Genomic DNA, 40591 nt, shown 5'->3' with positions numbered 1-40591 from the left:
AGGGCGTCTCGATCAGCAACTGCGTCTGTCCGAGCCGGCGCGAGGTGGCTTCCAGCTCGCGCAGCCGCGCGCTGCGCGCCGCGGCGTCCTGCGGCACGTAGCCGACGAAGGCGAAGCTCTGGCCGTCGAGCCCGCTCGCGGCCAGCGCCAGCGACAGCGCGCTGGCGCCCGGCAGCGGGACCACGGTCGCCTCCCACTGGTGGGCCAGCGCCACGGCCAGTGCGCCGGGATCGGCCACGGCGGGCAGGCCGGCTTCGCTGAGCAGGCCGACATCGCCGCCGGCGCGCAGCACATCGAGCCAGGGCTCCAGGCCGGCCGGCGACGCCTCCGCCGCGCGGCCTTTGCCGGTGCGCGGCAGTTCGCGGATGTCGATCGCCTGCAGCGGCTGCGCCAGCGGCGTCACCGCATCGACGCGCTTCAGGAAGGCCCGCGTCGTCTTCGCGTTTTCGCAGGCCCAGTGGCCGAGCGCTGCGGCCGCGTCGATCACGCCTTGCGGCATCAGCAGGCGCAGGTCGAGCGGCGCGGCGCCGAAATCGAGCGTGTTCGGCACCACGAGCAGACGGCCGTTCGCGCTCATGCCGGGGCGCCGAGTGGATCGAGCCCGGCCGCGCGCAGCAGGCGGGTGGTCGCGATCAGCGGCAGGCCGACGAGCGCGGTCGGGTCGTCCGACTCGATGGCCTCGAGCAGCGCGATGCCGAGCCCTTCGGATTTCGCGCTGCCGGCGCAGTCGTAGGGCTGCTCGGCGCGCAGGTAGCGCTCGATCTCGTCTTCCCGCAGCGACCGCACGCGCACGCGCACCGGCACGAGGGCGGTCTCGCGAAAGCCGGTGGCCGGCCGAAGGACCGCGACCGCGGTGTGGAAGACGACGAGCCGGCCGCTCATCGAGCGCAGCTGCGCGACGGCGCGCTCGTGCGTGAGCGGCTTGCCGATCGGCTGCCCGTCCAGTTCGGCGACCTGGTCGGAGCCGATCGTCACGGCCTGCGGATGCCGCGCCGCGACCGCGGCGGCCTTCTCCAGGGCGAGGCGTGCGGTCAGCGCGGCGGGGGCCTCGCCGGCATGCGGCGTTTCGTCGACCTGCGGCGCCTCGATGGCGAATTGCAGGCGCAGTCTTAGCAGCAGCTCGCGCCGGTAGCGCGAGGTCGAACCCAGGACCAGCGTTGGCGTCGTCATCGGCGGATTGTCGGCTTGGCCGCAGGCCTACACTGATCTGCGCATGACTCACAAGAGCTTCGATCCGCGGCGGCTCGACGTCGAACGGCTGGCCCGGCAAGGCGCGTCGATCGAAGGCCGCTGGCCGCTGGCCGGCTTGGCGCGGCTGAGCGAATCGGTCGTGCCGGACGCGTCCGCGCCGGAGCTCGGCTGGTCGGCGCGCGGCGAGCTTGTGTCGCGGCCAGGCCAACCGGACGAGATCTGGTTGGCACTGCGTGCTCAGGGCGAGATGGCGCTGGTCTGCCAGCGCTGCCTCCAGCCGTTGCGCCAGCCGCTGGCCGTCGATCGGCGCATTCGCTTCGTGCGCGGCGAAGACCAGGCGGCGCGGCTCGACGGCGAACTCGAGGACGACGTGCTCGCGCTCGGCCGCTCGCTGGACCTGTGCGAGTTGGTCGAAGACGAGCTGCTGCTCGCCCTGCCGCTGGTGCCGCGCCACGACATCTGCCCTGCCGGCGCAGTTGCCGCGGCCACGCCGACCGACGAGCCGGCGAGCGAGCCGAGCCCGTTCGCGGTACTTCAGACGCTGCTGGGCGACAAGCCGCGCGGCTGATCGGCCCGGTCGATCGCGAGAGGCACGGTGCTACACTCGCGCGCTTTGCGCCGGGGCCCCGCCCGCGGTGCTCCCACCGACAACCTGCACGGCCGGCGATGCCACCGCCCCGCGCAGCCTGACGGTCCGAAATGAACGCTGGCGCGACGGGTGCCGCGGCCTCGTCGAGGCCCGAGCCGTTGAGGCGGCGGCTTCGGATCTTGCGAGGAGTCCAGCATGGCCGTTCAACAGAACAAGAAGTCGCCGTCGAAGCGCGGGATGCACCGCTCGCACAACGCGCTCGCGACGCCCGGTATCGCGGTCGAGCCGACGACCGGCGAAACGCATCTTCGCCACCACATCAGCGCGACCGGTTTCTACCGCGGCCGCAAGGTCCTGAAGACCAAGGCCGATGCCTGACGGCGCGGCCCCGGCGCCTGCCGGGGCTTCGTTGGCGCGGCGCCCGCAGCGCTGCGTTCACGCCTCCTTTCGCTAGCACGGACCGGCGCCCACGATGAGCGGCGAAGCGGTGATGCCCGTGCTCGGCTCGGTGACGATCGCCGTCGACTGCATGGGCGGCGACCATGGCCCTGCGGTCACGCTGCCGGCCTGCCAAGCCTTCCTCGCCAGGCATCCGCAGGCGCGTCTGCTGCTCGTCGGCACCGCCGAGGCCTTGCAGGGCGCCGCAGGCTGGGAGCGCTGCAGCGTCGTTGCCGCCACCGAGGTCGTCGCGATGGACGATCCCGTCGAGGTGGCGCTGCGGCGCAAGCGCGATTCGTCGATGCGCGTTGCGATCTCGCAGGTGAAGCCGGTCGGTGGCGTCGCTGCCGCTCAGGCCTGCGTTTCGGCGGGCAACACCGGCGCGCTGATGGCTGTCGCGCGCTACGTGCTCAAGACGATGGAGGGCATCGACCGCCCCGCGATCGCGACGGTCATGCCCAACCAGCGCGACGGCCACACCACGGTGCTCGACCTCGGCGCGAACGTCGATTGCAGCGCCGAGAACCTGCTGCAGTTCGCGGTGATGGGCAGCGCGCTGGTCAGCGCGGTCGAAGGCGATGCCTCGCCGCGTGTGGGCCTGCTCAACATCGGCGAAGAGGCGATCAAGGGCAACGAGACGATCAAGCGCGCCGGCGAGATGCTGCGCCGCGCGCAGGCGGCGGGGCTGGTCAATTTCATCGGCAATGTCGAAGGCAACGACATCTTCACCGGCAAGACCGACATCGTCGTGTGCGACGGCTTCGTGGGCAACGTCGCGCTGAAGACGGCCGAAGGCCTCGCGTCGATGCTCACCAGCTTCATCCGCGAAGAGTTCACCCGCAGCCCGCTGAGCAAGCTTGCGGCGTTGCTCGCGATGCCGGTCCTGAAGCGCTTCAAGCACCGCGTCGATCACCGCCGCTACAACGGCGCCGCCTTGCTGGGCCTGCGGGGGCTGGTGTTCAAGAGCCACGGCTCGGCCGATGCCTACGCCTTCGAGCAGGCGCTCGGTCGCGCCTATGATGCGGCGCGAAACCGCCTGCTCGACCGCGTGCACGACCGCATCCTCGAGACCCTGCAGGCGCTGCCGACCCAGGCCCCTCCGGACGACGGCCCCGTTCCCCAAGCTGCATGAGCGTTCCTGCGTCGACCCCCGCGTACTCGCGCATCGCCGGCACTGGCAGCCACCTGCCGGCACGGCGGCTGAGCAACGTCGAGCTCGCGGCGCAACTGGCGCGCGACGGCGTCGAGACGTCCGACGACTGGATCGTCGAGCGCACCGGCATCCGCGCACGCCACTTCGCCGAGCCAGGCGAGGCGGCGAGCGACCTTGCACTGCAGGCCTCGCGCCATGCGCTCGAAGCGGCCGGCCGGCGCGCCGACGAGATCGATCTGATCATCGTCGCGACCTCGACGCCGGACATGATCTTTCCCTCGACGGCCTGTCTGCTGCAGCACAAGCTGGGCGCGGCCGGCGGCGCGGCCTTCGACGTGCAGGCGGTGTGCTCCGGTTTCGTCTATGCGCTCGCGGTGGCCGACGCGATGATCCGCACCGGCAGCGCGAAGTGCGCGCTGGTCGTCGGCGCCGAGGTGTTCTCGCGCATCCTCGACTTCAAGGACCGCACGACCTGCGTGCTGTTCGGCGACGGCGCCGGCGCCGTCGTGCTCGAAGCGAGCGAGCAGCCCGGCCTGCTCGCGACCGAGCTGCATGCCGACGGCAAGCACGCGAACATCCTGTGCACGCCGGGCACCGTCGCGAATGGCAAGGTGCTCGGCGATCCGCTGCTGAAAATGGACGGCCAGGCGGTTTTCAAGCTGGCAGTCGGCGTGCTCGAAAGCGTCGCGCGCTCGGTGCTCGCGAAGGCCGGGCGCAGCGAGGCCGACATCGACTGGCTGATTCCGCATCAGGCCAACATCCGCATCATGCAAGGCACCGCGAAGAAGCTGAAGCTGCCGCTGGACAAGCTGATCGCGACGGTCGCCGAGCACGGCAACACGTCCGCCGCGTCGGTGCCGCTGGCGCTCGATCACGCGGTGCGCAGCGGCAGCGTGAAGCGCGGCGACACGGTGATGCTCGAAGGTGTCGGCGGCGGCTTCACTTGGGGCGCGGCGCTGCTCGACTACTGATGCGCCGGCCGCCCGCGCCGCATGCACGAGATCCGATGACCACCTACGCATTCGTCTTTCCCGGCCAGGGCTCGCAGACCGTTGGCATGCTCGACGGCTGGGGCGATCACGCCGTGGTGCGGCAAACGCTGGCCGAGGCTTCCGACGCGCTCGGCGAAGACCTCGGCGCGCTGATCCGCACCGGCCCGAAGGAAGCGCTCGACCTCACCACCAACACCCAGCCGGTGATGCTCGCCGCGAGCGTCGCCTGCTACCGCGCCTGGCTGGCCGAAGGCGGCGCGGCGCCGTCGATGGGGGCCGGCCATTCGCTCGGCGAGTACTCGGCGCTCGTTGCCGCCGGCGCGTTGAGCTTGGCCGACGCCGTGCCGCTGGTGCGCTTCCGCGCGCAGGCGATGCAAGACGCGGTGCCGGTCGGCGCGGGCGCGATGGCCGCCGTCCTCGGGCTCGACGGCGAAGCGGTGCACGCCGCCTGCGAGGCGGCGCAGGCCCAGACCGGCCAGACCGTCTCGGCCGCCAACTACAACGACCCGAAGCAGGTCGTGATCTCGGGCAGCAAGGCCGCGGTCGATCGCGCTTGCGAATTGGTCAAGGCGGCCGGCGCGAAGCGGGCCCTCCCCTTGGCCGTCTCGGCGCCTTTCCACTGCGCCTTGATGCGGCCGGCGGCCGAGCGCCTGCGCGAGCGGCTCGCGGCGGTCAGGCTGCGCACGCCGGACTTCCCGGTCGTCAACAACATCGACGTGGCAGTGCAGACGGAGCCGAACGCGATCCGCGAAGCGCTTTACCGCCAGGCCTTCGGGCCGGTGCGCTGGGTCGAGACGGTGCATGCGCTGCGTGCACGGGGGGCCAGCCACGTCGTCGAATGCGGTCCGGGCAAGGTGCTTGCCGGCTTGGCGAAGCGGATCGACGCCGAGGTGGTCGCGCTCAATCTGTTCGATTCCGCCAGCCTCGCCGACGTGAAAGGTCAGCTCGCATGAGTGAAGCGTCTCCTGAGCGCAGCCGTGTCGCGCTCGTCACCGGCGCCAGCCGCGGCATCGGCCGGGCGATCGCGCTGACGCTCGCCCAGCGCGGCTTGCGCGTGATCGGTACTGCGACCAGCGAAGCGGGCGCGGCGGCCGTGGCCGATGCGCTCGGCCCGCACGATGGCCGCGGCATCGCGCTCGACGTGACCGACGCGGCCGCGCTCGACGCGGCGATCGACGCCATCGTCAAGGCCGACGGCGGCCTGCACGTGCTCGTCAACAACGCCGGCATCACGCGCGACATGCTGTCGATGCGCATGAGCGACGCGCAGTGGGACGTGGTGATCGACACCAACCTCAAGGCCGTCTTCCGCGCCAGCCGCGCGGCGATGCGGCCGATGATGAAGCAGCGCTGGGGCCGCATCGTCAACATCACCTCGGTGGTCGGGGCCAGCGGCAACGCCGGCCAGGCCAACTACGCGGCCGCCAAGGCCGGCGTCGCCGGACTCTCCCGCTCGCTTGCGCGCGAACTCGGCAGCCGCAACATCACCGTCAATTGCGTCGCGCCGGGCTTCATCCAGACCGACATGACCGACACCCTGACCGAGGCGCAGAAGACGGCGCTGCTTGCCTCGGTGCCGCTGGGCCGGCTCGGGGCGCCGCAGGAGATCGCCGAGGCCGTCGCCTTCCTCGCGTCGGACGCCGCGAGCTACATCACCGGCACGGAGTTGCACGTCAACGGCGGCATGTTGATGGTCTGATCGCCGTCGTTGCGGCCGTCTCGATCCGTGCGGGGCGTCACGGGTCGCCCTCTAGAATCGCCCGCTGTTTTGCAAACTCTCCTTGGAGGAGTCATGAGCGACATCGAAGCACGCGTCAAGAAGATCATCGCCGAGCAGTTGGGCGTCGCCGAAGGCGAAGTGACCAACGAGAAGGCCTTCGTGGCGGATCTCGGCGCCGACTCGCTGGACACGGTCGAGCTCGTGATGGCCCTCGAAGACGAATTCGGCATCGAGATCCCCGACGAGGAAGCCGAGAAGATCACCACCGTGCAGCTCGCGATCGACTACGCGAAGTCGAACGCGAAGGCCTGAGGACCGCGGCCGGTCCTCAATCTCGCAGCAGCCATGACCCGTCGTCGCGTCGTCGTCACCGGCCTCGGCCTCGTCACGCCCGTGGGCAACACGGTCGGCGAGTCGTGGAGCAACCTGGTCGCCGGCCGCTCCGGCATCGCCGCGATCACGAAGTTCGACGCCTCGGCGCTCGCCTGCCGCTTCGCCGGTGAGGTGAAGGGCTTCGACGTCGAGAAGGTGCTGCCCGGCAAGGAGTCGCGGCACATGGACGCCTTCATCCACTACGGGCTCGCGGCGTCGCTGCAGGCCGTCGAGGATGCGGGTCTGCCCACCGGCGACAAGCTCACCGAAGAGCAGGCCGAGCGCATCGGCTGCCTGGTCGGCTCGGGCATCGGCGGCTTGCCGATGATCGAGCAGACGCACGCCGAATACGCGGCGCGCGGCCCGCGGCGCATCTCGCCGTTCTTCGTGCCGGCCTCGATCATCAACATGATCTCGGGCCACCTTTCGATCCGCTGCGGCTTCACCGGGCCGAACCTCGCGATCGTCACGGCCTGCACGACGGGGCTGCACTGCATCGGCCAGTCGGCGCGGATGATCGAAGCGGGCGATGCCGACGTGATGGTCGCCGGTGGCGCCGAGAGCACCGTCTCGCCGCTGGGCATCGGTGGCTTCGCGGCGGCGCGGGCGCTGTCCACCCGCAACGACGACCCGGCCACCGCCTCGCGTCCCTGGGACAAGGACCGAGACGGCTTCGTGCTCGGCGAAGGCGCTGGCGTGATGGTGCTCGAGGCGTATGAACACGCCAAGGCGCGTGGCGCGAAGGTCTATGCCGAGCTGATCGGCTTCGGCATGGGCGCCGACGCCTTCCACATGACCGCGCCGAACGTCGATGGGCCGAAACGCGCGATGAAAGCAGCCCTGCGCAACGCTGGGCTCGAGGCGAGCGCCGTGCAGTACCTGAACGCGCACGGCACCTCGACGCCGCTGGGCGACGTGAACGAGACCAACGCGATCAAGCTCGCGTTCGGCGACCACGCGAAGAACATGGTCGTGAACTCGACCAAGTCGATGACCGGTCACCTGCTGGGCGGCGCCGGCGGCATCGAGTCGGTATTCACCGTGCTGGCGCTGCACCATCAGGTGTCGCCACCGACGATCAACATCTTCGACCAGGATCCCGAGTGCGACCTGGACTACTGCGCCAACACCGCGCGCGACCTGTCGATCGAGCACGCCGCGAAGAACAACTTCGGCTTTGGCGGCACCAACGGCACGCTGATCTTCAAGCGAGCCTGAGCCTCGCTCGGCCCGGTCGGATCGAGGCTTCCCAGCGTGCGCGCAGCCCCAGCGGTTTCGGTTACGGCTCGCGTACCTCCCGAGGCGACGTGGACGGTGCTTGCGCTTTGCGCGCTGGCCGTGGTGGCCGCACTCGCGTGGGCGGCACAGCGCGGCGACGCGCCCTGGCGGTACGTCGCGGCGTTCATCGGCATCGCGGTCGCGGCCTCCTGGATGGTCGAGCTGCGCATGCGGCCCGCCGCCCGCCTGCGTTGGGATGGCGCCGTCTGGCGGCTCGCCTCGCCGCGGCCGGATGACGACGGCCTCGAAGGCGAAGCGAGCGTCGCGATCGACCTCGGCGATCGGCTGTTGCTGCGCTTCGTGCCGACCGGCCGCAGGCTGAGCCGCTGGCTGCCGCTGCATCGCAACGCCACCGAAGGCGACTGGCACGCGCTGCGCTGCGCGCTGCACGCACGCCGCCCGGGCCCGGCGACGCCGGCGACCGCCGGAGCGATCGATGCCTGAGCCCTTGCGGCCCGACGTCGACGCGCAGCTGGTCGAGCGCGTCAAGCAGGGCGACGTGCGCGCCTTCGAGATGCTGGTGGTCAAGTACCAGCGCCGCATCGAAAGGCTCATCGGCCGCATGGTCCGCGACGTCGATCTCGTGCAGGACATCGCGCAGGAGACCTTCATCCGCGCCTACCGCGCGATGCCGCAGTTCCGCGGCGAAAGCGCCTTCTACACCTGGCTTTACCGCATCGCCGTCAACACCGCGAAGAAGCAGCTGGTCGAGCTCAAGCGCGACGTGCTGGTGACCGAATCGGCACGCGCGGGCCGCGACGACGGCGACGACGAAACTTCCCGCGTCGAGAACGAACTCAGCGACGGCGAGACGCCGGAGGCCTTGATGGCGTCCCGTCAGATCGCCGCCGCAGTGAACTCGGCGATCGAAAACCTGTCGGAAGACCTCCGGCAGGCGATCGTGCTGCGCGAGATCGAAGGGCTGAGTTACGAGGAGATCGCCGAGGCGATGGCTTGCCCCATCGGCACGGTGCGCTCGCGCATCTTCCGCGCGCGCGAGGCGATCGCCGAAAGGCTCAAGCCGATGCTCGAGCAGCGCTCCGGGGAGCGCTGGTGATGTGGGACGCGAAGGGCATGTGGGCCGGCAGGGCCGCGGAGTGGTGAGATGAAGGAAACCGAGAACCCATCCTGGGCCGAGCGCCTTTCCGCGCTGGCCGACGGTGAGGCCGAAGGCGCCGACGCCATGCAGCTGACCGCGCGCTGGCGCGACGACGCCGAGCTGCGCGAGCGTTGGCACGGCTGGCATCTGATCGGCGACGTGATGCGCTCCGAGGAACTGGTCGGCCGCCGCGGCGATGCTCGGTTCCTTGCCAGCTTGCGTGAAAAGCTGGCCGCCGAGCCCGTGGTGCTGGCGCCGGCGCCGGTGCTCGAGCAACCGTCGGCCGCGCGCCGTCGCGCCGGGCTGCGCTGGCGCGCGCCGGCCGCGGTCGCTGCCGGCTTCGTGATGGTGGCCGGCGCACTCGTCGTGATGCAACCGACGGCGCCCGAGGCGCCTGCGCTGCTTGCACGCGAGACCCCCGCCGCGGTGCCGCCGGCGACGGTGGCAGCCGCTTCGGCGCAGCAGCCGACCCAGGTCGTCGCGACGGCCGCGCCGCCCGCGCCGCGCCCGGCCGCCGAGCCGCTGCGCGGGGTGCTGATCCGTGACGCCCGCATGCAGCAGTACTTCGACGCGCATCAGCAGTTCGGCGGCAGCACGGCCTTGGGGCTGCCGTCGTCCTTCCTGCGCAACGCGACTTACGACGCGCCGGCCGAGCCTGGCAGCCGTTGACCATGTGGCGCGGATTGCTCGCGGTCGCCGGTCGCAGCGTCGCGCCCACCGTCCTGTTGGCTGCGATGGTGTGGCCGGTGGTCGCCCATGCGCAGCCGACCGAGTCGTCGCTCGATGCCCGCGAAGCGCAGCAGTGGCTCGCACGCATCCACGAGGCCGCGCGGCTGCGCAACTACCAGGGCACCTTCGTCGTCACGACGGGCGCCTCGGTCGCGAGTTCGCGCATCCAGCATTTCTGCGACGGGCCCAACCAGTACGAGAAGATCGAATCGCTCGACGGCCAGATGCGCCAGGTGTTCCGCCACAACGAGGTGGTGCACAGCCTGTGGCCGCAGAAGCGGCTGGCGGTGGTCGAGACGCGTCAGGTTGCCGGTGAGTTCCCGGCGCTGTTGTCGGCTGGGGCCGAGCGCATCGCGCAGCAATACGAGATCAAGTCGCGCGGCGCCGGGCGGGTCGCCGGCCACGAGGCTTACGTGCTTGCGCTGCTGCCGAAGGACGGCTACCGCTATGGCTATCGGTTGTGGGCGGAGAAGGCCAGCGGCCTGCTGTTGCGCGCCGAGGTGGTCGACGAGCATGACGCGGTGCTGGAGGTCTCGGCGTTCTCGGATCTCACGCTCAACGTGAAGCCGCGGCCCGATCTGGTGACGCAGCCGATGAAGCGGCTCGACGGCTACGCGGTGCAGCGGCCTTCGCTCGAGCCGGTCGATCTGGCGGCGCAGGGCTGGACGGTGCGGCAGGTGCCGCCCGGCTTCAAGCACGTGGCCAGCGTGCGGCGCTCGTTCGAGGCGGCTGCGCAGGCCGACGTGGCGCCGCAGCCGGTGGTGCTGCAGACCATCTACTCCGACGGCCTCACCCACGTCTCGATCTTCATCGAACCCAGTGCGCCGGGCCGCCAGCGCCAGGAGGCGATGCTGGCGCTCGGTGCTACGCAGACGCTGATCCGCCGCCGCGGCGATCACTGGCTCACCGTGATCGGCGACGTTCCCGCGCAGACGCTGCTGGCCTTCGCGGCGGCGATGGAACTGCGGCGCTGAGTTCGGGCTCTTTGTTCACAGGCGCGCCGATGGCGCGCCTTCCCACGTCCGGTTCCAGTCGAGGTGACCATGTCCACTGAACAACAACGCCGTCCGCTTGCGTGGCGGTTCAAGGCGGCCGCGATGCTTTCGGCCGCTGCTTTGACGGGGGTGCTGGTGACGCTTGCGGCCGTGACGCCGCACGCCAGCCAGGCACAGTCGGCAGTCGCGCCGCCGGTGCGCGCGCTGCCCGATTTCACCGAGCTGGTCGATCAGGTCGGCCCGGCGGTGGTGGGCATCCGCACGACCGAGAAGGTGCGCGCCGGGCAGCGCGGCGGCCCGCCCGAGATGGACGAAGAGATGCAGGAGTTCTTCCGCCGCTTCTTCGGCACGCCGCCCGGGCAGCAGCCCGGGCCGCGCCGAGGGACGCCGCCGCGCCCCGGCCAGGCGCCGGAGGAAGAGCAGCAGCGCGGCGTCGGCTCCGGCTTCATCTACACCGCGGACGGCTACGTGATGACGAACGCGCACGTCGTCGACGGTGCCGACGACGTCTACGTGACGCTGAGCGACAAGCGCGAATTCAAGGCACGGCTGATCGGTGCGGACAGGCGCACCGACGTGGCCGTCGTGAAGATCGAGGCGGCCAACCTGCCGTCGGTGAAGATTGGCGACGTCAGCAAGCTGCGCGTGGGCGAATGGGTGATGGCGATCGGCTCGCCGTTCGGGCTGGAGAACACGGTGACGGCCGGCATCGTCAGCGCCAAGGGGCGCGACACCGGCGAATTCGTCCCGTTCATCCAGACCGACGTCGCGATCAATCCCGGCAACTCCGGCGGCCCGCTGCTGAACCTGCGCGGCGAGGTGGTCGGCATCAATTCGCAGATCCTCAGCCGCTCGGGCGGCTTCATGGGCATCTCGTTCGCGATCCCGATGGACGAGGCGACCCGCGTGGCCGACCAGCTGCGCGCGACCGGCCGCGTCGTGCGCGGTCGCATCGGCGTGCAGATCGGCGAGGTGACGAAGGACGTGGCCGAATCGCTGGGCCTGGGCCGTGCGGCCGGCGCGCTGGTGCGCTCGGTCGAGGGCGGCGGGCCGGCCGAGAAGGCCGGCGTCGAGCCGGGCGACATCATCACGCGCTACGAGGGCAAGCCGGTCGAGCGCTCGACCGATCTCCAGCGGTTGGTGGGTGGCACCAAGCCGGGCACCAAGGCGAGCATGCAGGTCTACCGGCGCGGCAACTCGCGCGACCTCGCGGTGACGGTCGCCGAGCTCGAGCCGGAGCGCAGCCGCCGCGCGGCTGCGCCCGAGGCGCCGCTCGTGCCGAGCGCCTCGGTCGGCGCGCTCGGGCTGATGCTGTCGAACCTGAGCGAAGAGCAGAAGCGCGAACTGAAGGTGAAGGGCGGCGTTCGCGTCGACGGCGTCGAGGGTGCGGCCGCCCGTGCCGGCCTGCGAGAAGGTGACGTGATCATCGCCGTGGCGAATGCCGAGGTCTCGGACGTCAAGCAGTTCGAGGCGGCGGTGGCGAAGCAAGACAAGAGCAAGCCGATCAACGTGCTGTTTCGTCGCGCCGAACTCGCGCAGTACGCCCTGATCAAGCCGTCGAAGTAGCCTCCGTATGTAAGCGTGCGCCAGCTTTACGTTGCTTGAAGTCTTTTCGTAATGAGCAATTTTGGCGGGTTGAAGCTCGCCGTGTAAGTGACGGCTCACAGCGTCAGCCAGCCAAAAATAGCCCACAGGCGATGCACAGGGCAAAGTGGATAAGCTGTGCATGATTTTTGTTGTTGGCCGATGGCAACGACGTAAAAGTCAAGATTGGCGCGGCTTTCCGGCGGGTCGCCATGGCTAGAATGGAGGTCCAACGAAGCAGTTGCCATACGTTTTTTGTTGGAAGGCGCGTCTCTTTTTGGACGTGCCTTTTTTTTGACTGCGACACGCCGCCTTGCGGCTTCACATCGCTGGCGCGACGTGAGTCTTCGTCGCAACGGCTTCGCCGTTGTGTGCCTCGGCAGCCTTCCTGCTCACGTCTCTTCAGGTCAGATGGACCACATCCGCAACTTCTCGATCATTGCCCACATCGATCACGGCAAAAGCACGCTCGCCGACCGTCTGATCCAGCGCTGCGGCGGCTTGAGCGACCGCGAGATGGAAGCGCAGGTACTCGACTCGATGGACATCGAGCGCGAGCGCGGCATCACGATCAAGGCGCAGACGGCCGCATTGAGCTACGCCGCGCGCGACGGTCGGGTCTACCAACTCAACCTGATCGACACGCCCGGCCACGTCGACTTCAGCTACGAAGTGAGCCGGTCGCTGTCGGCCTGTGAGGGTGCGTTGCTGGTGGTCGATGCGAGCCAAGGCGTCGAGGCCCAGACGGTCGCAAACTGCTACACCGCGCTCGACCTCGGCGTCGAAGTCGTTCCCGTGCTCAACAAGATGGATCTGCCGCAGGCCGATCCTGAGACGGCCAAGGCCGAGATCGAAGACGTGATCGGCATCGACGCCGAACACGCGATCCCGTGCTCGGCCAAAACCGGCATGGGCATCGACGACATCCTCGAAGCCGTGATCGCGCGCATGCCGCCGCCGCGTGGCAAGGCCGAAGGTCCGCCGCGGGCGATGATCATCGACAGCTGGTTCGACAACTACGTCGGCGTCGTGATGCTGGTGCGCGTCGTCGATGGATCGCTCAAGCGCGGCGACCGCATCCGCATGATGGCGACGAACGCCGTCTATCCGCTCGAGCAGCTCGGCGTGTTCACGCCCAAGTCGGTGGCGCGCGACGAGCTGAAAGCCGGCGAGGTCGGCTTCCTGATCGCCGGCATCAAGGAGCTGCAGGCGGCGAAGGTCGGCGACACGATCACGCTCGAGAAGAAGCTGCCCAACAACGCCGGCCCGGCAAGCGAGGCGCTGCCCGGCTTCAAGGAGATCCAGCCGCAGGTCTTTGCCGGCCTCTACCCGACCGAAGCAAGCGAGTACGACTCGCTGCGCGACGCGCTCGAGAAGCTCAAGCTCAACGACAGCTCGCTGCGCTACGAAGCCGAGGTGAGCCAGGCCTTGGGCTTCGGTTTTCGCTGCGGCTTCCTCGGCCTGCTCCACATGGAGATCGTCCAGGAGCGCCTGGAGCGCGAGTTCGATCAGGACCTGATCACCACGGCGCCGAGCGTCGTCTATCAAGTGCAGCTCGGCGGCGCGGCGGCCGAGGTGATCGAGGTCGAGAACCCGTCGAAGATGCCCGAGATCGGCAAGATCGCCGAGATCCGCGAGCCCATCGTCACGGTCCACCTGTACATGCCGCAGGACTACGTCGGGCCGGTGATGACGCTGGCCAACCAGAAGCGCGGCGTGCAGCTCAACATGGCCTACCACGGCCGGCAGGTGATGCTTACCTACGAGATGCCGCTCGCCGAGATCGTGCTGGACTTTTTCGACAAGCTCAAGAGCGTCTCGCGCGGCTACGCCTCGATGGACTACGAGTTCAAGGAGTACCGCGCGGCCGATGTCGTGAAGGTCGACATCCTCATCAACGGTGATCGCGTCGACGCACTGTCGATCATCGTGCACCGCTCGCAAAGCCAGTTTCGCGGTCGCGCAGTGGCCGCGAAGATGCGCGAGCAGATCCCGCGGCAGATGTACGACGTCGCCATTCAAGCGGCCATCGGCGCGAACATCATTGCGCGCGAGAACATCAAGGCGCTGCGCAAAAACGTGCTGGCAAAATGCTACGGCGGTGACGTCTCGCGCAAGCGCAAGCTGCTTGAAAAGCAGAAGGCGGGCAAGAAGCGGATGAAGCAGATCGGCACGGTCGAGGTGCCGCAAGAGGCTTTCCTGGCCATCCTCCAGGTCGACGACTGAGCACACATTGCCTATGAGCGCATTGACCGGGCTGCTGTACGCCGCTCTCATCTTCTACGGCGTCGGTTGGTACCTCGGCCAGTGGAGCGGCAACTTCTCGCTGCTGCTGTTCGTGCTGACGATGGTCACGTTCGGCTATTGGCTCGCCGAGCGGCTGCACTTCATGCCGCGGCGCGTGGCCGCGGCCGCGGCGCTCGAAAGCTCGACCGGCCAGCGCCGCGCGCAGCTCGCGAATCAAGGCATCGCCGCCGATCACGACGCCACCGGCGCCGCCCGTGAGCGTGTGCTCGCGCAGCCCTGGTGGCTCGACTGGACCGCCGGGCTGTTCCCCGTGATCCTGGCCGTCTTCCTGCTGCGCTCGTTCCTGTTCGAGCCGTTCAAGATCCCCTCCGGCTCGATGATCCCGACGCTGCAGATCGGCGACCTGATCCTCGTCAACAAATTCCACTACGGCGTGCGGCTGCCGATCCTGCACAAGAAGATCCTCGACAACCACGAGCCCGAGCGCGGCGACGTGATCGTCTTCCGCTACCCGGTGGACACCAGCGTCGACTACATCAAGCGCGTCGTCGGCCTGCCCGGCGACGAGGTGGCTTACCTGAACAAGAAGCTGTCGATCAACGGCAAGCCGGTGCCCACCACGCCGCTGCCCGACTACTACGATGCGGAGACGGTCGATTACGCCGAGCAGGCGAGCGAGAGGCTCGGCGACGCCGAGCACCGCATCCTCACGAACAAGAGCCGCCCCGGCTTCGTGATCCCGATGCCGCAATTCCAGCAGTTCCGCGACGCCTGCCGCTACAACGCCGACGGCGTGGTGTGCACCGTACCGGCCGGCCACTACTTCATGATGGGCGACAACCGCGACAACTCGCAGGACTCGCGCTACTGGGGCTTCGTGCCCGACGAGAACATCGTCGGCAAAGCCTTCTTCGTGTGGATGAATTTCGGTAACCTGAGCCGGATCGGCTCGTTCCATTGACGACGGCGCGGCCGCATCTTTCGGCATCCCATAACAGCACAAGACCACGGAGAGAACGCATGAGCCTTCCTCGTACGCGCGCTGCGCGCCGCATTGCCGGCGAGCGCGGCATCACGCTGATCGGCCTGCTGTTCTGGGCGATCGTGATCGCGAGCCTTGCTCTGGTCGCGCTGAAGGTGCTGCCGACGCTGAACGAGTACTTCACGATCCAGCGCGCGGTCAACAAGATCGCCAAGGAAGGCGGCACGACGGTGCCCGAGATCCGCAATGCCTTCCAGCGCACCAAGGACATCGAGTACTCGATCAGCTCGATCGACGCCAAGGACCTCGAAATCACGAAAGAGAACGAGAAGGTCGTCGTGAAGTTCGCCTACGACAAGGAGATCGAGCTCGTCGAGCCGGTCTTCCTGCTGATCAAGTACCGCGGGCGCTCGCAGTGATGCGAGCCGGCGCGGCCCCTTTCGCGTGAACGCAGGGCGCGCCACCCACGAGGCTGCACCGGCTGCGCAGCGCGCTGAAAGCCGCCGGCCGGCCGTGCCAGCCCTCACGCTCGAAGCCACGATCGGCCACCGCTTCGCCGAGCCGCAGCTGCTCGATCGCGCGCTGACGCACAAGAGCTTCGGAGTCCATCACAACGAGCGGCTCGAGTTCCTCGGCGATGCGGTCCTGAGCGCCGCGATCTCCGGCCTGCTGTTCGCGCGCTTCGTCGATTCCGCCGAAGGCGATCTGACGCGCGTGCGCGCGCATCTCGTGCGCGAAGAGACGCTGCACAGCCTCGCGATCGAGCTGGGCCTGCCCGCGCACCTGCGACTGAGCGAAGCCGAAGCGCGCTCGGGCGGCGCGCAGCGTGCGTCGATCCTGGCCGACGCGCTCGAAGCGGTGATCGGCGCCGTCTACCTCGACGGCGGCTTCGAGCCGGCGCGCGCGCTCGTGCAGCGCCTGTTCGCGCCGCGGCTGGCCGAAACCGCCGCCGAAGCCTGGAGCCGCGATCCCAAGACGGCGCTACAGGAGGCGCTGCAGGCGCGCCGGCTCGAGCGGCCGGCCTACCGCATCGCGGCGACGCGCGGGCGCGCGCACGAGCAGCTGTTCGTCGTCGTGTGCACGCTGGCCGAGCCGCCGCTCGAAGTGCAGGGCGAAGGCCGCTCGCGCCGCGCGGCCGAGCAGGACGCCGCGCGGGCCGCGCTGGCCGCGCTCGCCCGCCTCGACGCCGGCGGCAAGCGGCGATGAACAACGACACCGCCGCGCCGCGCTGCTGCGCGCTGGTCGCGATCGTCGGCCGGCCGAACGTCGGCAAATCGACGCTGCTGAATGCGCTGGTCGGCCAGAAGGTGAGCATCACCTCTCGCAAGGCGCAGACGACGCGGCACCGCATCACCGGCATCCGCACCGAGGGCGCCGCGCAGTTCGTGTTCGTCGACACGCCCGGCTTCCAGACGCGCCACACCGTCAAGGGCGCTGCCGCGTTGAACCGCAGCCTGAACAAGACCGTGCAGGCGGTGCTGTCCGATGTCGACCTGGTGCTGTTCGTCGTCGAGGCCGGCCGCTTCGGACTCGACGACGCGAAGGTGCTCGCGCTCGTGCCCCCCGGCAAGCCGACGGTTCTCATCGCCAACAAGCTCGATCAGGTCACGCGCCGCGCCGAACTCGCGCCGTGGCTGCAGTCGATGCAGCAGCGCCATCCGTTCACCGAGTTCGTGCCGCTGTCGGCCGAGCGTGCCGGCGACGCCGAGCGGCTGCTCGCGATCCTCGAGCCGCACCTGCCCGAGCAGCCTTGGTTCCACGACGAAGACTCCCTGACCGACCGCAGCGAGCGTTTCCTCGCCGCCGAGATCGTGCGCGAGAAGCTGTTCCGCCTCACCGGCGACGAATTGCCGTACACGTCGACGGTCGTGATCGACCAGTTCAAGGAAGAGGGCGCGCTGCGCAGGATCGCCGCGACCATCGTCGTCGAGCGCGACGCGCACAAGGGCATGGTGATCGGCCACAAGGGCGAGCGGCTGCGGCGCATCGGCACCGACGCGCGCGTCGAGCTGGAACGGCTGCTCGACGCGAAGGTCTTCCTCGAGCTGTGGGTCAAGGTCCGCTCCGGCTGGGCCGACGACGAGGCACGGCTGAAGAGCTACGGCTACGAGTAGCCCGCGCGCGATGAAGTCCGCGCAGCAGTCCGCACTGAAGTCCACGCAGAAGGCGGCGCACGAAGCGGCCTACGTGCTGCACAGCTGGGACTGGAGCGAGTCCAGCCTCATCGTCGATCTGTTCACCCGTTCGCAGGGCCGCGTCGTGGTCGTGGCGAAGGGCGCGAAGCGGCCCACATCGCAGATGCGCGCGGTGCTGCTGCCGTTCCAGCGCCTCGTCGTCGCCTTCGGCACGCGGCGCGACAAGAAGGAGGCCGAGGCGAGCGAGGTCCACACGCTGCGCCACGCGGAGCGCGCGGGCGGCGGACCGATCCCCGGCGGCGAGGCGCTGCTCTCCGGCTTCTACTTGAACGAGCTGCTGATGAAGCTGCTCGCGCGCGAGGATCCGCATCCCGCACTGTTCGACGCCTATGCCGCGGTGATGCCGCTGCTCGGCGGGCAGGGCAGGGCCTTCGACGAAGCCGCGCTCGAGATCACGCTGCGCAGCTTCGAGCTGCTGCTGCTGCGCGAGGTGGGGCTGCTTCCGGAGCTGTCGCGCGTCACCGCGACACAGCGGCCGCTCGAGCCCGCCGGCGGCTACCGCATCGATGCCGAACGCGGCCTCGTGGAGCACGAGCGCGATGGCGCCGCGCTCGACGGCCGTCTGCTCGTCGCGCTCGAAGAGGCCTTGTCGAATGCGCCGGCCGCACAGCGCCTCGACGCGATCGCCGCGGCCGAGCTGCGGCCCGTCGCCGCCGCGCTCAAGCTCAACCTGCGGCCCCTGCTTCAATATCATCTCGGCCAGTCGGCGCTGCGAACGCGCACGCTGATGCAAGACCTCTCCCGCCTGCCCCATCACAGCGCGAAGCCCGCACGATGAACCCGCTGGTGTTCCAAGGCGCCGATGCCTCGCGGCCCGCGACCGCGCTGTCGGTCAACCTCAACAAGGTCGCGCTGCTGCGCAACCAGCGCAACTTGACGATCCCGGGCGTCGTGCGCGCGGCGGAGCTGGTGCTTGACGCCGGCGCGCACGGCATCACCGTGCATCCGCGCCCCGACGAGCGTCACATCCGCGCGAGCGACGTGCGCGAGCTGTCGGTCTTCCTGCAGGGCCGCCCGGGCGTCGAATACAACATCGAAGGCAACCCCTTCCACAACCTGATGGACCTCCTGCGCGAGCTGGCGGCGGCCGGTGCGCCCTGCGACCAGGCCACCTTCGTGCCCGACGCGGTCGGGCAGTCGACCTCCGATCACGGCTGGGACCTCGCGGCCGACGGCGCGCGCCTCGCGCCGCTGATCGCCGAATGCCACGCGCTCGGCGTGCGGGTGAGCCTGTTCATGGACCCCGACCCCGACGCGATGGCCGCGGCCCGTGCGCTCGGCGCCGATCGCGTCGAGCTCTACACCGAAGCCTTCGCCCGATCCCATCTCGGACATCGCGGCGAAGGCGAGGCGCATGCCGCGCTCGTCTCCCGCTATGCCGCGAGCGCCGAGGCCGCGCTGCATGCCGGCCTCGGCGTCAATGCCGGCCACGACCTGAACCGCGACAACCTCGCCGACTTCATCGCCGCGGTGCCGGGCGTGCAGGAGGTGTCGATCGGGCATGCGCTGATCGCCGATGCGCTCGAACTCGGCCTCGCGCAAGCCGTGCATGGCTACCTGCGCTGCATCGCCGCCGGGCTCGCGGCGAAAGCCAGGGCGTGATCTACGGCATCGGATCCGACTTGTGCGACGTGCGGCGCATCGAAGCCGCGCTCGGCCGCCGCGGCGAACGCTTCGCCGAGCGGGTGCTGGGGCCGACGGAGCTCGCCGTCTGGCGCGCGCGCCGCGCGCGCGTGCCGCTGCGCGGCCTGCGCTACCTGTCGACGCGCTTCTCGGCGAAGGAGGCGTTCTCCAAGGCGATCGGCCTGGGCCTGCACGCGCCGATGAGCTGGCGCGCCTGCGAAGTCGTCAACGCGCCCAGCGGCAAGCCGACGATCGCGCTGCACGGTGAACTGGCGCGCTGGTTCGAAGCGCGGCGGCTGCGCGCGCACGTGACGCTGACCGACGAAGGCGACTACGCGGCCGCCTTCGTCGTCGTCGAAGCCGTCGAAGCGGAAGCCGGATCGCGATGAGCACCGCGGCCACCGTGCTCCACGCGCCGCTGGTGATCGACATCGCCGGCCCGGTGCTCGATGCGAACGACCGCCGCCGCATCGCGCACCCGCTCGTCGGCGGCCTGGTGTTCTTCAGCCGCCACTGGATCGGTCGGGCGCAGATGACCGAGCTCTGCGCCGAGATCAAGAGCCTGCGACCCGATCTGCTGCTGTGCGTCGACCACGAGGGCGGGCGCGTGCAGCGCTTTCGCGGCGACGGCTTCAGCGCACTGCCGCCGATGCGCGCTTTCGGCGAGCGCTGGATGCGCGACGACGCCGGCCCCGGCTCGGGCGCGCTCGCGGCCTGCGGGGCCGCGAGCGCCTGCGGCTACGTCCTCGCCGCCGAGCTGCGCGCCTGTGGCCTCGACCTCAGCTTCGCGCCGGTGCTCGACCTCGACCACGGCACGAGCGGCGTGATCGGCGATCGCGCCTTCCATCGCGATCCGCGCGTCGTCGGACTGCTCGGCAAGAGCCTGGTCCACGGCCTGCTGCAGGCCGGCATGGCCGCCTGCGGCAAGCATTTCCCCGGTCACGGCTTCGCCGCGGCCGACTCGCACCACGCGGTCGCGACCGACGGACGCGGGCTCGACGAACTGCTCGCCGACGACGCCGCGCCCTACCGCTGGCTTGCGCCGGTGCTGCCCGCGGTGATGCCGGCGCACGTGGTTTATCCGAAGGTCGACCGCCGGCCGGCCGGCTTCTCGGCGCGCTGGCTGCAGCAGGTGCTGCGCGAGCGGCTCGGCTTCACCGGCGCGATCGTTAGCGACGACCTGTCGATGCACGCGGCCTCGGTCGCCGGCTCGTTCACCGAGGCCGCGCTCGCGGCGCTCGGCGCCGGCTGCGATCTGGCGCTGCTGTGCAACCAGTCGGTGCCCGAGGGGGGCGCCGCGCTCGACGCGCTGCTCGACGGCCTGCTCGAGGCGCAAGCGCAAGGCCGTTGGCGGCCGGACGCCGCGAGCGAGGCGCGCCGGCTCGAACTGCTGCCGCAGACCGCGCCGCGGCCCTGGGACGAGCTGATGCACCACGCCGCCTACCGGCGCGCGCTGGATCTCGCTTTCGGCGCGCCAGCCTGAGCAGCGGGCGTCGCGATGGGCCGTCTCGCCGTCCTTCGCGATCGCCGTGCCGCCGCGATGCTGTGCGCCTGCGGCGGCAGCCGCGAGGCCCTGGCCGCGGCCGAGCCCGGCGCGTGGACCGACGCGATCGCGCCGGAGTGGCTCGCGCTGCTGCTGGCGGTGATCGTGCTGGTCGCGCTCGGCGCGTGGCGGCTGCGGCGGCTCGAAGCGCAGTTCGCCCGCAGCGTCGCCGAGACCTATGCCGGCGTCCCGACGCCGCTGGCGGTGATCGCGCGGGACGACGCGTCGACGGTGCTGCTGGTCAACACCGCGCTGTTCGAGCTGTTCGGCGGTGCCGCGAACGCAGTGCAGCGCGAAGCGGTGCGCGGCCGCGTCGCCGCGCTGGCGCCGGCGCTCGCGGGCGTGGCCGAACCGCCGGCTTCGGCGCCTTTGGCGGTGATCGAGCTGGAACAGCGCTTCGAGCGGCTCGACGGCCAGGTCTTCTGGGCGCTGGTGCGCGCGGTGCGCGACCCGCGCGCCGACCGGCCTGCCTGGCTGTGCAGCCTGACCGACGTCACCGCGCTGCAGCAGGCGCGCGAGCGGCTGTCCGAGATGGCGACGACCGACGGCCTGACCGCGGTGCTGAACCGCCGCACGCTCGAGCAGCGTCTGCGCGTCGAATGGCAGCGCGCCGAGCGCGACCCGTCCGCGCTGGCGGCACTGTGGCTCGACGTCGAACAGCTCGGCCGCGTCAACGACACCCACGGCCACGAGACCGGCGATCTGGCGCTGGCGATGCTCGCCGCCACCTGCGCCGAGGCGTTGCGGCCAACCGACCTGATCGGCCGCTGGGGCGGCGACGAGTTCGTCGTGGTGCTGCCGGGCGCGAGCGACGCGGCCGCGCAGGGCGTCGCCGCGCGGCTGCGCGAGCGGGTGCATGCACTGGAGATCCCGGTGCGCCGCGCCGACGGCACGGTGCGGCTGGTGCTGCACCTGACGCTGGCCGTCGGCATCGCGCACACCGGCGAGGCACGCCCGGGCGACGCACCGGGCGCCTTGACGCCGCCCGACGAGTTGCTCGCCGCGGCGCGCGCCGCGGTGCCGAAGACCCGGCACGCCAGTGCGCCCGCCGCGGTGGGCGCGGCGGCCAGCGAGCAGGAAGTGGCGGGCCGCTGACCGATCGGCCCGCCCGGCGCCTTCAGCCTCCGTGCGGCTGCTCGAACGGCAGCTTCACCTCCGCGAGGCGCTTGCGCGTCTCGACCAGCACCAGCGGGCCGTCGTCGATCTGTACGACCGGCTTCGGCTCGCGCGGCACGTGCGCCGGCTTCGGTGCGGCGGCCATCGCCGCCTGCACCGCCTGCACGCGCGCGGCGTCGGAGTTGACCCACTCGAGGCCGGCGCCCTGGGCGATCGCCGCGAGCTCATCGAGCGGCAGCTCGTAGCGCGAGGCGGGGGTCGGCGCGGCGGACGCGACAGCGGCCGGCACCGGCGGCTCGAGGAAGGCCGCCTGCATCGGCGCTAGCTCTTCGACGGACTCGGCGGCCGCCGGAGCCAGGGTCTCGGCCCGCGGTGCCGCGACGACCGGCGCGGCCGGGCTCTCGTCGGCGGCGGCGTCGAGCTGCAGCGCCGGCGTTTCCTCCGATTCCCACCAGGGCTTGGCCGTGGCCGCAGCCGCGGGCGCTGCGCCGGCGGCGTCGGCCGGCTCGACCGGCGCGTCGCTGCCTTCGGCGCGGCCGCGTCCGCCGCGACCGCCGCGTGCGCCACGGCGCTCCCCGCGCGGTTCGCGGTCGGCTTCGGCGGCGGTCTCGATCGGTGCGGCGCTCGGCGCGTCGGCCTCGAGGCCGGCTTCGTCGGTGCTGCCGGTCGCCGTCGCTTCGTCCTGCGCAGGCGCGTCGCCGCGTTCGCCGCGACCGCGGCCGCCACGGCGGCGGCGTCGGCGCTGGCCGTCCTCGCGTTCGCCGGCGCCTTCGGCCGGCTCCGCACCGGGCGGCAGCGCCGCGGCGTCGGCCGGCACGAGTGCGTCGACCGGGAGTTCGGCCGCGACCGGCACGGCGGCGGTTTCGGCGCGCGGCCCGCGGCGACCCTCGCCGCGCTCGGCACGCGGCGCGCGCTCGGGCGCGGCGCCCATGTCGGCCGACGCCCCTTCGGCGCTGCGCTCGGGGCGCGGCTTGCGACCGTCGCGTTCGTTGCGACGCGCACGATCGTCGCCGCCGCGCATTTCGCCTCCCCGGCCTTCGCCTCCCCGGCCCTCGCCGCGCTCGGCCCGAGCGCCTTCGCGCTGGCCGTCACGGGCCTGGCCATCGCGCGAGCTGCGTCCGCCGCCCCGGCCACCGCGGCCTTCGCGGGGACCGTCACGCTGGCCGTCGCGCGGGGCTCGCTGGCCCGGCGTGGCTGCGGGCGTCGTCGGGGGGACGGTCGGCGGCGTGGCCGGTGCGTGCGCGGCGCTGTCGCCGCCGAACATCCGCTTGATCCAGCCGAAGAAGCCGCTCGACGCCGGCACCGGCGCGGCCACCGGCGGCAGCGCGGCCACCGGCGCCGCGGGCACCTCAGCGGCGGCTTCCTTCGGTGGCTGGGGTTCCTTCACCACCGGCGGCGGGGCCGGCAGGTCCGGCAGCACGCCCTTGATCACCGGCTCCTGCTTCTTCGCCTTCTCGTTCGCGTCGCGGCGGCGGGTGATGCCGACTTCCTCGTCCGGCTCCTCGACCATCGTGTAGCTGGCCTGCAGGTTCTCCAGCCGCGGGTCGTCGTGGCGCAGGCGTTCGAGCTTGTAGTTCGGCGTCTCGAGGTGCTTGTTGGGCACCAGCAGCACGGTCACGCGCTGCTTGAGTTCGATCTTGGTGATCTCGGTGCGCTTCTCGTTGAGCAGGAAGCTCGTCACCTCCACCGGCACCTGCACGTGCACCGCGGCGGTGTTCTCCTTCAACGCCTCTTCCTGGATGATCCGCAGGATCTGCAGCGCGCTCGACTCGGTGTCGCGGATGTGGCCGGTGCCGTTGCAGCGCGGGCAGGTGATGTGGTTGCCTTCGGAAAGCGCCGGGCGCAGGCGCTGGCGGCTCATCTCGAGCAGGCCGAACTTGCTGATCGAGCTGAACTGCACGCGGGCGCGGTCGGAGCGCAACGCGTCACGCAGGCGGGTTTCGACCTCGCGGCGGTTCTTGGACTCCTCCATGTCGATGAAGTCGACGACGATCAGCCCGCCGAGGTCGCGCAGCCGGCACTGGCGCGCGATCTCGTCGGCGGCCTCGAGGTTGGTGCGGGTCGCGGTCTCCTCGATGTCGCCGCCGCGGGTGCTGCGCGCCGAGTTGACGTCCACCGAGACGAGCGCCTCGGTGTGGTCGATCACGATCGCGCCGCCCGACGGCAGGTTCACCGTGCGCAGGAAGGCCGTCTCGATCTGGTGTTCGATCTGGAAGCGGCTGAACAGGGGCGCGTTGTCCTTGTAGCGCTTCACACGCGAGGCCATCTCGGGCATCACGTGGTTCATGAACTGCTGGGCCTGGTCGTGGATGTCGTCGGTGTCGATCAGGATCTCGCCGACTTCGCTGGTGAAGTAGTCGCGGATCGCCCGGATCACCAGCGACGACTCCTGGTAGATCAGGAAGGCGCCCTTGCCCGCCTTGGACGCGCCGTCGATCGCGGTCCACAGCTTGAGCATGTAGTTGAGGTCCCATTGCAGCTCGGGCGCGGAGCGGCCGATGCCTGCCGTGCGGGCGATCAGGCTCATGCCCTTCGGGTATTCGAGCTGGTCGAGGTTCTCTTTCAGCTCCTCGCGGTCCTCGCCTTCGATGCGCCGGCTCACGCCGCCGCCGCGCGGGTTGTTCGGCATCAGTACCAGGTAGCGGCCGGCGAGGCTGATGAAGGTGGTGAGCGCCGCACCCTTGTTGCCGCGCTCTTCCTTCTCCACCTGCACCAGCAGCTCGGTGCCGTTGCTGATGACGTCCTGGATCTTCGCGTCGCGCACCGCGACGCCGGGCTTGAAGAACTCCTTGCCGATCTCCTTGAACGGCAGGAAGCCGTGGCGGTCCTCGCCGTAGTCGACGAAGCAGGCTTCCAGCGAGGGCTCCACGCGGGTCACCACCGCCTTGTAGATGTTGCCCTTGCGCTGCTCGCGACCTTCGATCTCGGTCTCGAAGTCGAGCAGCTTCTGTCCGTCAACGATCGCGAGCCGACGCTCTTCCTGTTGCGTGGCGTTGATCAACATGCGCTTCATGCGGTCTCCTTCGGGCGCGCTGCGTCGATACGAAGCGCGCGTGCTGTCATGGCCTCGCCCGCGAAGGGCTCGGCCTTTCGATGCACGAACAGCGAGGAAGAACCGGAAGGAATCGCCCTGGACCCGAACGCTCGCCCCGGTGGGGGTCAGCGCCCAGGCGTTGGCGCGTGCGCGAAAGCGGCTGCGAAGGCAGGGGGAAGGGCTGGGTGCCCCGCCCGGACTTCGGCATGCGATCCGGCCGGCCCCCAGGCGCGAACAGGCGGCACGCGCTGCGTCGTCGCAGCGCGCGCCGGTCGCGGCGCGTGGGGTTCGGGGGATCGAAGGGCCGAAGGCATCCGGAACATCTTCCGTGCGGGCTGCAGTCCTTGCGCACCGCTCGTGCGAACGAGCGGCTTGGCGGACTGCCGCCGAAAACCTCGTGTTGTGGGTTCTTGCGACGCTGGCTCTGCCGCCGGGCCGTGTTGCCTGCGGCTCACTTCGGGAGCCGCCCGGCGACGCTGCTTCGGCGTTGCATCACCTGGATGACCGCGGATTCGGGGTCCGCGGCCGCCACGTCGTGCTGCAAGCGAGGGCTAAACTCAAGCGAATCAATCACTTACGGCCCAACGTGGTGCGCGCGAGTATACGAGCCCGAGCGAGCCTGGCCGGGGCCCCGGCGAATGCGGCGGCCGCGAAGTCGGCCACGGTCGCGGCGCCTGTCGGGGTGCAACCTGCGAAGGCGGCGTCGGTGCAGCGGCTCAGCGTCGCGGAGGACGGCGACGGCCAGCGGCTCGACAACTACCTCGCGAAGACGCTCAAGGGCGTGCCGCGCTCGGCGCTGCACCGGATCATCCGCAGCGGCGAGGTGCGCGTGAACCGTGGCCGCGCCGCCGCCGACACGCGGCTCGCGCTTGGCGACGAACTCCGGCTGCCGCCGGTACGCACCGCGGACCGCAGCGACGCGCCGGCCGCGCCGCCGCGGGAGTTTCCGGTCGTCTTCGAGGACGAGCAGCTGCTCGCGATCGACAAGCCGGCCGGCGTCGCGGTCCACGGCGGCAGCGGCGTCGCCTTCGGCGTGATCGAGCAGCTGCGGCGCGCGCGGCCCGACGCCCGCTTCCTGGAGCTGGTGCACCGGCTCGATCGCGAGACCTCGGGGCTGCTGCTGCTTGCGAAGAAGCGCAGCGCGCTGGTCAGGCTGCAGGACCAGTTCCGCGCGCGCGAGACGGGCAAGGTCTACGCCGCCTTGGTCGCCGGCCACTGGCCCGCAAGGCTCAAGGTGATCGACGTGCCGCTGCACAAGTACCTGGATGCGGACGGCGAACGCCGCGTGCGCGTCGCGCACGCCGACGACGGCGGCGGCCAGCGTTCGATCACGCTCGTGAAGGTCGCGCATGCGTATGCCGAACACACGCTGCTCGACGTGACGATCAAGACCGGTCGCACCCACCAGATCCGGGTGCATCTCGCACAGGCCGGCCATCCGATCGTCGGCGACGACAAGTACGGCGACTTCGCCGCGAACCACGCGATCGCCCGTGGCAGCTACCTGCCGGGCTTGCGCTTCGAGCGGATGTTCCTGCATGCGCGCCGGCTCGCGTTCGACCATCCTGCCGACGGGCGGCGCATCGAGCTCGAGGCCGCGCTGCCCGGCGACTGCTCCCGCCTGCTGGCCCACCTCGGCGATCCGTACTGACTGCATGACTCCGACCCGTTCGCGCCGCTACGACCTCATCGTCTTCGACTGGGACGGCACGCTGTTCGACTCGACCGCGTTGATCGTGCGCGCCATCCAGGCCGCCGCCCGCGACCTCGGCACGCCCGTGCCGACCGACGCACAAGCTTCCTGGGTGATCGGCATGGGCCTGCAGGAAGCGCTGCAGCACGCGGTGCCCGAATTCCCGCGCGAGCGCTATGCCGAGCTGGCGCAGCGCTATCGGCACCACTACTTCGCGGCGCAGCACGAGCTGGTGCTGTTCGACGGCACGCTGGCGATGCTGCATGCCTTGAAGGCGCGCCAGCATCTGCTCGCGATCGCCACCGGCAAGTCGCGCCGCGGTCTCGACGAGGCGCTGCACAGCGTCGCGCTGCACGGCCTCTTCGACGCGAGCCGCACCGCCGACGAGACGGCTTCGAAGCCCCATCCGCTGATGCTCCAGGAGCTGATGGCCGAGACCGGCGCCCGCGCCGAACGCACGCTGATGGTCGGCGACACCACCCACGACCTGCAGCTCGCGGCGAACGCCGGCACCGACGCGGTCGCGGTCAGCTTCGGCGCGCACGAGCCGGCCAGCTTCGCGAGCTTCGCGCCGCGCTTCGTCGCACACAGCACGGCCGAGCTGCACGGCTGGCTGCTCGAACACGCCTGAGCCCGATGGGCGAGCCGCAGCCCATCGAGCTCTGCGACGCCGGGGCGCTCCTCGACGGCGGCGACGCGCACGTCTTCGAGCTGCTCGAACGCGGCGAGCCGCAGCGCGCCTTCGTGCTGCGCTTCGCAGGCCGCGTCGTCGGCTACCTGAACCGCTGCGCCCACGTGCCGGCCGAGATGGACTGGCAGCCCGGCCGCTTCCTGGACGCCGAGCGCCGCTTCATCGTCTGCTCGATCCACGGCGCGAGCTACGAGCCGGCCGACGGCCGCTGCGTCGGCGGGCCTTGCGGTCGCGGAAGGCTGACGCCGATCGTGGTCGATGAGCATCACGGCAAGGTGCGTTGGTATCCTTCTCCGGCCCTCCGCCCCTTGCCGTCCGAGCCCGCAGCACCATGAGTTCCTACGACCCCAACGCGCCCCACGAACCCACGCTCGGGCCGCGCGGCAGCACGGCGGCCGCGCCTGCGCCGCTCGCGGCCACTGCGATCGACACCAAGCTGATCGAGCAGTTCGCGCGCAGCTACATGAAGGAGCGCCGCAGCGATCGGCGCTGGCGCATCTTCATCCGGCTGCTGTGGCTGGGCCTGTTCGCGCTGTTCGTCTGGGCGCTGTTCAACGAGCAGCGCAAGGGCGCGGTGCCGACCGGCCCGCACACCGCGCTCGTCGTCGTGCAAGGCGAGATCGCCGGCGAGACGCTCGCCAGCGCCGAGGCCGTCGTCGCCGGGCTGCGCCGCGCCTTCGACGACGCCGGCGCGCAGGCGATCGTGCTGCGCATCAACTCGCCGGGCGGCAGCCCGGTTCAGGCCGGGCTCGTGGTCGACGAGATCAAGCGCCTGAAGACCAAGTCGCCGGACAAGAAGGTCTACGCGGTGTGCGAAGAGCTGTGCGCCTCGGCCGCCTACTACATGGCGGTCGCGGCCGACGAGATCTACGTCGACAAGGCTTCGGTGGTCGGCTCGATCGGCGTGCTGATGGACGGCTTCGGCTTCACCGGCACGATGGACAAGCTCGGCATCGAGAGAAGGCTGGTCACCGCGGGCAGCAACAAGGCGCTGCTCGATCCGTTCTCGCCGCTGTCCGAGGCCGACCGCGCCTACGCGCAGACCCTGCTCGAGCAGATCCACAAGCAGTTCATCGGCGTCGTCAAGGAAGGCCGCGGCGCGCGTCTGAAGGAGACGCCCGACACCTTCTCGGGCCTCTTCTGGAGCGGCGAGTCGGCCGTGCAGCTGGGCCTGGCCGATGCGCTGGGCAGCGTCGACTTCGTCGCGCGCGAGGTGGTCAAGGCCGAGGAGATCATCGATTACTCGGCCACCGAGAACGTCGCCGAGCGGCTGGCCAAGCGCTTCGGCGCGGCGGTGGGCGCAGGCGCCGCGAAGGCGGTGGGCGGCGGCTTCACGATGCGCTGAGCGCGCGCGCCGCAAGGAACAACGCCGCCCGCGGGCGGCGTTGTCACTGGAGGCTGCGCTTGCGGCGTCGATCGGGCGAGCCGGAAGGCACGGCACCCGCTTCGCTCGGTCGTAGCACGCGGCGCGCGTGCCGCTGTGCGACGCCCGGCGCGGTTCAGGCCGCCGGGATGCGCAGCACCTGCCCCGGATAGATCTTGTCCGGGTGGCTCAGCATCGGCTTGTTGGCCTCGAAGATCGCCATGTACTTGTTCGGGCTGCCGTAGAACTCCTTGGAGATCTTCGACAGGTTGTCGCCCTTGACGACGGTGTAGTACTTGGCCTCGGGCTCGGCGGCGACGACGGTCAGCATGTCGTTGACCTGCGCGACGTGCTCGACGTTGCCGCAGCACAGCAGCACCTTCTCCTTGGTCGCCTGGTCGCTCGCCTGGCCGGAGACGGTGACGGTCGCGCTCGCGCCGTCGAAGGCCACCGCGAGGCCTTCGACCTTCAGGCCCTGGCTCTCGATGTAGGTGACGATCGCATCGCCCGCGGCCTTGTTCAGGCGCTCGACGTTCTCGGCGCTCGCCTGCTGGTTCACCGCCTCCTGCGCGGCCTTCGCCTCGCCCTTGCCGAACAGCTTCTCGCCGGCTTCCTTGATGAAACTCATCAGACCCATCGCGTGCTCCTTGTGTTTGACCGAGGTCAGGGCGCCGCCCCGAGCGAGCCGCCACTCTAAGCCGGCGCCATGACCCCTTCGAGCAGCCCGCGTTTCTCGATGAAGCCGACCACCTCGGCGAGTCCCGCACGCGTCTTCAGGTTGGTCATCACATAGGGCCGGCGCACGGCGTCGGGCCGCATGCGGCGCGTGTCGGCCTCCATCACCGCGAGGTCGGCGCCGACATGCGGCGCGAGGTCGGTCTTGTTGATCACGAACAGGTCGCTCTTCGTGATGCCGGGCCCGCCCTTGCGCGGGATCTTCTCGCCGGCGGCGACGTCGATCACGTAGATCGTCAGGTCGGAAAGCTCGGGGCTGAAGGTCGCGGCGAGGTTGTCGCCGCCGGACTCGATGAACACGACGTCGGCCTCGGGAAACTTCGCGAGCATGCGATCGACCGCTTCGAGGTTGATCGACGCATCCTCGCGGATCGCCGTGTGCGGGCAGCCGCCGGTCTCGACACCCATGATCCGCTCGGCCTCCAGCGCGCCGGCCACGGTGAGCAGCCGCTGGTCTTCCTTGGTGTAGATGTCGTTGGTGATCACGACGAGGTCCCAGCGCGCGCGCATCGCCTTGCACAGCATCTCGACCAGCGTCGTCTTGCCCGAGCCCACCGGCCCGCCGACGCCCACGCGCAGCGGGGGCAGCCGCTTGCTCCGGTTCGCGATCGTGTGCAGGCGCGGCGTCGTGGTGTTCATGGCGTGAGGTTCAAGAGCGGAACAGCCGCGAGTACTGCGTCTCGTGGCGCGCACCGAGGATCGCGAGGCCGGGCAGCGAAGCCAGCCGCCCGTCTTCGCCGAGCGAACGCGCCTGCGCGCAGGCGGCGGGCAGCGCGTCGACCAGCGCGGCGAGCACCCGCTGGCCCGCGCCCTGGCCGAGCGGCACCGCGCGCAGCGCGGCCTGCACCATGTTTTCGGCCCAGCCGAAGCCGGCGGCGAGCAGCGCGTCGTCGTCGCTCGCACCGGTCTGCGTCGCGGCCAGCGCAAGCGCGACCGGATGCGTCGGTGCCGGCGGCAGCGCGGCCAGGCGATCGATGCGCAAGACGCCGGCCGCGTCGTTCGCGCGATCGCGCAGCCAGCCGGCGAGCGAGCGGCCCATCTGCTCCGTCTGCAGGCGCTGCTCGGCGGTTTCGCGGGTCGCGAGCACCCAGTCGTTCAGGGCGCGCACGCGCAGCGCATCGTCGTCGCGCCAGGCTGGCAAGGCTTGCGCGAACACCGCCAGCTCGTTGCAGGCGAGGCCGAGTTCGAGCTGATCGACAAGCCACGCGCGCGTGCTCGTCTCGTCGTGCACCCGGCCGGCCTCGACCGCGGCCTCCAGCCCTTCCGAATAGCTGAAGCCGCCGATCGGCAGGGCCGGCGAGGCCAGCCACATCAAGCGCAGGAGGCTCGCGGCCTGCATGTTCCGGCCGATCGCTCAGTGGTCGTGGCCGCAGCCCGGCCCGTGCACGTGCGGCGCGGCCGCCACGGCGATGCCGATCGGCTTGCCGCGGGCGGTCGCGCTCGGCGCGTGCCCGTGCTGGTGCTCGTGGCCGTGGCCGTGATCAAGGGCTCCGTGCCGATGCCCCCCGCCCGCGTACGCGCCCGCCTCGGGCTCGAAGGCCGCATGCGTCTCGGTGACGACGAGGTGCATCGCCCGCAGCATTTCGGCCAGCACGTGGTCGGGCTCGAACTGCAGGCGGTCGGGCCTCAGCTCGAGTGCGACGTGGCGGTTGCCGAGGTGGTATGCGGCGCGCAGCAGGTCGAACGGCGAGCCGTGCTCGACACAGGCCGTGACCGCCATCACCGGCTGCGCCGCGGCGAGCACGCGCCGCAGCGAGCCGTCCTCGGCGACCAGCACGTCGCCGCCGCGCAGCACGGTGCCGCGCGGCAGGAAGATCGCGAGCGCGCGGCCTTCGCTGTCGGTGGCGTCGAGGCGGCTCTTCTGGCGCGCGTCCCAGTCGAGCTCGATGCTCGGGGCGCGCTTGACGAGGGCCGGCGCCAGTCCGGCGGCGCGCGGCAGGATCTTGGTGAGCATCAGCATCGGGCCAGTATGCATGCGGCTCGGCAGCCCGCGGCATGCCGCTTGCCGGTCGGCGGCATGGTGTCGGCCGCGCATCCTGCACGGGGCTCGCGACGCGCGTTGCGCGTCACGGGCATCGTCGTCGGCGTGCTCGTCGTCGCGCTGCTGATCGCGTGGTTCGTGCCCTGGCGGCTGAATTTCGCGCGCGACTGGATCGGCGACAAGGTCCAGGCCGCGACCGGCCGCGAACTCGCGATCGACGGCGACATCTGGTGGCGCTTCGGCTTCCCTGCCCACTTGTCGGTCGATGGCCTGCGCTTCGCGAATCCGGAGTGGGCGAGCCGGCCGACGATGCTTGCGGCCCGGCACGTCGAGGCCGACATCGCGCTGCTGCCGCTGCTGCGCGGCCAGCTGGTCGTGCCGCGCGCGAAGGCGGTCGAGCCCGATCTCTGGCTCGAAGCCGCGCCGGACGGCCGCAAGAACTGGCTGCTCGACCGCAAGCAGAGCGACGACACCGCGTCCAGGAAGCCGGTGATCGGCAACGTCGAGCTCGACCGCGGCGTCGTCGCGTACGCCGAGCCCGCGAAGGACACCGAGGTGCGGGTGGAGCTCGGCACGGTGCAGGTCGACGCGCGCCGGCTCGCGGGCGAGGCGCCGGCTTCGGCGGCGTCCGCGGCGGCGCCGGCGGTACCGGCCGCCGCCGCCGCCTCCCCCACGCCGCAGGGCGGCGCCGGCTCGCGCCTTTCGTTGCAGGCCAGCGGCCGCCTCAACGGCCTGCCATTGAAGGCCACCGCGCACGGCGACGGCGTGCTGCAGCTGCAAGCCGCGCTGACCGAGAAGCGGCCCTACGTCTTCGACCTCGACGCCTCGATCGGCGCGACCCGGCTCACCATGGCCGGCAGCATCGCCGAGCCCGCGCTGCCCGGGCCGGCCGACCTGCGCATCCGCGCGAGCGGCCCCTCGCTCGGCCAGTGGTACCGCATCACCGGCATCGGCATGCCCGATTCCCCGCCCTACCGCACGGAAGGCCGGGTGCGCCACGAAGGCACGCGCTGGAGCTACGAGGACTTCGAAAGCGTCGTCGGCAAGAGCGACCTGCGCGGCGACATCGCGTTCGAGCCCGGCCCGAAGCGTCCGCGCGTGAGCGGCTCGCTGTTCTCGAATTCGCTCGACCTCGCCGACTTCCAGCCCTTGCTCGGCAAGTCCGACAAAGCCATCGCCGCCGCGCAGAAGAAGGACGCGAAAGCCGCGAAGGCCGGCAAGGCCAAGCCGGTGCGCGGCGACGACGGCCAGCCGGTGCCGCGCGTGCTGCCGCAAGCCGGGCTCAGCGCCGACAAGTGGGACACGCTCGATGCCGACCTGCGCTTCTCGGCCAAGCAGGTCAGGAACATCGGCAGCTTCCCGATCGAGTCGGTCTCGTTCCGGCTGCGCATGGACGATCGCCGGCTCGACCTCGAGCCGCTCGCCGTCACGCTCGGCGGCGGCAAGCTTGAAGGCGGCCTGCGACTGGACGGCCGCGCGCAGCCGATGGCCGCGAAGCTTGATCTGCAGGTCCGGCGTCTCGCGCTCGAGAACCTGCTGCCGCAGATCCGCGACAGCCGCGCCGCGCTCGGGCGCATCAACGGGCGCGTCAAGCTCGCGGGCCAGGGCGCTTCGTATGCCGCGATGCTCGGCAGCGCCGACGGCGAGGCGCAGTTCGCGATGGGCCAGGGCCAGCTGAGCAACCTGCTGCTCGAGGTGCTGGACCTCGACGCCTACGAAGCGCTCGGCTTCCTCGTGCGCGGCGACCGCGTCGCGCAGGTGCGTTGCGCGCTGGTCGATGTCGGCTTCCGGAGCGGCGTGATGAACACGCGAACGCTGGTCTTCGACACCAGCGACACCATCATCACCGTCGACGGCAAGGTGAACTTCGCGAACGAACAGCTCGACCTGCGCATCGTGCCGCGCGCGAAGGACTTCAGCCCGCTCGCGCTGCGCGTGCCGATCGACGTGGACGGCGCCTTCGGCGCGCCCGAGGTCTTCCCCGACAAGACCCGGCTCGCGCTGCGCGGCGGGGCCGCGCTGGCGCTGGGGCTGATCAATCCGTTCGCCGCGATCCTTCCGCTGATCGAGACGGGCCCCGGCGAGGACGCCGACTGCGCGGCCCTGACCGCGCTCGCGAGGAAGGAGGGCGTGCCGGTGAAGAGCGGCGCGCCCGAATCCGAGAACAAGAAGTAGCTCAGAACAGGAAGTAGCGCTGCGCCATCGGCAGCACCGAGGCCGGCTCGCAGCCGAGCAGTTCGCCGTCGGCGCGCACCGCGTAGGTCTGCGCGTCGATCTCCATCCGCGGCAGCCAGGCGTTGTGGACCATGTCGGCCTTCGTCACCGCGCGGCAGCGCCGCACCGCGGCGGTGGTCTTCGCGAGCTTCAGCTTCGTAGCCACGCCGGCGTCGAGCGCCGATGCGCTCAGGAAGCTGAGCGAGCCGCGCGCCAGCGCGCCGCCGAAGGCGCCGAACATCGGCCGGTAGTGCACCGGCTGCGGCGTCGGGATGCTGGCGTTCGCGTCGCCCATCAGCGCATGCGCGATGAAGCCGCCCTTGAGCACGAGGCTCGGCTTGACGCCGAAGAAGCCCGGCCGCCACAGCACCAGGTCGGCCCACTTGCCCACCTCGACGCTGCCGACTTCGTGGGCGATGCCGTGGGCGATGGCCGGGTTGATCGTGTACTTCGCGACGTAGCGTTTCGCACGCGTGTTGTCGGCGCGGTCACTGTCGCCGGCGAGGCTGCCGCGCTGGACCTTCATCTTGTGCGCCGTCTGCCAGCAGCGCAGGATCACCTCGCCGACGCGGCCCATCGCCTGCGAGTCGCTGCTGAACATGCTGATCGCGCCGAGGTCGTGCAGCACGTCCTCGGCGGCGATCGTCTCGCGGCGGATGCGGCTTTCGGCAAAGGCGAGGTCCTCGGCGATCGAGGCATCGAGGTGGTGGCAGACCATCAGCATGTCGACGTGCTCGTCGAGCGTGTTGACGGTGTAGGGCATCGTCGGATTCGTGCTGCTCGGCAGGAAGTTCGACTCGCCCACCACGCGCAGGATGTCCGGCGCGTGCCCACCGCCGGCCCCTTCGGTGTGGAAGGCGCAGAGCGTGCGGCCCTTGGTCGCCGCGATCGTGTTCTCGACGAAGCCCGACTCGTTGAGCGTGTCGCTGTGGATCGCGACCTGCACGTCGCAGGCTTCGGCCACGCCGAGGCAGCAGTCGATCGCCGCGGGCGTCGTGCCCCAGTCCTCGTGCAGCTTCAGGCCGATCACGCCGGCGTCGACCTGCTGGCGCAGCGCCTCGGGCCGGCTCGCGTTGCCCTTGCCGAAGAAGCCGAGGTTCACCGGGAAGGCGTCCGCCGCCATCAGCATGCGCGCGATGTTCTCGGGGCCCGGCGTGCAGGTCGTCGCGAAGGTGCCGGTCGCGGGGCCGGTGCCGCCGCCGAGCATGGTGGTGATGCCGCTGGACAGCGCCTCCTCGATCTGCTGCGGGCAAATGAAGTGGATGTGGCAATCGATGCCGCCGGCCGTGACGATCATCCCTTCGGCCGCAAGCACCTCGGTGCCGGGCCCGATGACGATGTCCACGCCCGGCTGCACGTCGGGGTTGCCGGCCTTGCCGATCGCGACGATGCGCTGCGCGCGGACGCCGATGTCGGCCTTGACGATGCCCCAGTGGTCGAGGATCAGCGCGTTCGTGATCACGAGATCGACCGCGTCGCCGGGCCCGATGCCGTTGATGCGCTGGCCTTGCCCCATGCCGTCGCGGATCACCTTGCCGCCGCCGAACTTCACCTCTTCGCCGTAGCCGCCGGCCAGCAGCGTGTAGTCGCGCTCGACCTCGATGACGAGCTCGGTGTCGGCGAGCCGCACGCGGTCGCCGGTGGTGGGGCCGAACATCTCGGCGTAGGCGCGGCGCGGCAGGGTCGCCATCAGAGCGCTCCCTGCACGAGGCCGCGAAAACCCCAGGCCTGGCGCGCGCCCGCGTAGTCGATCAGCTCGACGGTGCGCTGCTGCCCCGGCTCGAAGCGCACCGCGGTGCCGCTCGCGATGTTCAGGCGCATGCCGTGCGCGGCCGTGCGGTCGAAGCGCAGCGCGGCGTTGGTCTCGGCGAAGTGGTAGTGCGAGCCGACCTGGATCGGCCGGTCGCCGATGTTCTCGACGACCACCGTCACCGCACGCCGGCCGGGGTTCAGCACGTGGTCCGGGCCCTCGACCAGCAGCTCGCCCGGGATCATTTGCGCCGCCCCCAGGCGAGCGCAGCCGCGGCGATCACCGCGAGCGCGATCCAGCCCCAGCTGTCGCTCGCGTGCCAGTGCGCCGCGCCGGGCAGGCCGTGGCCTTCGTGCGCGCGTGCCGTGAAGGCGAGGGCCGCCGACGCTGCGGCAAGGAGTCGGTGCTTGTTCATCGAGGTTCTCCGCTTGCGGACCGGCCGATCGGGATACGCACCTCCGTTCATCCGGCGGCTTCGGGGTGCGCGAGACCGCGACGGGGTGGTCGTCAACATATCGGCTGGTGCACGGTGACGAGCTTGGTGCCGTCCGGAAAGGTCGCCTCGACCTGGATGTCCGGGATCAGCTCGGCGACGCCGTCCATCACGTCGGCGCGGCCCAGCACCTGCTGCCCGTCGGCCATCAGCTCGGCGACGCTCTTGCCGTCGCGTGCGCCTTCGAGGATCGCCGCGCTGATCAGCGCGATGGCCTCGGGCACGTTGAGCTTCAGCCCGCGCGCGCGGCGCCGCTCGGCGACCAGCGCGGCAGTGAAGATCAGCAGCTTGTCTTTCTCGCGCGGGCTCAGGTCCATGTCGGGGCTGTCGGGGTCGGTCGCGTTCCGGTGCGGAAGGGGCCGCCTTAGGATGCCAGCGGCCCGGCGCGATTCTTGTACGCACTTGTGCGTAGTGCACCCCGCGCTGCCCCGCCCCGCCGCCGATGAGCTCGTTCCCCCTGCCAGCGAACCCCGCCGATGCCGCCGCGTCGGCGCAGCCGTCGCCGGCAGGGTCGCCCGCCGCCGAGCCCGTGCAGCGCGTGATCAAGCTGCGCCGCGACTACAACAGCTGGGTCGCGCGCGAGACGATGGAGGACTACGCGCTGCGCTTCACGCCGCGGGCGTTCCGCAGGTGGTCGCTCGGCCGCGTCGCGAACACCGCGCTCGGCGGCGCGGCCTCGTTCCTGGTGCTCGAGGCGGTCGGCGCGACGCTGCTGGTGCAGCACGGCTTCGTCAATGCGGCGCTCGCCATCCTCGCGACCGGCCTCGTGATCCTGCTGGCCGGCTGGCCGGTGAGCGTGTATGCGGCACGGCATGGCGTCGACATGGACCTGCTCACCCGCGGCGCCGGCTTCGGCTACATCGGCTCGACGCTGACCTCGCTGATCTACGCGAGCTTCACCTTCATCTTCTTCGCGCTCGAGGCCGCGGTGATGGCCTATGCGCTGGAGCTGGCCTTCGGGCTGCCGCCGGCCTGGGGCTACCTGGTGTGCGCGCTCGCGGTCATCCCGCTGGTGACGCACGGCATCACCGCGATCAGCCGGCTGCAGGCCTGGACCCAGCCGCTGTGGCTCGCGATGCTCGTCGCGCCCTATGTCGTGGTGTTCGCCCACCACCCCGAGGTGCTGAACGAGCTGGTCGGCTACGGCGGCGAGGCGAAGCTCACCGGCTTCTCGTGGCTGCACTTCGGCGCCGCGACGACGGTCGGCATCGCGCTGATCACGCAGATGGGCGAGCAGGCCGACTACCTCCGCTTCATGCCGGAGGCGCGCGCGAAGCCGGGCGGCGGCGCTGGCGTCTCGCCGTGGCAATGGTGGCTCGCGGTGCTCGTCGGCGGCCCCGGCTGGGTGCTGCCCGGCGTGCTGAAGATGCTCGGCGGCTGCCTGCTCGCCTTCCTCGCGATCGGCCAGATGGTGCCGCTGGAGCGCGCGCTCGATCCGAACCAGATGTACCTCGCGGCCTACGAGCTGCTGTTCTCGAACGCCGCGCTGGCGGTCGCCGCCACCGCGCTGTTCGTCGTCGTCTCGCAGCTGAAGATCAACGTCACCAACGCCTACGCCGGCTCGCTCGCGTGGAGCAACTTCTTCGCGCGGCTGACGCACAGCCACCCGGGCCGCGTGGTGTGGGTGCTGTTCAACACCGCGATCGCGCTGCTGCTGATGGAGCTCGACGTGTTCCAGGCGATCGGCGCGGTGCTCGGCCTGTACAGCAACGTCGCGATCGCCTGGATGATGGCGGTGGTCGCGGATCTCGTGATCAACAAGCCGATGGGCTGGAGCCCGCCGGGCATCGAGTTCCGCCGCGCGCACCTGTACGACGTCAACCCGGTCGGCGTCGGCGCGATGCTGATCGCCACCGTGCTCGGCGTCGCGGCGCACCTGGGCCTGTTCGGGCCGATGGCGCAGGCCTGGTCGGCGGCGATCGCGATGGTGACGGCCTTCGTCGTCTCGCCCTTGATCGCCTGGGGCACGCGGGGCCGTTACTACCTCGCGCGTCAGCCGGCGCCCGCGGCGGGCGACGGCGGCTATGCGCGCCTCACCGCCTGCTGCATCTGCGAGCGCGACTACGAGCCCGACGACATCGCCGCCTGCCCGGCCTACGGCGGGCCGATCTGCTCGCTGTGCTGCACGCTGGACGCGCGCTGCAACGACCTCTGCAAGCCGGCCGAGGCCAAGCTCGCGGTCCAGTGGTCGAAGCTGCTGCGCCGGCTGCTGCCGCGCGCCGTCTGGCCCTACCTCGACACCGGCCTGGGCCACTACCTGCTGCTGATGCTGGCGCTGGTGCCGCTGCTCGCCGGCGTGTTCGCGCTGCTGTACCAGCAGGAGTTGCGCGCGCTCGCGGCCACGCCGCCGACGCTGCTCGCCGCCGAAGGCGCATCGACCTCCCCCGCGCTGACGCGCCTGCTCGCCGACGCGCTCGCGACCGGCTTCGTCAAGGCCTTCGCCGCGCTGCTGCTGCTGGCCGGCACTGTGGCGTGGTGGCTGGTGCTCGCGCACCGCAGCCGCCAGGTGGCGCAGGAGGAGTCGAACCGCCAGACCGAGGCGCTGCAGGCGCAGACGGTCGCGCTGCAACGCGAGATCGCCTCGCACCGCCGCACCGATGCGCAACTGCAGCTTGCCAAGCAGCAGGCCGAATCGGCGCGCGACGAGGCCGACCGCGCGCGCGGCGAAGCGGAGCGTGCCCGCAGCGAGGCCGAACGTGCCCGCAGCGAAGCGGAGCGCGCTCAAAGGCTCGCCGACCGCGCCAACGCCGCCAAGAGCCGCTACATCACCGCGATCAGCCACGAGCTGCGCACGCCGCTCAACAGCATCCTCGGCTACGCGCAACTGCTCGAGGAGGACGCCTCGATGCCGCCGGCGCGCGCCCGCGCGGTGCGCACCATCCGCCGCGGCGGCGACCACCTTGCGAGCCTGATCGAGGACAGCCTCGACCTCGCGCGCATCGAAAGCGGCAAGCTCAAGCTCGAACCGCGCGCGCTGCCGCTGGCCGAGGCGGTGCGCGAGATCGCGCGGCTGTTCGAGCTGCAGGCGCAGGCCAAGGGGCTGGTGTTCCGCGCGGACATCGAGGGCCCCGCGCTGCGCGCGGGCGCAGGGCAGCCGCTCGTGCGCGCCGACGAGCGCCGGCTGCGCCAGATCCTCATCAACCTGCTCGGCAACGCGGTGAAGTTCACCGAGCGCGGCCAGGTCGTGTTCCGCATGCGCTATGCGCGCGAGATCGCGCGCTTCGAGATCGAGGACACGGGGCCCGGCATGAGCGAGGAGGAGCTGGCGCGCGTCTTCGAGCCTTTCGAGCGCGGCAGCGCGGCGCCGGAAGCGGCGGGCTCCGGCACCGGACTCGGCCTGACCATCGCGAAGATGCTCACCGAGCTGATGGGCGGCGAGATGACGCTCAGCAGCGTGCCGGGGCAGGGCACCGCGTTCGCGATCCGGCTGTTCCTGCCGGAGATCAGCGCGCCCTCGGCGAGCGCGGCCGCGTCGCGGCCGCCCGTCGCGGCTTCGGCGTCGCGCCGCGGCTACCGCGGCGCGCGCCGCAGCGTGCTGGTGGTCGACAACGAGGAGGCCGACCGCGGCCTGGTCGCCAGCGTGCTGGAGCCGCGCGGCTTCGTCGTGCGCCAGGCCGCGTCGGGCGAGGCGGCGCTGGCGCTGCTGCGTGCGGGCGCGCCCGCCGACGCGATCCTGATGGACCTCGCGATGCCGGGCCTCGACGGCTGGGCGACGCTGCGCGCGCTGCGCGCCGAAGGCCTGGGCAACGCACCGGTCGCGATCGTCTCCGCGAACGCCTTCGACCGCGGGCTTGACAACGATGCCGGCATCGCCGCGGCGGACTTCTTCGTCAAGCCGGTGCGCGTCGCCGAGCTGCTCGACTGGCTGGGCCGCGTGCTCGCGATCGAGTGGGAGGCCGAGGCCGCGCCGCCGCCCGACGCCGCGCTCGAACGCCAGGATGCGCCGGCGGCGGCACTGCCGGCCGGGCCGGCGCCGGCGGCACTGCAGGCGCGGCTGCCGGCGATCGACGAGGCCGCGCGCCGCGGCTGGCCGCGCGGCGTGCTCGACGCGCTGGCCGCGGCCGACGCCGACGACCCGCGCGCGCGGCCCTGGACCGAGCCGCTGCGGCAGCTCACGCAGCGCTTCGCCTTCGATGCCTTGCGCGAGCGGCTCGCGGCGATCGAGCCGGGCGAGCGCCGCGCGCACGCGCCCGGCGCCGCGCCCGATGCACCGACGCCGACGCCGACGCCGACGCCGACGCCGACGCTGACGCTGACGCCCGCTCGCGAGCCCGGCGATGGCTGAGCCGCCCGAGGCGACGCAGGGCCGGCCGCACGGCGACGTCGTGCTGATCGTCGACGACCTGCCGGACAACCTCGCGCTGCTGCACGACGCGCTCGACGAGTCCGGCTACACGGTGCTGGTGGCGACCAGCGGCGCGGCGGCGCTCGAACGCGCGGCGCTGTCGCTGCCCGACGTGGTGCTGCTCGATGCGCTGATGCCGGGCATGGACGGCTTCGAGGTCGCGCGCCGCCTCAAGCGCGACGAGCGCACCGCGCACGTGCCGATCGTCTTCATGACCGGCCTGGCCGAGACGGAGCATGTCGAGGCCGCCTTCGCGGCCGGCGGGGTCGACTACGTCACCAAGCCGATCCGCCCGCGCGAAGTGCTCGCGCGCATCGCCGCGCACCTGAAGGGCGCGCGCCAGGCCAGACAGGCGCGCAACGCGCTCGACGCCTTCGGCCACGCCGCGCTGACGGTGCGCGCCGCCGATGGCCGCGTGCTGTGGAGCACGCCGCTCGCGCGCGAGC

Annotated in this window: 42 protein-coding genes; 30 read left to right on the top strand and 12 right to left on the bottom strand. The window is 71.1% G+C overall.

The window, feature by feature from the left end:
* Positions 1–577: SAM-dependent methyltransferase (locus VFR90_RS06090; RefSeq protein ID WP_326405211.1), on the bottom strand; the 577-nt coding region annotated here is incomplete at its 3' end.
* Positions 574–1170 carry a Maf family nucleotide pyrophosphatase gene (locus VFR90_RS06085; RefSeq protein WP_326405210.1) on the bottom strand — a complete coding sequence of 199 codons (597 nt, stop codon included), beginning with the start codon at positions 1168–1170 and terminating at the stop codon, positions 574–576. The genes VFR90_RS06090 and VFR90_RS06085, both read right to left, overlap by 4 nt.
* Positions 1171–1213: 43 nt before the next feature.
* On the opposite strand from VFR90_RS06085, the gene VFR90_RS06080 reads away from it, so the two are divergent.
* The 13 genes from VFR90_RS06080 (at position 1214) to VFR90_RS06020 (ending at position 12122) form a co-directional block, all read left to right on the top strand.
* Complete coding sequence (locus tag VFR90_RS06080; RefSeq protein WP_326405209.1) at positions 1214–1759, top strand: YceD family protein; 546 nt, start codon at positions 1214–1216, stop codon at positions 1757–1759.
* Between the two features lie 216 nt (positions 1760–1975).
* On the top strand, positions 1976–2158 hold the full coding sequence (gene rpmF, locus VFR90_RS06075; RefSeq protein WP_326405208.1) for a 50S ribosomal protein L32: 183 nt from the start codon (positions 1976–1978) through the stop codon (positions 2156–2158).
* Positions 2159–2252: 94 nt separating this feature from the next.
* Complete coding sequence (gene plsX / locus VFR90_RS06070; protein WP_326405207.1) at positions 2253–3350, top strand: phosphate acyltransferase PlsX; 1098 nt, start codon at positions 2253–2255, stop codon at positions 3348–3350.
* Entirely contained in the window at positions 3347–4342 is a 996-nt protein-coding gene (locus VFR90_RS06065) for a beta-ketoacyl-ACP synthase III (RefSeq protein ID WP_326405206.1), read from the top strand. Before plsX ends, VFR90_RS06065 begins: the two co-directional genes overlap by 4 nt.
* A 35-nt stretch (positions 4343–4377) precedes the next feature.
* Positions 4378–5316 (top strand): ACP S-malonyltransferase, encoded by a 939-nt coding sequence (fabD, locus tag VFR90_RS06060; protein WP_326405205.1) that lies wholly within the window; start codon positions 4378–4380, stop codon positions 5314–5316.
* Complete coding sequence (gene fabG, locus VFR90_RS06055) at positions 5313–6062, top strand: 3-oxoacyl-ACP reductase FabG (protein WP_326405204.1); 750 nt, start codon at positions 5313–5315, stop codon at positions 6060–6062. Before fabD ends, fabG begins: the two co-directional genes overlap by 4 nt.
* Positions 6063–6155: 93 nt before the next feature.
* Positions 6156–6395 (top strand): acyl carrier protein, encoded by a 240-nt coding sequence (acpP, locus tag VFR90_RS06050; RefSeq protein ID WP_326405203.1) that lies wholly within the window; start codon positions 6156–6158, stop codon positions 6393–6395.
* A gap of 33 nt (positions 6396–6428) precedes the next feature.
* Positions 6429–7673: a beta-ketoacyl-ACP synthase II gene (fabF, locus tag VFR90_RS06045; RefSeq protein WP_326405202.1), complete on the top strand. Its 1245-nt coding sequence runs from the start codon at positions 6429–6431 to the stop codon at positions 7671–7673.
* A gap of 96 nt (positions 7674–7769) precedes the next feature.
* The gene (locus VFR90_RS06040; RefSeq protein WP_326405201.1) at positions 7770–8177 is read left to right on the top strand and encodes a hypothetical protein; all 408 of its coding nucleotides are present in this window, start codon (positions 7770–7772) and stop codon (positions 8175–8177) included.
* Complete coding sequence (gene rpoE / locus VFR90_RS06035) at positions 8170–8790, top strand: RNA polymerase sigma factor RpoE (protein ID WP_326405200.1); 621 nt, start codon at positions 8170–8172, stop codon at positions 8788–8790. Before VFR90_RS06040 ends, rpoE begins: the two co-directional genes overlap by 8 nt.
* Before the next feature lie 48 nt (positions 8791–8838).
* Positions 8839–9501, top strand: a complete 663-nt coding sequence (locus VFR90_RS06030; RefSeq protein WP_326405199.1) for a sigma-E factor negative regulatory protein — start codon at positions 8839–8841, stop codon at positions 9499–9501.
* Positions 9502–9503: 2 nt separating this feature from the next.
* Positions 9504–10535 (top strand): MucB/RseB family sigma factor regulatory protein, encoded by a 1032-nt coding sequence (locus VFR90_RS06025; RefSeq protein ID WP_326405198.1) that lies wholly within the window; start codon positions 9504–9506, stop codon positions 10533–10535.
* Between the two features lie 123 nt (positions 10536–10658).
* Entirely contained in the window at positions 10659–12122 is a 1464-nt protein-coding gene (locus tag VFR90_RS06020) for a DegQ family serine endoprotease (RefSeq protein ID WP_326405197.1), read from the top strand.
* Between the two features lie 95 nt (positions 12123–12217).
* On the opposite strand, the gene VFR90_RS06015 is transcribed toward VFR90_RS06020, so the two are convergent.
* Positions 12218–12373 carry a hypothetical protein gene (locus VFR90_RS06015; RefSeq protein ID WP_326405196.1) on the bottom strand — a complete coding sequence of 52 codons (156 nt, stop codon included), beginning with the start codon at positions 12371–12373 and terminating at the stop codon, positions 12218–12220.
* Positions 12374–12551: 178 nt separating this feature from the next.
* Between VFR90_RS06015 and lepA the strand changes: the two genes are divergently transcribed.
* From lepA to VFR90_RS05965, 10 genes are all read left to right on the top strand, one after another.
* Positions 12552–14366: a translation elongation factor 4 gene (gene lepA, locus VFR90_RS06010; RefSeq protein ID WP_326405195.1), complete on the top strand. Its 1815-nt coding sequence runs from the start codon at positions 12552–12554 to the stop codon at positions 14364–14366.
* Between the two features lie 13 nt (positions 14367–14379).
* Positions 14380–15348 carry a signal peptidase I gene (gene lepB / locus VFR90_RS06005; RefSeq protein ID WP_326405194.1) on the top strand — a complete coding sequence of 323 codons (969 nt, stop codon included), beginning with the start codon at positions 14380–14382 and terminating at the stop codon, positions 15346–15348.
* A gap of 59 nt (positions 15349–15407) precedes the next feature.
* On the top strand, positions 15408–15788 hold the full coding sequence (locus VFR90_RS06000) for a DUF4845 domain-containing protein (protein ID WP_326405193.1): 381 nt from the start codon (positions 15408–15410) through the stop codon (positions 15786–15788).
* A 94-nt stretch (positions 15789–15882) separates the two neighbouring features.
* Positions 15883–16575 carry a ribonuclease III gene (gene rnc / locus VFR90_RS05995; protein WP_326405192.1) on the top strand — a complete coding sequence of 231 codons (693 nt, stop codon included), beginning with the start codon at positions 15883–15885 and terminating at the stop codon, positions 16573–16575.
* The gene (gene era, locus VFR90_RS05990; RefSeq protein ID WP_326405191.1) at positions 16572–17483 is read left to right on the top strand and encodes a GTPase Era; all 912 of its coding nucleotides are present in this window, start codon (positions 16572–16574) and stop codon (positions 17481–17483) included. The genes rnc and era overlap by 4 nt, the downstream gene beginning before the upstream one ends.
* Positions 17484–17493: 10 nt before the next feature.
* Positions 17494–18342, top strand: coding sequence for a DNA repair protein RecO (recO, locus tag VFR90_RS05985; protein WP_326405190.1), 849 nt, complete (start codon positions 17494–17496; stop codon positions 18340–18342).
* Complete coding sequence (locus VFR90_RS05980) at positions 18339–19166, top strand: pyridoxine 5'-phosphate synthase (RefSeq protein ID WP_326405189.1); 828 nt, start codon at positions 18339–18341, stop codon at positions 19164–19166. Before recO ends, VFR90_RS05980 begins: the two co-directional genes overlap by 4 nt.
* Positions 19163–19576, top strand: coding sequence for a holo-ACP synthase (gene acpS, locus VFR90_RS05975; RefSeq protein ID WP_326405188.1), 414 nt, complete (start codon positions 19163–19165; stop codon positions 19574–19576). The genes VFR90_RS05980 and acpS overlap by 4 nt, the downstream gene beginning before the upstream one ends.
* Positions 19573–20670 carry a beta-N-acetylhexosaminidase gene (gene nagZ, locus VFR90_RS05970; protein WP_326405187.1) on the top strand — a complete coding sequence of 366 codons (1098 nt, stop codon included), beginning with the start codon at positions 19573–19575 and terminating at the stop codon, positions 20668–20670. The genes acpS and nagZ overlap by 4 nt, the downstream gene beginning before the upstream one ends.
* Positions 20671–20685: 15 nt before the next feature.
* Positions 20686–21825 (top strand): GGDEF domain-containing protein, encoded by a 1140-nt coding sequence (locus VFR90_RS05965; RefSeq protein WP_326405186.1) that lies wholly within the window; start codon positions 20686–20688, stop codon positions 21823–21825.
* Positions 21826–21847: 22 nt separating this feature from the next.
* Here VFR90_RS05965 and VFR90_RS05960 read toward each other — a convergent pair whose 3' ends face one another.
* Entirely contained in the window at positions 21848–24859 is a 3012-nt protein-coding gene (locus tag VFR90_RS05960) for an Rne/Rng family ribonuclease (RefSeq protein ID WP_326405185.1), read from the bottom strand.
* 727 nt (positions 24860–25586) lie between these two features.
* Between VFR90_RS05960 and VFR90_RS05955 the strand changes: the two genes are divergently transcribed.
* Genes VFR90_RS05955 through VFR90_RS05940 form a run of 4 tightly spaced genes read left to right on the top strand, consistent with a single transcriptional unit; the run spans position 25587 to position 28609 of the window.
* Complete coding sequence (locus VFR90_RS05955; RefSeq protein ID WP_326405184.1) at positions 25587–26531, top strand: RluA family pseudouridine synthase; 945 nt, start codon at positions 25587–25589, stop codon at positions 26529–26531.
* A gap of 4 nt (positions 26532–26535) precedes the next feature.
* Positions 26536–27204 (top strand): HAD family hydrolase, encoded by a 669-nt coding sequence (locus tag VFR90_RS05950; protein ID WP_326405183.1) that lies wholly within the window; start codon positions 26536–26538, stop codon positions 27202–27204.
* 5 nt (positions 27205–27209) lie between these two features.
* Complete coding sequence (locus VFR90_RS05945; RefSeq protein ID WP_326405182.1) at positions 27210–27599, top strand: Rieske (2Fe-2S) protein; 390 nt, start codon at positions 27210–27212, stop codon at positions 27597–27599.
* On the top strand, positions 27596–28609 hold the full coding sequence (locus VFR90_RS05940; protein ID WP_326405181.1) for a S49 family peptidase: 1014 nt from the start codon (positions 27596–27598) through the stop codon (positions 28607–28609). The genes VFR90_RS05945 and VFR90_RS05940 overlap by 4 nt, the downstream gene beginning before the upstream one ends.
* 154 nt (positions 28610–28763) lie before the next feature.
* Here the strand turns inward: VFR90_RS05940 and lysM are convergent, their stop codons facing one another.
* From lysM to ureE, 4 genes are read right to left on the bottom strand one after another with little or no spacing between them, the layout of a single operon-like run.
* Positions 28764–29264, bottom strand: coding sequence for a peptidoglycan-binding protein LysM (gene lysM, locus VFR90_RS05935; RefSeq protein ID WP_326405180.1), 501 nt, complete (start codon positions 29262–29264; stop codon positions 28764–28766).
* Between the two features lie 56 nt (positions 29265–29320).
* Entirely contained in the window at positions 29321–30001 is a 681-nt protein-coding gene (ureG, locus tag VFR90_RS05930) for an urease accessory protein UreG (RefSeq protein ID WP_326405179.1), read from the bottom strand.
* A 10-nt stretch (positions 30002–30011) separates the two neighbouring features.
* On the bottom strand, positions 30012–30701 hold the full coding sequence (locus tag VFR90_RS05925) for an urease accessory protein UreF (protein WP_326405178.1): 690 nt from the start codon (positions 30699–30701) through the stop codon (positions 30012–30014).
* A gap of 15 nt (positions 30702–30716) precedes the next feature.
* A complete protein-coding gene (gene ureE / locus VFR90_RS05920) occupies positions 30717–31322 on the bottom strand; it encodes an urease accessory protein UreE (RefSeq protein WP_326405177.1) in 606 nt (201 codons plus the stop codon).
* A 99-nt stretch (positions 31323–31421) separates the two neighbouring features.
* Here ureE and VFR90_RS05915 point away from each other — a divergent pair, with 99 nt between their 5' ends.
* Positions 31422–33518 (top strand): AsmA family protein, encoded by a 2097-nt coding sequence (locus VFR90_RS05915; RefSeq protein WP_326405176.1) that lies wholly within the window; start codon positions 31422–31424, stop codon positions 33516–33518.
* Between the two features lies 1 nt (position 33519).
* On the opposite strand, the gene ureC is transcribed toward VFR90_RS05915, so the two are convergent.
* The 4 genes from ureC to VFR90_RS05895 form a co-directional block, all read right to left on the bottom strand.
* Positions 33520–35247 (bottom strand): urease subunit alpha, encoded by a 1728-nt coding sequence (ureC, locus tag VFR90_RS05910; protein WP_326405175.1) that lies wholly within the window; start codon positions 35245–35247, stop codon positions 33520–33522.
* The gene (locus tag VFR90_RS05905; RefSeq protein WP_326405174.1) at positions 35247–35552 is read right to left on the bottom strand and encodes an urease subunit beta; all 306 of its coding nucleotides are present in this window, start codon (positions 35550–35552) and stop codon (positions 35247–35249) included. The genes ureC and VFR90_RS05905 overlap by 1 nt, the downstream gene beginning before the upstream one ends.
* Complete coding sequence (locus VFR90_RS05900) at positions 35549–35722, bottom strand: hypothetical protein (protein WP_326405173.1); 174 nt, start codon at positions 35720–35722, stop codon at positions 35549–35551. The genes VFR90_RS05905 and VFR90_RS05900 overlap by 4 nt, the downstream gene beginning before the upstream one ends.
* A gap of 92 nt (positions 35723–35814) precedes the next feature.
* Entirely contained in the window at positions 35815–36117 is a 303-nt protein-coding gene (locus VFR90_RS05895) for an urease subunit gamma (protein WP_326405172.1), read from the bottom strand.
* 125 nt (positions 36118–36242) lie between these two features.
* Between VFR90_RS05895 and VFR90_RS05890 the strand changes: the two genes are divergently transcribed.
* Positions 36243–40085, top strand: a complete 3843-nt coding sequence (locus VFR90_RS05890) for a hybrid sensor histidine kinase/response regulator (RefSeq protein ID WP_326405171.1) — start codon at positions 36243–36245, stop codon at positions 40083–40085.
* Positions 40078–40591, top strand: a 514-nt coding sequence (locus VFR90_RS05885) for a response regulator (RefSeq protein ID WP_326405170.1), incomplete at its 3' end; no start/stop codon positions are given. The genes VFR90_RS05890 and VFR90_RS05885, both read left to right, overlap by 8 nt.

It is taken from the genome of Methylibium sp. (assembly GCF_035762065.1).
GTDB lineage: Bacteria > Pseudomonadota > Gammaproteobacteria > Burkholderiales > Burkholderiaceae_C > Methylibium.
The sequence above is the reverse complement of the archived record's forward strand: the minus strand, read 5'-3'. Positions and strand labels throughout refer to the sequence as shown.

Coding starts and splice junctions, on each gene's coding strand:
- VFR90_RS06085 (WP_326405210.1), bottom strand. CDS start 1,170: ATGACGACGCCAACGCTGGTCCTGGGTTCGACCTCGCGCTACCGGCGC.
- VFR90_RS06080 (WP_326405209.1), top strand. CDS start 1,214: ATGACTCACAAGAGCTTCGATCCGCGGCGGCTCGACGTCGAACGGCTG.
- rpmF (WP_326405208.1), top strand. CDS start 1,976: ATGGCCGTTCAACAGAACAAGAAGTCGCCGTCGAAGCGCGGGATGCAC.
- plsX (WP_326405207.1), top strand. CDS start 2,253: ATGAGCGGCGAAGCGGTGATGCCCGTGCTCGGCTCGGTGACGATCGCC.
- VFR90_RS06065 (WP_326405206.1), top strand. CDS start 3,347: ATGAGCGTTCCTGCGTCGACCCCCGCGTACTCGCGCATCGCCGGCACT.
- fabD (WP_326405205.1), top strand. CDS start 4,378: ATGACCACCTACGCATTCGTCTTTCCCGGCCAGGGCTCGCAGACCGTT.
- fabG (WP_326405204.1), top strand. CDS start 5,313: ATGAGTGAAGCGTCTCCTGAGCGCAGCCGTGTCGCGCTCGTCACCGGC.
- acpP (WP_326405203.1), top strand. CDS start 6,156: ATGAGCGACATCGAAGCACGCGTCAAGAAGATCATCGCCGAGCAGTTG.
- fabF (WP_326405202.1), top strand. CDS start 6,429: ATGACCCGTCGTCGCGTCGTCGTCACCGGCCTCGGCCTCGTCACGCCC.
- rpoE (WP_326405200.1), top strand. CDS start 8,170: ATGCCTGAGCCCTTGCGGCCCGACGTCGACGCGCAGCTGGTCGAGCGC.
- VFR90_RS06030 (WP_326405199.1), top strand. CDS start 8,839: ATGAAGGAAACCGAGAACCCATCCTGGGCCGAGCGCCTTTCCGCGCTG.
- VFR90_RS06025 (WP_326405198.1), top strand. CDS start 9,504: ATGTGGCGCGGATTGCTCGCGGTCGCCGGTCGCAGCGTCGCGCCCACC.
- VFR90_RS06020 (WP_326405197.1), top strand. CDS start 10,659: ATGCTTTCGGCCGCTGCTTTGACGGGGGTGCTGGTGACGCTTGCGGCC.
- lepA (WP_326405195.1), top strand. CDS start 12,552: ATGGACCACATCCGCAACTTCTCGATCATTGCCCACATCGATCACGGC.
- lepB (WP_326405194.1), top strand. CDS start 14,380: ATGAGCGCATTGACCGGGCTGCTGTACGCCGCTCTCATCTTCTACGGC.
- VFR90_RS06000 (WP_326405193.1), top strand. CDS start 15,408: ATGAGCCTTCCTCGTACGCGCGCTGCGCGCCGCATTGCCGGCGAGCGC.
- era (WP_326405191.1), top strand. CDS start 16,572: ATGAACAACGACACCGCCGCGCCGCGCTGCTGCGCGCTGGTCGCGATC.
- recO (WP_326405190.1), top strand. CDS start 17,494: ATGAAGTCCGCGCAGCAGTCCGCACTGAAGTCCACGCAGAAGGCGGCG.
- VFR90_RS05980 (WP_326405189.1), top strand. CDS start 18,339: ATGAACCCGCTGGTGTTCCAAGGCGCCGATGCCTCGCGGCCCGCGACC.
- nagZ (WP_326405187.1), top strand. CDS start 19,573: ATGAGCACCGCGGCCACCGTGCTCCACGCGCCGCTGGTGATCGACATC.
- VFR90_RS05965 (WP_326405186.1), top strand. CDS start 20,686: ATGGGCCGTCTCGCCGTCCTTCGCGATCGCCGTGCCGCCGCGATGCTG.
- VFR90_RS05960 (WP_326405185.1), bottom strand. CDS start 24,859: ATGAAGCGCATGTTGATCAACGCCACGCAACAGGAAGAGCGTCGGCTC.
- VFR90_RS05950 (WP_326405183.1), top strand. CDS start 26,536: ATGACTCCGACCCGTTCGCGCCGCTACGACCTCATCGTCTTCGACTGG.
- VFR90_RS05945 (WP_326405182.1), top strand. CDS start 27,210: ATGGGCGAGCCGCAGCCCATCGAGCTCTGCGACGCCGGGGCGCTCCTC.
- VFR90_RS05940 (WP_326405181.1), top strand. CDS start 27,596: ATGAGTTCCTACGACCCCAACGCGCCCCACGAACCCACGCTCGGGCCG.
- lysM (WP_326405180.1), bottom strand. CDS start 29,264: ATGGGTCTGATGAGTTTCATCAAGGAAGCCGGCGAGAAGCTGTTCGGC.
- ureG (WP_326405179.1), bottom strand. CDS start 30,001: ATGAACACCACGACGCCGCGCCTGCACACGATCGCGAACCGGAGCAAG.
- VFR90_RS05925 (WP_326405178.1), bottom strand. CDS start 30,701: ATGCAGGCCGCGAGCCTCCTGCGCTTGATGTGGCTGGCCTCGCCGGCC.
- ureE (WP_326405177.1), bottom strand. CDS start 31,322: ATGCTGATGCTCACCAAGATCCTGCCGCGCGCCGCCGGACTGGCGCCG.
- ureC (WP_326405175.1), bottom strand. CDS start 35,247: ATGGCGACCCTGCCGCGCCGCGCCTACGCCGAGATGTTCGGCCCCACC.
- VFR90_RS05905 (WP_326405174.1), bottom strand. CDS start 35,552: ATGATCCCGGGCGAGCTGCTGGTCGAGGGCCCGGACCACGTGCTGAAC.
- VFR90_RS05900 (WP_326405173.1), bottom strand. CDS start 35,722: ATGAACAAGCACCGACTCCTTGCCGCAGCGTCGGCGGCCCTCGCCTTC.
- VFR90_RS05895 (WP_326405172.1), bottom strand. CDS start 36,117: ATGGACCTGAGCCCGCGCGAGAAAGACAAGCTGCTGATCTTCACTGCC.
- VFR90_RS05890 (WP_326405171.1), top strand. CDS start 36,243: ATGAGCTCGTTCCCCCTGCCAGCGAACCCCGCCGATGCCGCCGCGTCG.